Here is a 57,671-nt window from a genome sequence, read left to right on the forward strand (position 1 = left end):
CTTGAGCAGTTTAAAAGTTCCTAATGGTAATTTTTTATCCATACCGCCTTGCGTTGGAACACTCGTATCGATCCCAACAAATGCACTCACTTCGTTTGGATATTTGTTCACATAATCGAGGCCGTAAATGCCTGTAATGGAGTGACCCATTAGAATAAAACGGTCAATATTAAGGCTCTGCAGCGCTTCATGAATTTCACTTACAATATTATCTGTGGTTCGTTCTTTGTCGGTTCTATCACTTAATCCATAACCAAAAGGCTCAACCACGACAACTTTGTAAAATGGCGACAGCTCATCAATTAACGGCTTAAAATCAAGCACTGGTGTCGCTGTTCCTTGACCAGGCAGGAGCACGATAGTTTCTTCCCCTTGTCCCTGAATCAAAATATTCATATTTTTCCCGTCTACCTTTACAGACTGACCATAGGGTGTAATTTTACCTTCCTCTGATTTGCTGCTTATCTTATTCACGACAAATACTGTAGCTACAAAAAGGACGATTGCTATAATTATTACTGCTAGCACTTTAAGTAAAATGAACAATATTTTTTTCATTTTACTAACTGGTTTTTTGCCTGAATTCAAATCCATTTTCTTTGCCTCACGTATGTTCACTCTCATCTTCTCCTGTCATGATCTCTGTGTTGGGCACTCTTAATTGGCCGCTAAAGAAAGCTTATACGACGAAGATGTACTCCGTGTGACGTCAATATGAACTGAATATGAACAACAAAAAAAATGCTACGGCACCACATGCAAAGAGCTTGCACAGGCTGCCGCAGCATAGAGTAAACGAGCGATGCCGACTAATATCGTATAAATCGAATTACTCTGTCGGAGTAATGATTGGCAGGGTGACAATGAAGGTCGTTCCTCTACCGGGCTCACTTTCCACTCGGATGTCACCTTGATGAAGCGATACGATCTGTTTGACGATGGCAAGTCCCATACCGCTGCCTTCATATTTACGGCTGTGGGAGCGATCCGCCTTAAAAAAGCGCTCGAAGATACGCTTCTGATCCTCTGGAGCAATACCTATGCCGCTGTCGGATATTTGGACGGTCACATTTTTGATATCTTGTTGGATACTCACTTTAATAATGCCGCCATCCTGTGAAAATTTGATGCTATTGCCGATTATATTCGTCCATACCTGATTCAACAGATCATGATCAGCTGAAAAAATAACAGTAGGCAAATGGAGGTCGAATTGAATATTGCGAGTCGACCACTGCGGCTGAATCGCGACGATAATTCGTCTTATTTGTTCATCAAGTCTAAATGCGGTCAGCCGCATCTGTTGTGACTGAGATTCAAGCAAACTCAGCTTTAGCAGGCTATCACTCATCTTGGACATCCGCTTCGCTTCTGCAATAATAATATCCAGGTAGCGATTTCGATCGGTATCCGCAAGATTTGCTTGTTTGAGCGCTATAGCATAGCCGGATATCGAGGTGAGCGGAGACTGAACTTCATGCGAGACATTCGTAACGAATTCTCTGCGCATCTGCTCCAATTGCTGCAGGTCATGCATCATTTCTTCGAAGCTTCGAGCCAGCGTTCCCAGCTCGCCTGTTTGTTTAATATTCAGCTTGACGTTGAAGTCGCCAGATGCTATCCGCCTAGTCGCTCTTGTTAGCTTCTTGATTGGTCTTATTAGAAATATGGAGGCAATTAGAATAAATAAGCTTCCAGTAATCAACGCGTAAGCGACAAAAGATAATCCCCATCTGAGTATAGTAGAGGCAGATGGAGGGGAGAGTGCTTCCACAAACATCGCTTTTATTCCCATGTCTGTATTGAGCGGCAATCCTATGAAAGTAACAGTAACTCCCTTCATACGAACCTGAACTCTTTCTCCAGCCAGTACCTTCATTACTTGTTCCTTGGCTATTGCAGCAGGCTTATGCCCGTGCAGCGCTCCGAAGGACTGGAACCGATCCGTCGTTTCATAAATACGAATATGATAGGAATTGAGCTGCCTCATTCCACTTACGAGTTTGTCCGCTTCACGTGAGGGAATGGCTTCATAAATTCGGGTAATATCCTGTCCAAAATTACTCATCAAAATTTGCGAGTTTTCACTCAATTTCTCTTGAAATGCCCAAGTTGCCACAAAAAAAGCAATGATCGTGCCCCCGATCACGGAGACTAGAAATATGAGGACGACTCGTGTGTATAAAGATTTGATCATTCGTGCACCTCAAGCCGGTAGCCAAGCCCGCGCACCGTCTCGATATGAAAATCGGTTGCCGTCGCGAATCGTTCGCGCAATCGTTTAACATGTACGTCTATCGTTCGATCGTCGCCTGCATAGTCGATCCCCCAAATTTGATCGATCAACTGCTCACGCGTATAGATTTGTCCAGGTGTTCCAGCGAGCTTATAAAGGAGTTCAAACTCCTTGAGCGGCAACGCAAGTGATTCCGTTCCTCTCATCACTTTATAGGTTTTCCGGTCAAGAATGATGCTGCCAAGCCGAATCGTCTGCGTTGAGCCAATTCGGTATCTTTTCAGCAGAGCTCCAACACGAGCCGTCAGCTCCAGTGGATCAAATGGTTTCGTCAAATAATCATCCGTCCCGAGCTGGAAGCCTTTCACTTTCTCCCATGTCTCGCCTCTTGCAGTCAGCATAAGCAGCGGAAGATCAGGATTGCTTCTTCGAAGCTCCTTGCACAACGTCCAGCCATCCATAATCGGCATCATAATATCGAGTACGACAAGATCAATATGCACCTGTGCATAGACCTCTAGTGCTTCCTTGCCGTCTCCCGCTTCAGCTGTTTCGAATCCGTCATTGCGTAGAAATAAACAAACGAGTTCGCGAATGTTCGCATCATCATCAGCAACCAGTATAGTAGGCATTCGTTCCCTCTTTCCCTGTTATGCGTCCATATAATAGTAATCATTATACTATAAATCGTGTTGAATGATAAAAACAGCACAGAACAGACAAAAGCAGCTGACCATTGAGGTGAGCTGCCGTTTTTTTATATCAGGTACCGCAAAAAGTTTGGTATGGACGGGGTGATACCCCAGGGAACGTGTAATAATCAGACCGTTCGCGGGCGTGATCGTATGGGCTCGAAAGAACACTCAGAAGCTGCTCCATCACACGGTTGTCGCCTTGCTTCACTGCGGCTTCTAGCGCCTCTTCTACTCGAAGGTTGCGCGGGATTACTGCAGGGTTGCTTGCGCCCATCAACTGATAGGATGCGGCTTTGGATTCCGGCTGCCTGCCAAGTCTCGCCTGCCACAGCTCATACCATGGTGCAAATCCTTCGGTGCCAAAGAGAGCTGTATCTTCTGGTTTATCTAATGTGAACGAGCGGAATGTATTCGTGTAGTCTGCACCATGCTCCTGCATCATGCGCAGCAAATCTGTAATGAGAGCTTCGTCCTCAAGCTCTTCATTAAAAATTCCAAGCTTCGCTCTCATTCCGCTAAGCCAGCTCTGGTGATACAACTCTGCAAATCCAGATAACGCATCCTCTGCCAGTTTTATAGCTTGTTCTTCATTGTCATGCAGCAGCGGCAAAAGCGCCTCAGCAAATCTCGCGAGATTCCACGCAGCGATACGCGGTTGGTTGCCATAGGCATAACGGCCATGAACGTCAATGGAGCTGAATACCGTTTCGGGATCATAGGCATCCATGAAGGCGCAAGGCCCATAATCAATGGTCTCTCCGCTAATCGACATATTGTCTGTATTCATCACACCGTGGATAAAACCAACGAGCTGCCATTTGGCGATTAGCGCTGCCTGACGCTTAATCACTTCTTGCAGCAGGCGAAGATAGCGATTCTCAGCTTCGCCAACCTCCTGGTAATGCCTTTGCAAAGTGTAATCAGCAAGTTGTCTAAGTTCTTCAGCCGTACCCCACTGGGCAACATATTGAAAAGTGCCAACGCGCAGATGGCTGGAAGCCACGCGGGTCAGAATTGCACCCGGCAGCTCCGTCTCGCGGTATACAGGCTCGCCAGTTGTGACAACGGCGAGGCTGCGAGTGGTAGCAATACCAAGCGCGTGCATAGCCTCACTTATAATATATTCGCGAAGCATCGGTCCAAGTGACGCCCGGCCGTCGCCTCCGCGGGAGTATGGCGTTCTGCCAGAACCTTTAAACTGAATATCAAACCTCTCACCTGTAGGCGTAATTTGTTCACCCAGCAATAGGGCACGGCCATCCCCTAATCTGTTAAAATGTCCAAATTGATGCCCAGCATAAGCTTGAGCAAGCGGCAAAGCGCCTTCGGGAATCTCGTTGCCAGAAAGCATAGCAGCACCGTCCTGGCTTAGAAGAGATTGAACATTTAACCCCAGTGATTTTGCGAGCGATTCATTCATAATATTCAACTGCGGAGAGTGCACAGGCGGCGGACTCATTTTTGTGAAAAACGAGTCCGGCAGCCGTGCATAACTGTTGTCAAAGTTCCAACCTGTTTTATCTAATGCTGTTTCCTCAGTCATCGTATCTCCTATATTCTTGTGTCGTTTATCTTCGTTATTGCATGGTCATCTAATGGAAAAAAGTCATAAATGCCATTTATCACCTAGATGGTTCCCATTTTTTTTCAAGGCAATTCGTTTTGTATAGATTGATTATAACACCATTTCCTCCTTCGCTTCTCCTCTTTGAACCTGAGCAAGCGTTTGTGGGTGGTTTGACTGGTCCAATACTGGGAATAGCAGACTTCGAATAGGAAAATGAATGCATAGCCATTGAGCAGAGTGCTGCATGATCAATCTAAGTACTTCTCGGGATATAGCAGCTTCTGCAGCCTCAAAAGGATCGCCGCCGCTTGCTCTCGGACCAGCGTCTGCCGCGGATTGAACTTGCCGTCGCTGCCGACCATCACCTTATACTCGTTGACGGCTTGGATAGCGTGGAGACTCGTCGCGGATAGACCCTTAATGTCGCTGAACGCCATTCRGCCCTCACTGCCGAAGGTTGCTAAACGACCAGCATTTGCGGACATCATCGCTGCCTCTTCGCGGGTAATCGTACGCTCTGGCTCGAACCGACCGGACGTACGGTCAGTAATGCCGAGCTTTGCAGCTCTTGCGATCTCGTCGCTGTACCATTTGCCCGCTGGAACATCATTGAAGGGAGAGCTGCCAGCAGGCTGATCCGTAGCGCCGTGTACCAAGCGGAGCAGCATGGCTGCGAACTCTGCGCGAGACAACGTCTTTTTCGGAGCCAGCACATTATCCTTCACGCTTACGCCCTGGATATAACCTTCATAAAGTGCATATGCCATATTTTCTCTTGCCCAGCCAGCAACTTGATTAGCATCCTTAAAGTCAGCCAACGGAGGAGCAGAGACCGATAAATAGTAAAGATTTTTGGCCACAGCAGGCGCAGCATCCTTTCGATACGCGGTAAGAGTGACAACATGCACTCCGGATGGCATACCTGCAAAAGCCACTTTTCCTTTCGCATCGGTCACCATCGTCTTCCCACCGACTGTCACCGTTATATTCGGCGCCAGCAGTTGACCCGATTTACGATTCGCTTTCTTAACGAACAGCTCGAAAGGAGAATTTGCTGAAGGCCGTCCCTCTGCTAGTTGGCCATTTACATTTGAGCCATTAACCACGACTAAGTCGATAACCTCGGTTGTATCCGAACCATAATAAAGCAGCAATCGACTTCTATCATTAAGAACATTCCCGCTGCTAGCATTTTCCGGGAACATCCAACTGCCATATCTACTGTACTCAGCGAACTTCCATCCGTTCTTTCCGCCGTATTGCAGGGCATCGATGCCTTTAATCGAGGTGATTGCCTTCTCCCCGGAAGAAGCTGTCTTCGTCTCATAGGCAATTCCTTCTTGCTTAAGGAAAGCAAGAGCCGTATCAATCGCCTTACCGCCACTTGGAACGCGTCCTTGTGCAATCGTACCTGCAGGCCCCTCGATCTGAATAATCGCGCTGCCCGCAGCCGAATTCAAGTCATCGATCAGCCGTTCTTTGCCGTTCACATACAGCTTATAAGCGGTTAACGCCAAATAAGCGTGGAGCGTCGCCGTCATATCCAAAACGCCATCGCTGCGCTCCGAGAATCCACCTTCATCCAATCGACGAGACATCAGAAAATCGAGCGGCTGAACGCCTCCCTGCTGCGCGAACGCAGCCGCGTCCATTCGTTGCGATGACAGTGCAATGATAACCTGGGCTGTCGCCGCTGTGCTGAATTCGAAACCGCCGTCGACTGATTGCTGCATGCGCAGCCACTCCAGCGCTTTCTGCTCTGACTCCGTCAGCTCCCGATTCTGCGTTCTCGAAATGAGTGACAATCCTGTCAAAGCTACAGCCGTTGCCATAGCACTGCCTTTCCCATTAACGGACTCGGACCAGCTTCCATCTTTCAGCTGCTGATTTGTGATGATATGAGAAAACGCGTCAGGATACCAGAAAGGGTTTGAATTAGGAGAGTAGGGACTGGAACTCTTCGCCACGACATAAGCGGGTACGAGTTCATATATCCCCTTCTTCTCAAGATCAGGATTGTTCAAAACGGCTGAGAAAAAATCAAGGCCAGCGATATTGTTAATGTTGCTGCCGCCAGCAGCAGCATAAGCGATCACCGTTCTTGTCATATCTATATACGTATCAAATCTTCCGCCATTGTTTAATATGACATCTGCTTTCTCCTCCAGAAAGCCTTTTGGAACGGCTCGGCCGTTCTTTGCAAATCCGATCGCCGCCCAATCCGAGAACGGCTTCTGATCATATAGCAATTGCTCCGCTTCCTTTAATGCATCCTGCATGTCTGCTGTGAAAGCCAGCGAATGATCGACCTTGCTGCTCGCGTTAACGCTGCCGCCAGATGCCAGCTTCTCCGGCGTATTGGCTGAAGCGACGCCAACAAGCAGCTGCAACATCAGACATCCAGCCAGAAAGACGCGCCCCATTCTCATTATTAATTTCAATCCATTTTGTTTCATTCGTATTGCTCCCCCTCCTGCAAATCAACGTAAACCGTTTTAATGGTAAAATTTACACTAATTGTTAGACGATACAAAACCTTATTTGTTTCGGCTGATCCGAATAAATAAAAACGGCGATAGACTAAGGCGTCATTATGACGTCCTAGTCTGTCGCCGTATAGTTGGACAATAGCAGGCTGGATCAGTCCCATACCTGATCCAATTTGTCTGAATAAAAAAGGGCAGCTCTCTTGTACGACTGAATTCCCTCATCAGCGCTCGTTTCGGCTAATTGCTTCAATAAAATTTCCATTGCCTTGTCATAAGCCTTCAAGTTGTATTGAACCATCGCATAAAACACCTGAAACTCTCTACGTTCTGGAAACTCTTTTATTGCTGCTTCAAATATACGTTTTGATTCATCATACATGCCTAAAGTACGATATGTACTACCTAAGCCTAACAATGCCCCTTCTCTTTCTTTTCCTACTAATCCTAGTTCCAATGATTTTTCATAAAAAGGCACAGCTTCCCTTTCGAGTCCCATAGCATCATGAACCCAAGCAAGTTGATACCATATCGAAGAGTTCTGCTGCTCTTCTTTGACTAAATCTATCAGCAATGTTTTTGCTTCTTCCAGTTTCCCTGCTTCTCTTAAACTAATGGCTGTATGAAGCTTATCCATGATATTCATTCCTTTTACAATCAATTCGTTTCGTTTATCGTATCATACTTGAGAAATCAGCCTAATTCTATTTTATTTATAAAACAAAATCGGATCTGAGCCTATCAAAAAAAGCAGACTGCCATGGCAGCCTGCTCTTCTCTATTCGTTATTAAAAACCTAGCTTACACCTGCAAAGAATGTTTCGCACGGGCGATCTGTGTCGCTTCAACCATATTGCGCAAGGAATCAACTGTTTCTTCGAGTCCACGTGTTTTAAGTCCGCAGTCTGGGTTAATCCAGAACAACTTCGGATCAAGCACACGCAAAGCGCGTTCGATCATACTCGTCATTTCCTCCACTCGCGGAATACGCGGGCTGTGGATGTCGTATACGCCTAAACCTATACCCAGCTTGTAAGTATTCAGCTCAAAGCTATGAATCAATTCACCATGACTGCGTGAAGTCTCGATGGAGATAACATCTGCATCCATCGCTTCAATGGAATCAATCATGTCATGGAACTCGCAATAACACATATGCGTGTGAATTTGCGTCGTATCCTGAACCGTGCATGTAGTCACGCGGAATGCTTTGACAGCCCAAGCTAAATAGTTGGCTTGGTCTTCTTCCTTAAGCGGCAGACCTTCGCGAACCGCAGGCTCATCAACCTGAATCATCCCAATGCCCGCTTGCTCAAGCGCTTCTACCTCTTGTCTAAGTGCATAGGCAAGCTGGTAAGCAATTTGCTCACGCGTAATGTCATCACGGACGAACGACCAGTTCATGATCGTGATCGGTCCCGTAAGCATTCCTTTAACTGGACGTTCAGTCTTCGACTGAGCATACTTCGTTTCCTCGACAGTCATTGCTTCTTCAAACGCTACATCTCCAAAAATAATTGGCGGCTTCACGCAGCGGGAGCCATACGACTGTACCCATCCGAACTGAGTGAACGCAAAGCCCGCAAGCTTCTCACCGAAAAACTCAACCATATCTGTCCGTTCAAATTCGCCATGCACAAGTACATCCAGTCCGATTTCTTCCTGAAGCTTAATCCAGATATCGATTTGCTCACGGATGAAGCTAGCGTATTGTTCATTGTTCCAATCACCCTTGCGCCATTGTTGACGGGCTTTGCGCACCTCTGCGGATTGCGGGAAACTGCCAATTGTCGTCGTTGGGAAAATCGGCAATTGCCATTTTTTCTGTTGTGCAATATGACGCTCAGAAAATGGCAGATTGCGTGTTGGATTCTGCTCGCTAATAGCGGCTACGGCTTGCTGAATGTTGCTCCGATTGCGCTCGCCTGATTGCTTAAGCGCCTCTAGAGCAGCATCACATTTCTCAAGCTCGGCAGTAATGAAAGCATCTTCTGAAGTAACTGCTTTCGCAAGAAGAACAATCTCATCCAGCTTCTCATCTGCAAATGCTAGAGCACCCTTTAGTTCAGGCAATAGCTTAGTCTCATTTTGCACTGTGACTGGAACATGAAGCAGGCTGCAGGATGACTGTACAATTAGCTGTTCAGCCGTTACGACTTCAGCCAACTCTTTCAACAATGCCAATTTATCGCGAAGTGACGCTTTCCAGATGCCGCGGCCATCAATGACTCCTGCACCTAGAACCTTGTCCTGAGGGAAGCCAAATTGCTTAATGAATGACAAGTTTGCGGACAAACCGTGTACGAAGTCAAGCCCAATTCCTTTGACCGGCAACGCAACGATGTCAGTATAGTTTTCTACGGATTCGAAATACGTTTGCAGCATGATGTTTAGATTAGTTACCGATGCAGCAAGCGTGGTATAAATATTTTTTAGGCGACTGCGATCAGCATCGCTAAGTTTTGTTACAAGAATTGGTTCATCTATTTGTACCCACTGAACGCCTTCTTTTTCAAGCTCTTGCAGGATCTGCACATAAAGCGGCAGCAATCGATCCAGCCAAGCATCCGTCTCTGATTGACTATATCCTTTTGACAGCTTCAAGAAGGTTAATGGGCCGACAATAACAGGTTTACCCTCGATACCGAGCTTTTCTTTAGCTTCCAAATATGCGATAAGCGGCTTATTCTCTGTAAGTACAGGTGCTGCTCCGTCCAGTTCAGGTACGATGTAGTGATAGTTGGTGTTAAACCACTTGGTCATTTCGCTTGCCGTTGCATCCTTCGTTCCGCGGGCAATGCCATAATAAACCGACAGTGGTACTGAACCGCCTTCATATGTGAAGCGCTTCGGAATGATCCCGAACATTGTTGCTGTATCAAGAATGTGATCGTAATAGCTGAAATCATTGACCGAGATAAGGTCGATGCCTTTCTCCTGCTGCTTGCGCAAATGATTCAAACGGATTTCTTGAAGCTTGCCATGGAACTCTGATTCTTCAAGCTTGCCTGCCCAGAACGCTTCTAGCGCCTTCTTCCATTCCCGATCCGCACCAATACGTGGATATCCCAAAACACTGCTTTTCACCATCTCGTAACACTCCTATACAAATTGTTACAAGAAAGATAACACGTATTCACTGTTATAGTGTAACTGGATTAAACTATATCTAGTCATAGCCTTAAGCTATACCCGCACTTTTATTTGCCAATCGCTTGTTTGAGCGCCTCAATATAGGCCGATCCGAGCTTGGATAAGGAAGCATTTCGCTGTGAAATCCAACCTACATTAATCGTCTCCTCGCAATCGAGCGGTACTGGAATAATCTCATTTCCGTTTAAATCAGCGCTTAGGACACCCGTCGATATCGTATATCCGTTTAGTCCAATCAGGAGATTGAACAGCGTTGCCCGATCGTTTACACGGATGCTTTTTTTATGAGTCATCGTACTTAAAATTTCTTCTGAAAAATGAAAAGAATTGTATTCGCCTTGGTCAAAGGACAAATAAGGATAATTTTGAAGCTGGTCTATGGTCACGATGGATTGATTGGCTAACGGATTATTAATGCTGATGAAAATATGAGGCTTAGCTGTAAATAAGCTAATAAACTGCAAATTCGCCGTTTTGAGCAGCTTATTGATGACCTTCCCATTGAACTCGTTAAGATACAAGATTCCTATCTCGCTGCGCAGGCTTTTAACATCTTCAATAATTTCGTAGGTTTTAGTCTCACGCAATGTTAATTCATATTCTTCCTGGCCATACTCGCGAACCAAACTGACAAATGCATTCACAGCAAAAGCATAATGCTGAGTAGAAACCGAAAAATGCTGCGGCGAAGGCTTGGCATTTAGGTAACGGCTTTCCAACAATTCCGCCTGCTCAACGACCTGCCTTGCATAACTTAAAAACTCAACACCTTCCTTAGAAAGTGAAATTCCTTTATTGGATCTCTCGAAAATCTCTAGCTGCATTTCCTCTTCCAGATCCTTAATGGCATTGGAAAGACTAGGCTGAGAAATAAACAACCGCTTGGCTGCCTCATTAATGGAGCCTCGATTGGCAACCTCAATTACATATTTTAATTGTTGTAGAGTCAATGAAATACTCCCTTCTAACATCCTGCTTGTCTTTCTTACATTATACATATAAAACAAGTCAAACATTGCATCCTCTGCTGTTTAAGCATAAGAAAAAGGAACCCGAATTGCAGCGGATTCCCAAACGTTCTTTAAAGCTATCGCTGGAAGACTGACTCTACGTCCATCCTTCAGTTTTTCGCTATAGCACTGCTTTCGGTACAATCATTTAATATACCTCTACTGATGAAAGGTGCGATCGACACTAGTGCTTTTAAGCCTTCTTTCTCAAAAGCTTTTTTCGCGCATTCATCAATCGCACCTTGATTAATAAATGGGGCTAACGATACGTACTTTTTGTATATCAATCGGTGCTTGAGCCCAGAATTTCTCAAACCAGATACAATTCAAGTAGTGCTTGCAAGGCCTCACGATGCTGATTCAACCAGTTATTTCGTGTTTGAAATTGATGGAGTATATAGTTGAAGTTAGCTTCAATCGATTTTCCTGAGTAATGCTGGCCTATATAGATATGGAGAACTGCAATATGATAAATCTGCGTCAAGTGCTGCAAATGATTAATTTCTTGAATAGTTGCCTTGCGATAAACGGCATACCCCTTAATATAGGCTTCAGTCATTTCCAAAGATCCATCCGACATTTGCAAAATATGATTAAGGCTAATGGCAAATTCCATAAAACTAGCATCAATCGAAGTGAAATCAAAATCCAATACGCCACATATGTTGTTGTTTTGGGACAATAGGTTGAATATAAGCAAATCATGATGAACGAGCTGCCTTGGCAAACTTTTTAGCTGGAAGATAGACATCTCAACGGACAAAATCATATTTTTATAGAAGTTCAGGTGGGATTCAGAAATGTGAAATGGCGGATTCTCAATAAAAGAAGTTATATCATTACGCTGGGCGAGTGGATGAAGATCATAAAGATCTGGGAAAGCTTTTCCATGGTGATCCAGCAGATCTGTTTCATATTTGCTCAGTGTTGAAGAGATTTCTCCAACTACCTGACCAAACTTCAAGGCTTGTTGTGCTTCTACTATTTCTGGTACACGGCCTTCGATAAATGATACGATCGCACCTAAAGTACCGTCTGCTAATTGTATGTATTCATCCCCATTGAGAGACCGAAGAAATACAGGCACTTGAAAAGTAAGATTACTGCCACTCAAAAACGAAGTTATTTTCGATTCCATTTCCATGCTTTGTATATTTTTCGTATAGCGATCGTAGATGCGGACTACATATTTTTGATCATTGATTTTAACAATCTTCGTGAGGTTTGTTAAACCAAAAGGAACGGACTCGATTTCATAGCTGGGATCAATAAAATAGTAGTGTATTAGCTCATCGATTACTGTCTGCATCATATCCCCCTAATCCTAATTAAAGATTCTATCCTTCTATTTCCGAGCTTTCACAATGAGAAAATGAGGATTAGTCGAAAGACGATCATACCAACGCTTATACCAATCCATAGCATGTGGTTTATCTTTAAAAGCTAAATCCGGCTGCGGCTCGATGATTTGATCAATGATAAATTGGGCAGATGTGACATTCAGAATCTCTTGAAGAGGCCTCCTATAAAATGCAACCTCCACTGGGCCAGATTCTTTCTTGTTCCAGGTTTCCATAAGCAGCTCGTGAGCAAAATAATCAGGTCTTTCAAAATGTTTAAAGTCCATAAATGGATGATGTACGGAGAAAATAACTTGTCCACCCGGTTTCAATATGCGATGGAATTCTTGAAAGGTTGGCGCCCAATCATCGATATAGTGCAGGGTTAATGAGCTTACTATAAGGTTGAATGTTTCGTTTTTAAATGGGAGGGGCTCAGTTAAATCACAAGCGAATACTTCTGCCTCATGACTAACTCGCCTTTTGCATGCTTCTACCATAGCAGGACTCAAATCAATAGCCGTTACTTGAGAACCGCGCTTTAAAAATTGCTCCGTGTACCAACCTGCAGCACAGCCAGCATCAAGGACTGTAAGTGAATTCATATCATTTGGCATAAGTTTCATCATTGCTGGCCGCTCATAATAAGCGTTGTGCCCGCTCTCAGTATCCACATGCTTTTCGTAGTCTTTTGCAAGTTTGTCGTACGCTGTGACAACCTTTTCCTTCATTTTGTTCACACCCTCCTATTTCTAGCTATAACAGCAGCTTGATAATACCATAATTTTTCAGTTATGAGGTAAAAGACAGCCATCATAATGGCTGCCTCCTTTTGGATCGTATGATTATATTTTAAGAGCTGGAAAAAATGCTAGAGATATGCTCACAAATTTCATCCATAACCTATCAAAAACAAATTTGAAAAATGCCACGTAGAAATAGCTAGCGGGATAATGGATAACAGCTTAAGCCAATTCTTTTTAGCTGCAAATCCGACCACTAACATGATTACTCCTATGATTAACAATACAGTCAGTGCTAAAAATGACATATTGATGCCTCCCAGCTCGTAATCCAGCAATCCTCTGCTTCCTTACAAATCAATTCTAATAAAAACCTTTTCTTGAAACGAGTACCAACTTTTTGTAGTACCTGTTAATATATGGTTTCTATCATCTTGCTTGATTGTCAAGAGAAGCTTGCCAGTACAAAGCGTTTAAACGAGGTTAATCAAGGTCAGTGAATAGCTCTTCTGCCCTTATCTTTAATTGATTATTTCGATGCTCCAAAAAACTTTTCATGTACCTTTTTAGTATCAATCTTTCTGTGATCCACCCAATTAATCCAAACGGAGCTTCAAAAACCAATATGTCTTTCATTAATGTCATTCCATCATGTTCCTCAAATATATGCTCATGTCTTAAGCTTTTAAAAGCCCCCTTGCTCATTTCGTCTACAAAAAGATAGGGTCTTTCATATTCCGTAATTTTCGAAGTTAGTTTTTGTCTGATTAGAAAATGAGTAGCCTGAAAGGTCACGGTTTCTCCTTTATTAATCATGCCTTCAATCGTTCCTGCTATAGCCCTCTCCTTCGTATGTTTCCAGACCGTTTGAGTATGTACTTCTATATTCCTCGCTAGATCAAAACAATGATGTATTGGAGCATTTATAAGAACCTCGGTTTTAACAGTAACCAATCCCAACACCTCATTAAGCTACAAATACTCTTAAAGCCAGCATTGTACACATTTTTTAAATTAACTCTTTAGGCAGCCAATGATCAGAAGTTAATAAACACCTTCTCCAGCTGCAATTTCATTTTATCATTACTGGAAATTCGCTGCCTGCCAGCTTGATAAAATAAAGTTAATTTTTTTTGGAAGCTGTCGATATTCTAATTTCTCATTCGTTGTCTAATTAGAGGCTGAGTTCATCGGTTATCTACAATAATAATCTAAACTATGGGATGAGAGGATGTTATAAGATGGCAAAACACACAACTTATATTATGGGGGACTGCACATCTGCACTTCTTCCACCATAGTTATCCGTTAGTTGAATATATTTGAGGGAATCTCGCCATCGGAAAAGTAACGGATTACTTTATTTTTTTCTTTAGCATATTGAATCTCTTTTTTTGTACTGTTGCCTATATATCCATCCACATCAATTACGAATATTTCATCAGAAATATCTATTTTTCTAAAATGCAGATGCCCTAGTAACTCTGCTTGTTCTTCTGTAATTTTAAAACCATCGCTTTGTTCAAAAAAAGCAACGCTAATAACAATATTGCCTTGAAGTGTAAGAAACGCGTTTGCTTTTTCAAATTGATCTTTGAATTTTGTAGAACCGCATAAAGTTATTACTGCCATGTTCAATTCCTTTCTGATGATGATCTTATTATAGGGCATCCATTGATAGCTTCAATTCCGTTTTCATTCATCCAACACGCTGGATATTTTGAATTTGACATGTGAGTGCTGTTCAATTTGCGTTTGCAAAAAATCTTCAAATGATTCAGAGAGCATAACAATCCCCTTATCACTTCCTTCATACCACTCCAGGACAGGTGAATTGTCATTTCCATTTAACTCAAAAAATCGAATTTCATATCCTTGATGCATCGAGAATATAAATGCGTTCTCTAAAAGTATTATCGGATAATTATTCTCTCTTACTAATTCTCTAGCTTCAATCTGTAAATCCCTCAGCTGCGAGAATCCACTATCGCTTCCTTGAAACAATTTCCCATGATTATGACCAGCTGCCAATAAGAATTCTTGATAAGCAAATGGTAATTTATTGCCAACCTCACTTTCCAATAAGCTAAGTTCTGCTTCTGTACATCCTTCAAAAGGTATATTCGTTTGCAATTTGTTATCATGCAACAGCTTCAATATTTGATGTCTATTCAGAACAAAATCTCCTATTCTCTATTGAGTTTTCGTTAAACATAGATTATCTGCATCCATCCCTTAATGAAAATGCATAGTGATACGGTCAGCTGTTACCGTTATTTCAGTAACAGACATCTGAACTTACTCTTTGTACTTAACTACTCGCCAAAAAAGGCTCTATGTGAATGTGTACGTAGGAAATGCTGTGCAATTCAGCAATACGTCTCTCAATTTGTTCTGAAATGTCATGGCTTTCGCCTACATTTAGCTGATGGTCTACGGCAATCGTTACGTCTACCAGTTTGTTATTCCCGTGAATACGAGCTTTTATATCAATTATTTTCTCTACACCTGGGGTATCGGAAACGGTTTGTTTAATGGTTTGAAGTTCTTCATTATCAAAACCGTCAGTAAGCGTATGCGAACAATCACGAAAAATATCCCATGCTGTTTTACAAATAATGATGCCTACAATTAGAGCTGTGACTGGGTCAAGCCATGGCAAGCCAAATTGTGAACCGATGATGCCAACAAAAGCTCCCATGCTTACAAGAGCATCCGAACGATTATCTTGTGCGGCCGCCATCATTGCGTGACTGTTTATTTTTTTTGCTAAACGAATGTTGTAAAGATAAACGAAATAAATGGCTATGGCACAAAATAGGGCAGTCCAAGCTGCAATAATATCAGGTGATTCAATTGTTGGAGCTCTGAACTTCATAACCGTCTGATACAATACTTGTATACCAACAGCGAACATTATAAAAGAAGCGATTAGGGCAGCTACCGTTTCAGCTCTGTAATGACCATACCGATGGTTTTTGTCCGGTGGTTTCCGTGATATTTTAAGCCCGATCAACACAGCTATAGAAGCAATAATATCGGTTGAGTTGTTCAGACCATCAGCTGATAAGGCTTCGGAGCCAGTGAGGTAACCTATAACTAACTTTATTGCGGACAAGAAAATATAAGCGCGAATGCTCAGCCATGCACCTTTTTCGCCTTGTTTGATATCATCATACGTATCTTGCACTTATTTCACTCCCAGTCGGTTTTGCAGAACAAAACCTATGTTACTTGATAGAATGCGTGTGGGTCTAGAGAAACAGTTTTGTTTTTGGCATCAAAAATAAGCTCAGACAAACAGTGTTGCACAGCCCCAATTTTTAATATCGAATCATGCAACTGGAAAATAATAAAATTGGACTTTGATTACACACAAAAAAACAGCAGCCCTATGGCTGCTGTTTCGTTTAAACGATACGATTTTTAGTCAAAGTTTCCTGTCAGTTCAATCGTTTTTGTGGCGACACGGTCGTGAAATTCACGATCATGTTCCACGAACACAATGGTCGGTGCGTACTCATGCAGCAGCTCCTCAATCTGCATCCGGGAAATGACGTCAACAAAGTTCAGCGGTTCGTCCCAAATATGCAGATGAGCCTCTTCACATAGACTTCTCGCGATCAGAACCTTTTTCTTCTGTCCGCCGCTAAACGCCGACATATCCTTCTCAAACTGGATACGGGAGAAATCAAGCTTTCGCAGCACGCTCTTAAATAAACTTTCGTCGATTCCGTGCTCTGCTGCATATTCCGAAAGTGACCCTTGCAGATGAGAAGTATTCTGGGATACATAGGAAACGCGCAGCTGAGGATCAACCCGAAACGTGCCCGTATAGTGAAGCGCCTCGCCGTTTAGCAGGTGGAGCACGCTAGACTTACCCGAGCCGTTTGGACCCGAAATGGCGATCCGATCCCCTTGTTCGATCGTCAAGCTAACGTTCTCGCAAACTGATTTTTCCCCGTAATAAATAGAGACGTGATCCAGCACAGCCAGTTCGGATTTGGAATACGCGAGTTGAGAGATCGCAAGGCTTTCTGACTGTTCAATATTTCGAAGCAGTTTCGATTTCTCTTCTACAGCGGCGTTTTGCCGCTGCTCAATGGATTTCGCGCGTTTCATCATTTTAGCAGCTTTGTGCCCGACATATCCTTTATCCAGCTTGGAACCGGAGTTTCGTGTGCCGTTTTTCGATTTTTCAATCTCGTGGGACCAGCCGCTCGTGCGTTTGACAGAGCTGGATAAGCGCTCGATATCTTTATATAGCTTTTCGTTTTGTGCCAATTCGAACGTGTCCTGGCGAGTTTTGTTCGTCCACCAGCTGGAGAAGTTGCCTTTTTGAATGTCTATATTTGTTTTGTTGATCGATAAAATATGATCGACACAGCGGTCGAGAAATGAGCGGTCATGTGACACAAGAATAAAACCGCGCTTCGTGTTTAAATAATCACCGACGAGTTTACGTGCATGCAAGTCGAGATGATTGGTTGGCTCGTCGATGAGCAGAAAGCGATTGTCCTGGATGAACAGCACGGCAAGCAGTACCTTCGTTTGCTCGCCTTGGGACAGCGTTTCGAATGGCCGGTACAACACATCTTCCGAAACCTTAAGCAGATTCAGTTCACGCATCAGCTTCCAGCGCTCATAGTCTGGCACGATTTCTTCGATGACGTCGACGGTCAAATATTCCGGATGCTCGACGGGAAACGGAAAATAATCAAAGGCAACGGGTGCGGAGATCTTGCCGCTGTATTCGTATTTCCCTTGCAGCAGGTTAAAGAACGTCGTTTTGCCCCGACCGTTTCGCCCTGTAAACCCGAGCTTCCAGTCTGTATCGATTTGAAAATGAACCTTTTCGAATATGAGGTCATAGCTGCCTGGATAGGCAAAAGTGAGATTAGATACTTGAATCGCGGGCATGGCGATCATCCTTTCGTAYGGAAATAAAAAAGAGACGCARGAAAGGTGCTTTCTTGCGTCTCTAATCCATACGAGGAAATACAGCCCCATTTTATGGGACTGGATGACTAGCCGGATAGGGAGCGCAAACGAAATGCAGACCTTTCTTGCAGAGACGAAATAAACCAACCACAGCGGATCGCTGAGTTCGTTCTATTCGTGATCTCACAGCAAGAAAGTTCTACATTGTATTCGTTCAACTCCCGTCATCAAAATTAGGTACAGTTTATCATAATCTTAATTTAACTACAACCTGCGAAGTCCCGTCATACGCTCTGAGCCATTTAGTTCTTTTCGTTAATAGATTCTCGAAGGCTCTTAGAAAGACTTTTGACAACCAGCTCGTAAGAATGATCAATCATTTCAAAAACATCCGACTCTGGCAAAGTACCGTCGATCGTAACTGTATTCCAATGTTTTTTATTCATATGGTATCCTGGTCGAACAGCCTCATGCTGTTCTCTTAAGTTTTCCGCAATTATCGGATCACATTTCAGGTTTAAGCGAAGATGCTCCCCTTTGTCCTCAAAAATAAACGCGAATATTTTACCTGCAACTTTGATGACCAACGGTTCGAATCCGAAGGGAYAATCCTTAGACGCTCCGTTCTTCGTTAAACAGTATTCGATGATATTATTCTTCAAAACAGCAGCTCTCCTTCTACGATATTAAAATGACTCATTATGAATTTATCCTACAGCTCAGTTAATGGCTTTACAAATTTCATGATCGGTTAAATCGATATCGACTTCCATTCCTAGTGCTAGCTTAGCCAACTGGTCTCCGATATAAGGCCCCATCGTCAAGCCGGAAGCCCCAAGACCGTTTACCGCAAGCAGTCCCTCCCAATCTGGAATGGCGCCTATAACCGGAAGAAAATCGGCAGTAAAAGGGCGAAAGCCTACTCTTACTTCCTGAAATGTACTATCTGCCAGATCAGGTGCAAATGGAAGACATTTGCTTAAAATTTCATGCATACCACCGGGTGTGATCCTCGTATCATAACCTTCAATATCATTTTCATGAGTTGCTCCTATGACGATTTTTTGCTGATCAAAGGCGAGTAAATATTGATCGGAAGGCGGCATAACAACCGGCCAGCTGCCAGTATTCTGTTTGGCATCTGGAAGCTGCAAATGCATAATTTGCGCTTTCTGATAACCCACTTTAAAATCAATGCCCAGCGGTTGCAGCAGCTGCCCAGCCCAAGCCCCTGCACAGACGATCACGATGTCAGCCGGATAACTAATTGCCTGGGCCGTTACACCCGTTATTCGCGTGGATTGATATTCAAGCCTAGCATCCCCATAGATAAGCTCAGCCCCATTCCTCTGTGCAGATCGTAGCAAAGCATCACGCAGCGCACGGCCGTCCACACGAGCAGCTCCGCTAATATGAACGGAAGAATATCCTTCGACGAGCAGAGGGAAGAGCTCTCGGGTCCGATGTTCATCAAGCTGCGTAATCTCACCGATTTCTGGAGCTTCTTCTAAACGCTTGTAAGCTCTCTCTTCCATCTTCTCGATTTTCTCCGAATCCATATGTATACTGAGGGCGCCGACCTTGGCATATCCGGTTTCGGTTTCCCCTTCACTTTCCAGCTCTTCAATTAATACAGGGTAATAACTCGCTCCAGCCTTAGCAAGGCGATACCACGCCTTATTGCGCCGCTGCGACAGCCAAGGACAAATAATGCCAGCTGCTGCATCCGTAGCCTGTCCTTCATCTTTCCTATCGATAATGAGGACATCTGCACCTTGCTTAGCCAAATGGTATGCGGTTGATGCTCCAGCAATTCCTGCACCAATGACAATGATCTTCATGATGATTTCACTTCTTTCTATAATCGCTCTTCTCATTATAACGAGATCCCTCTCAAATAGAAAAAGCCGCGTATGACGCGGCACTTTAAATTTCTCATGAAGTGCAATGGTCTATTATCTAATTTTAATCATCTGATATATCCGCTAACGATATAGGTATTTCAACATAATCAGGTCCTACAATCTTTACACCATCTTTTTCATCTGAGCCCACCGCAACCGAAATACTGAATTGATCTGACTCTTGTATTGCCTTTTTATCAGAAACTAAGTCAACCACAACCGTTCCTGTACCGCCTCCTGTTGATTTATAGGCGTCTCGTCCTCTTCCAACTTCAATTATTGCTCTCCATTTATTTTCTGTATCCGCGGTAGTCAATGTCGTTATATAGTCCGCAGGTATGGATTTTGTTTCTTTTTCAGGAAAACTGCTTGTAATGTTTGAAATATACCATTTATCAGGAATATTGAAAGCAACACCCCCCCAGTCTTTAGGGTCGATTGAAATCGAAGCAACAATCTGTATATGTTCCGGAATTCCTTTGTCTCCCTTGATAAATAATGTTCCTTTTGCTGATGTATTCAAATCTGTAGAATCAGAACTCACGCTAAAACTTCTAGTTTGAACTATCTTTTCGTTAACTGCTGTTTTGTGAATAAATTTCTCTTGTCTTGATGACAGCATTAAAATTAATATGGTCACACTAATTATTAATACAGCAAGCAAAATGTATCTCGCTTTTATAGTCATATCTGCCCTCCTTAGCAGTCCACATCGTTACTCCCAAATGATATTGTATAAATATCTTAACATATATTGGTTTTTCATCCTTATTGAATTAATCTTTCAGTTAGACACACACTTACCACTAAAATAAAAACAAACATAAGAAAAGACCGCCATCAGCGGTCTTGAACTTACAGCGACAGCACAAACAAAAAAAGCAATTCCCTCTCAAAAAGGAATTGCTTTACCTGTTGTTTTTGCTACAGGTCCCAGCCAGGCAGCATCGACTTCGTGTTCTGAAGCATTTTCTCAAACAATGCTGTGCCAGCTTGATTAGGCAGACTGACAAGCGGATCGTTCATGAAAGCCTGAAACGCCAAGGCTTTGTCTTTGTTCAGGGCAGCTTTAAGTGTCATTTCCTGATTCATTACATGCGGCAGCACCAGCTGCTCTACCTCAGGAATAAGCCTGCCAGCAACAATCGGGCTTACGCGGTTATAACCGAATACAGCGTTCGTCTCCACTACGGCACCCGCCGGCAAACCTTCGATCTGTCCGCGATTCGGCATATTTACGTTCGTAATCAGCTCGCCCATTCCGAGTAATGCTTTTATCATCTCGATGCCTTCCTCCCCAGTAGGCTTCACCTCGAAAGCTTCCTCTCCAGTTGCTAGCCGCTGGCCCTTGGCATAAAGTTCTGCCTGGTTTTTCTTTCGCCAATCCACCTTCGTTAGGCTGAATTTCCAGCTTTGCACCGTCTCAGGGTTCTTTAAATAAAGCTCGCCCGGCATAAACTCCGCCAAATGCCTATCGCCAGCCGCAGCAATGATGCCGTACTTGCGGAATAAATCAAATTTGACCCGCTGCGCAGAAGCAAAATGATCGTTGAGCCAGTGGCCTTTTTTCTTGCCTTCATACCCTTCCGCATAATGCTCTTCCACGAATTCCTTGTAAAGCGGGAATAAATCGATGCCTTGGTAAGAGGCTCTGTCCAGCCATGTAAAATGATTGATGCCCAGTACATTAACCTTGATGTCACGCCGGTCAACCGAAGGGACACCCAGCTTTTTCTCTACCATGGAAGCGAGCAAATGCTGCGTGCCAAACACCTCGTGGCAGCATCCGATGGCCTTCACCTCCGGAAACACCTCGTAAAGCGTTCTCGTGCACAGCGTCATTGGGTTGGTATAGTTAATGACCCACGCAGCTGGCGCATATTGTTTGATCGCATTCGCAATCTCGACATATAGCGGGATGGTACGGAGCGCACGGACAAGTCCGCCTGGCCCTACTGTATCACCCACCGACTGGTAAATCCCGTATTCTTCCGGTAAATGGACATCCGATTCCATCTCGGCAAAGGTTCCTGGCAAGATGGAAATGATGATAAAATCTGCACCTTGCAACGCGTCTTGCAATGCAGGCACTGCCTCATAGCTCCACTTACCCTTTGTGTCAGCCGCCTGCGACAGCCTGTTGCCGATGATCGCATTTTGCGCGGCTGATTCATAATGAATATCATACAGCTTAACAGTGCCGGCAAGCTCGCTTTCTGCTGCAAGGTCGCTCATCAATCCCCAAGCCCAGCCGCGGGAGCCGCCTCCGATATAAGCAATTTGAACGTTCTCCTTGCGTTTCTCATCCGGTTTCATATCGTTTCTCCTTATCCTTTTAATCCTGTAGTGGAGATGCCTTCAACAAAATATTTCTGCGCCAAAAAGAATAACAAAATGCAAGGAACGACGCTCACAACCGACATCGCAAGCACCTGATTCCACGAAACGGCCGAGGAGGCATCCAGCGACAAGCGCAGGCCAAGCGAGACCGTGAATTTTTTTACGCTGCTTATATAAATGATTGAGTTAAAGAAGTCATTCCAGGTCCAAATGAACTGAAAGATGCCCACGGAGAAAAGAGCCGGCTTGCACAAGGGCAGCAGTACCCGAATGAGAATCATAAACGAATTGCAGCCGTCAATTGTAGCCGATTCATCCAGTTCTCTTGGCAATCCCTGAAAAAACTGAATAAGCATATAGATGAAAAAAGCTGAGGTTGCGAAAGCCGATGGTACGATAAACGGCAAATAAGTGTCCAGCCAGCCGAGATTATTGAACAGGATATAACGCGGAATCATAACGGTAGCATCCGGCAGCATCAACGTCGCCATCATAATGGAGAACAGAAACGTTCGAAGCGGAAACACAAACCGGGAAAAGCCATAAGCAACGATAACACTCGAGATGATTGTAAGAACGACCGTAGGCAGCACCATTTTAAGCGTATTAACAAAAAAATGCTGAAAGCCGTATTGGCCAGTTCCTGCCCAGCCCAAGGAATAGGAATCCCAAACGTAGGTATCCGCAAACAGCTTGCTGGAGCCGAAAATATCTTGATTCGTCTTAAACGATGAAACAAACAGCCATATTAACGGATAAATCATGACAAAGCCTAACAATGTCAACAGCACATAAGACAACCACTTATTCGAGCTGGTATGCGTCATTTGGTTTTGCCTCCGTCTTCATAGTAGACCCAGCGGTTAGAGGTTTTGAAAATAATGCCCGTTACGACCATAATGATCGCGAACAAGACCCATGACAGCGCTGAAGCGTACCCCATTTTAAAGAAGGTGAAGGCTTCCTCATACAGCTTCAAAGCATAGAGATAAGTAGACTTCATCGGTCCGCCGCTCGTAATAACGAAGGCGCCGGTAAATTCTTGGAACGCGTTGACCATCTGCATGACCAGATTGAACAGGACAATTGGCGTCAGCAGCGGCACGGTAATTTTAAAGAACATGCGGGTCTTGGAGGCACCGTCGATGGAACCAGCTTCGTACAGGTCACTGGGAATTTGCTGAATACCTGCTAGAAATAAAACCATTGAAGACCCAAATTGCCAAACCGATAATAAACCGAGTGTATAAAGCGCGATATCGGGGTTGCCCAGCCAATCGATTGAAGGAATGCCGACATTAGCCAGCAAGCTGTTGACGACGCCGTCCTTCATGAACAGGAACCGCCAAAGCACCGATATCGCCACGCTTCCGCCAAGAATCGAAGGCAAATAATAGATGGTTCGAAACAAATTAATGGCACGCAGCTTGGCGCTAAGCACGATAGCAACGAATAAGGCAAAGGCGAGCTTCACCGGCACGGCAAGAATTACATAAATCGACGTTACTTTTAGCGCTTGGGTAAAGCCGGGATCATTCATGAAAATTTGTTTATAATTATCCAAACCAATGAATTTGGGGGCATTCACCATGTTGTAATCCGTCAAGGAATAATAAAATGACGCGATGAAGGGATACAACTGAAAAATGAGCAGCCCCAGAATCCATGGAAGAACATATAGAAGTCCGATATATCGAAAGCTGCGCTTCTTCCTGGTCACTGGCTCACACTCCTATTCTCTATCGGAAATGAGGGGAGAGCACGCCAGTCAATCGCTAAGCTTTCACTGGCGCGCACCCCGTTCTTTAAAATCCGTTTATCTTCCTTGCAGCTCTTTCAGTTTTTTCTCCAGGCTGCTAACGAGCTCTTGCGCGGCTTTGTCTGGCGTCAGCTTACCATAAGCCACTTTCTCGATAACATCCTGCAGCAGAGCGGATACCTCCGAGTTAGTGGAGATTGCATTATCTACAATGCCTGCGTTTTTCAGACCCATTTCGACTGCTTTCGTAATCGCTTCGTCTATTTTCCCTGCCTCTACAGCAGCGGTTTGTGCGGAAGAGGATGCTGGAATGGAGCGGACATCGCCTAAGATAACTGCTGCTTCTGCGTCATTCATCAGCCAGTTCAGAAATTTCACGGACTCTTCCGGGTGCTTCGACTTGCTGCTTACGGCAATCAGCTGCGAGGGCCTTACCAATACGGCTGAGTTTTTCGCATTTTTATCGATGGCAGGCAAGGCAGTCACGACTTCCACACCTTCAGGCAGCACCGAGCGAAGCGACAAGAGCGTACTGCTCATAGCCGAGATGATCGGAATATCTTGATTGATCCATTTCGGATTCTGTTCGGTTTTGCCGAAAAATAAATCGGATTCTCCGAGCGGCTGGTATACGCCAGCTTTCATGGCCTTGTCGATCCATTCCAAGGCACCCGCGGCTTCCTCTTTCGTAAAGCCAAGCGAATAATCTTCATTGATCCACTGAGTTCCGGTGCGCTGCTTAAGCATGTTCGTGAAATCCTGCATCAGCATGCCGTGGTCAGCAAGAAGCAAATACTTGGTATTGTCTTTATCATGAAGTTTCTTGCCTTCCTCGTAGAGGGTATCCCAGTCCCACTGAATATCGGTCGGTACGCCGAGCTTATCGGCTGCCGTCTTATTAATAACGAGCGCATAAGCATTTACGCCGGAAGGGAGCGCTACCATTTTGTCGTTATAAACGCTGAAATTGTTCAGGAAGTCTTGATCAAAGCCCTCCAACGACAGTCCTTCCTGCTTGCTAAGATCGAGGAAAAAGTCATTTTTCGTCAGTTCCTTCATCCATGGAACGTCAAGCTGAATAATATCGGCGGACGTAGCGCTGGCCAGCTGTGTTTTGACCTTTTGCTCATAGCCGTCAAAGCCCTGGTATTCCGCTTCGATCGTCACGTTCGGCGCAATCTTCTTGTACGCTTCTATAGCAGCAAGCGTAGCTTCATGGCGGCCGTCGCCACCCCACCAGCTAAAGCGCAGGGTAACCTTCTTATCCGAGCCGCTGCCTTGATTTTCTTTGTCCGGTTTCCCGGAGGAACAACCTGAAATGATGATTGCAAATACGACTATCAAAGCAATGAAACCGTTTAATCCTTTCAATCGGTGCATATGAACCTCTCCCTTTTGTTTTCTTGGAAACGCTTTCTAAAGTATAGGATTGATTGATTATTTACATAAGGCATCTAATCTTAGATTTAAGTATCATTATTTGAGCAATCCCATTCCGTAGTATCATTTTATCGGTTAACGTATCATTTTTATCTTAGATGCCGCATGGCTCCTCTATGAACACATTAGCCTGATCCTGCTGTGCTATAATCTCATTATCAGCAAAGGAAGACTACATCGTTAAGAGGTGATGAGATGTACAGGCTGCTGCTAGTTGATGATGAAGCGGATACAAGAGAAGCTTTATCTTCCTACTTTCCGTGGCAGGAGGTCGGTTTTCAAATTATCGGCCAATGCGGAAACGGTAAGGAAGCATTGAATTTCATTCAAAATCATGACAAAATCGATGTCATCCTTACCGATATTAAAATGCCTGTCATGTCCGGCCTTGAGCTTGCCGAGGTCATTCATGAGCAGAAGCATAATATTCATGTTATTTTTCTTAGCAGCTACCGCGAGTTCGAATATGCCCAGAAGGCGCTTCGTTATCGAGTCAACAACTATATCGTGAAGCCCGCAAAATATCAGGTTTTATTGGACGTATTCGCCGGCCTGAGAGACGAGCTGGAAGCAGCGAAGCACGCCTTGGATCAACCGCCTTCTGGCACGAGCAACGAAGGGCTGATTATTACACAAATTAAAGCGTATATCCAGAATCAATATAAAGATGCGAATCTGGAGGATGCGGCAAAGCAGGTATATTTGAATGCCAACTATTTGAGCTATTTGTTCAAACAAAAAACCGGTCAAAATTTTACCGATTATCTCATTCAGGTGAAAATGAAGGTTGCGATGAGGCTCATTCAGGAGAACCAATTTAAAACATACGAAATTAGTGAAATGGTCGGCTACAGCAATGCCAAAAATTTCACCCGGACATTCAAAAATTACTATGGCAAGACACCTAGCGAATGTAAGAACGGATGATCTAAACGATGAAAGAGCGCTATTTTATCAAGCATTTGGCTACTTTTCTCATTCCTTTAATATTGCCTTTAATCATATTAGGCTCGTTATCCTTTATAACCACACAGAGGGACATGAAGGCAGACATTAACAAGAACAGCCGTTTCCTGCTATTGCAATCACAGCGCCAGATCGAGATGATTTTGGATGAACTAGACACGTTGAAGCTTGCATTATACCAGAACGCTAAAGTTTTCAATGAGCTGTCCAACGTTCTGCAAAATCCGATCTATACGTATGAGAGTTCTACTTCGTACCAAATTATATCCAGCTATTTGAATGCGCTTACCAGCTCGAAGCCTTATATCCATAGCATTTATTTCTACTCTGATAATCCGAATGGCCGTTTCGTGTCCTCACTCGACGGCTTGTCTTCAATCAACCGTTTCAACGATACGGGCTGGTTCGAGGAATTCATGAAATACGATGGGCCCGCTACGGAATGGACATCCAAAAGGGAAGCCAAAATTTTTGCGTTCGAGACGCAGCCGACCGAATTAATATCCATTTACAACGTGCTGGCGCCACGGAAAATCGGTATTATTTTAAACGTTCGTCCAAAATATATTGAAAATATTTTATCCAACATCACCACGTATAAGGATCAAATTCTGCTCGTTCTAAACGAAAATAATCAGGTTATTTTCTCCAATAAAGAAGAAAATATTTTAACAGATGCCGAGCTGGATCAAATGGCAAACCACCCATCCACCTATTTCGATCTGGCTTCCTCACTGGGAGAAGTAAACGTAACGAAGGTGGAATCGGAGCAGTACAACTGGAAATACGTGTCCGTCATTCCACATGCTTCGTTGTACGAGACACCCTCGCGCATATTAAACTATACAATCATTTTTGCTTGCTTGTCCTTCTTTTTGGGACTTGCATTGACCTTTTATTTGACCCGAAAAAATTATAGGCAGCTGCTTGCCATCACCTCGCTGCTCAGATCTGCCGAGAATAATCGCACGCCGCTGAAGCCGCCTAGCAAAGTTAATGATGAATATTCTTACATTATTCAGAACATGATCGCCCATTTCATTGAACATCGCTATATTCAAACCCAACTCTCTGAGAAGAAATACAAGCTTCAAGTGATGGAGCTGCTTGCGCTTCAATCCCAAATCAATCCACATTTTTTGTATAACACGCTCAATTCGATTTATTGGGAAACCGTCGGTCTAACAGGAAAACCGAACAAAGCGAGCGATATGATTGAGAACTTGTCCGACATGCTTTCCTATTCCTTCAGCCGTCCAACCAATGAGGTAACGTGGGAGGAAGAAATCGCGAACACCGTCAGCTACATCAATATTCAGAAGAAACGGTACAAGGATACCTTAGATGTACTGTTTGAATACGACGAAGAAATACTCAAGCTCCATACGATGAAGCTGCTGCTTCAGCCTTTAGTCGAGAACAGCTTATACCATGGCATAAAGGAAAAGAACGGGAATGGCCTGATCAAAATAAAAATTTTAATCATTGGGGAACAGCTTCGGCTTGTCGTCTCCGACAACGGGAACGGCATTTCTTCAGACCGGCTCACCGAAATCAGGAGATCTTTGGTTGCATCCGAAGAGCAGTCCAAGCACATCGGCTTATTGAATACGAATAAACGGCTGAGGCTGCTGTATGATCGGAGCTATCACATCACGATCAAGAGCAAGCAGGGGCTCGGGACCGTGATCAGTATTACGCTCCCCCAAATCAAGCAATAGAAATGAAGAGGGCAGGGATTGTTCCTGCCCTCTTTATGAAAGATGACGCCCTATGCCTATCGGGATCAGTCTGTTGTCGCAGGGCTGTTTAATAAAAAAAGAGCCGCCCGCCGGCAGCCCCATCCTTTTTAAACTATTGCTGCTCTTTATCCAAATAATCGCTCACTAAATATGCTATCATCTCAGCATTGGTGCTTCGCGGAGCGCTGGCAAAGTCATTGCGATTCGAACGCAACTGAAAATAATATGTAGCAGCATCATCCTCATATAATCGTTCTCGCAATATACTCTTTTCGCTTCCTAATTGCTTTAAAATTTGTTCATAAAATTGCCCTTGAGTCAGCGTATCCACTGCGTCTAAATGAAAAATTCCTTTTAGCTCTTTTTCAATCATGAAGCGCAGCTGTTTAGCGAGCATAACATCCAGAAGATTGTTAAACACGAGATTGCTGTAAACCTCTATCTCTTTATTATTTTCGATACTATCTTTAACCGTGTTCCATCTCGGAGAATCTTTCCCCCATATCGCGGGTATTCTGACAATGATCGCTCGTTCATTCAAAATTTCTGCAAGCATGCTTTCACATTCGATTTTGAATTTCCCATAATCGGTTCCGGAAATAGGTAGATCTGTTTCAAAGTGAGGCTTTGAAAAGTTGCCATCAAATACGTTCGTCGTAGAAAAGTAATACAGTCGACTATTATGCTTAGCTAATTCCATAGCCAAATCTTTATGGAACAACAGCTGCTGATCAAACGCTCCTCTTAAGCAAGAAATAACAATATCGGGTTTAATCGAATGGATGATTTTCTTCATTTCAGCCATTTGCTCAACATCTAATTTGTACTGCTTATCCGCAGGCAGACTCGTAAATGATGAAGAATAAGTGCCATACAGATCAAAACCGTGCTGCAATTCATCGACCAATGCCCTTCCTACAAGACCGCTTGCACCTAGAATAAGTACCTTTTTCATTATAAATTCACTCCTCCAAAACACCTTTATTAGAAAACGATCTATAACGAATAAAAGATACGCAGTCTCTAAAACATAACAAGCCATACTGGTTTCTATTCCTTATTTCTTCCAAAAAAACAGACGCAAACTAGCGGATTATATCCGTTGTTTACGCCTGCTTATTTCAAGCTATTCAATTAAAAGCTGACGGAGTTACACGATACTTGGTCGCCTGCTCAAAGCCATAGGCTAGTTTAATTAAGGTAGGCTCGCTGAAGGCTGTACCGATAAAGGTGACCCCCTGCGGCCCCTTGGTCGTATAGCCGCCTTCGGCAATGATTCCCTTCTCCGCATAACCGCCTGGCACGGTAATGACTGGATAACCCGCTCTTGCGGCAAGATCATCGCCATCATCATTGCCTAGAAACAACAAAGCATCCAGTTGATGCCCCTGTAAAGTTAAGTCAATTCCATGTTTGCCTGCCAGTTCTTTATTTCTCAAAATACTATCGACATATTCCTGTTCGGTCAACGTTCCGCTCGTTTCCTCCGCATAAAGCAGCGTATCCTGCCCATATTTTAAAGCAATGTCTGCGTGCTCTTCGTTATAAGCAATTAACTCCTTCAAGGAATGAACAGGAACCGATTCATCCAGCTTTCCGAGGTAGTCATTGATATACTTTTTGAATTCATATCGCAGCACATGCCAATCCCAATCAACCTTCTCACACGGCAGCTCAACGGGATCGATAATCGTCGCGCCAGCCTGTTTCAAAACCGCAATAGCCGACTCCATGATCGCAAGCCTGTCTTCGTCCAAATCTTTATAATAAAAGCGCGGAATTCCGATCCTTGCTTGCTTTAAATAACTAGCATCAAGAAATGGCGTATAGTCGGAATGAGCTTGCTTTGCCCCATTTACCGTAACCGCATCTCGCTCATCAGCGCCTGCCAAAGTCCCAAGAAGAATGGCCGCATCCGTTACCGTTCTAGTCATCGGACCTGCCGTATCCTGACTATTTGTAATCGGTATAATGCCAGTTCGGCTTACTAACCCAATCGTTGGTTTAATTCCTACTAAGCTCGTTTGGCTAGCAGGGCTAATGATGGATCCCGAAGTTTCCGTGCCAATTGCAGCAGCTGCCAAGTTGGCGGCAACCGCAGCGCCCGATCCCGAGCTTGAGCCTCCAATGAACAGCTCTCCCGGACCATATGGGTTAAGCACAAGGCCTCCTCTTGAGCTGTATCCCGCCCACATCGTGCCTGACATGAAATTAGCCCATTCTGTCATGTTCGCTTTGCCTAGCAGAACCGCTCCTGCTTTACGTAATTGCGAAGCAACAAAGGAATCTTTCCCAGCATATGAATTCGCTAAAGCTACAGATCCCGCGCTTGTGTGCATATTATCGTGTGTATCGATGTTGTCCTTGAGCAAAATCGGAATACCGTGCAGGCTGCCACGACTCCCTTTTTCTTGTCGCTCTTTATCTAACGCTTTGGCAATTTCAATGGCATCAGGGTTCGTTTCCAAAATAGATCGAAGAACGCCATCATATTTGCTGATTCGCTCCATATATAACTGGACCAGCTCTTCTGAGCTTATCCATCCTTTTTCCATTGCTGATTGCATGCTTGTAATATCCGCTTCCACGATCCATGTATCCTTATTCTCGATCACTTGATCATCCCCTTAACGCCGCTTCTAATAACCTACAAGCCTAATCATATCCATTATTAGAGCAGCTGTCAGCGTAGAGAATGAGTATAACTAAGCTTTCCGTCAGCAGCTGTTCGATTCAGATGGAATCGCTGCCTTCTGTTATCGCTCCGCCTTTTGAGAAACACTTATCGGAGATGTTCCCTTTCCTTTACCGAATGCCCCCATGTTCGTGCCCAGCACACCAACAAGGATAACTGCAGCGCCAATGAAATGGTAGTATGCCAGCTTCTCGCCGAGAAACACAAATCCACCGATAACAGAGACCAACGTAGCCAGATGATTAAATACGCTCACTTTAGACGCTTCAAGCTTGGATAAGGCGTAATTGCTGAGCAAGCTGGATACGAGCGAAGAGAGTACGCCCAAATATAATATCGATAGGAGGAACACTGGACTGGCAAATGGTTCAAAATAATGAGCAATCGTTCCTTTGGCGACATGTTGACTTATTGCGATAAAGTTAAATACAAGAAAGCCAATAGCCGTCATCATATACGTCATCGTCATTACCTTCATGCGACCAGAGAGTCGCCTTGCCAGTACGCTGTAGCCTGCCAAGGAAAGAGCTGACAAAAGTATGAGCAAGGTGCCTTTAACATTAGAAATATCGATTGACGTCCCCTTCATGACAAAGATGAATATAACCCCTGCAACAGAAAGCAGGGTCGAAAGCTTCTGTACCTTAGTCGTCCGCTCCTTCAAGAAATACGCTGCAGCAATCATCGTGAAGATAGGCACTGTGGCATGAATAATGCCTGCTTCTGCGGAGGATGTAAACTGTAATCCATAGGCTTGGAAAGCAAAAAACATCGACGGATAAAAGACAGCTAGCGGAAGAATGCTTAGCATATCACGTGTTTTAAGCTGCAGCTTGATCCAACCGAATAAGACTGGTATTGTTGCCGCAATAAAAGATATGGTGAAACGGTGGGCGAGACTGTCCAGCGGACTTGTAACCGTCAAGGCTAATTTTCCGAAAAGAAAAGAAAGCCCTACAATAGTGGAATAAACAATAATCGCTGCATACGCAAGCCGTTTCGACTTCAAATTATTGTGTGTTGTCATCATGGTATACCTCCTAGTAACTGTTCGCTTTATATAGGTATCGTATCTCCAAAGCTGCACATGCTACAATATACAAAAAAGCCATCTGTATCGGTACAGATGGCAGGAGGCACTGTTAAAATGTACTTTTATTTAAAGCTCATGAATGAGCTGGAGGAGCTCATTGCAAAGCAGCCCTATAAGGATGGGCAGAAACTCCCTTCCATTCGAGCGCTGGCAGAGCAGTTCAATTGCAGCAAGAGCACAATTATTAAAGCTTTGGATGAGCTGGAGAAACGCCATCTCATTTATGCGATGCCAAGAAGCGGCTATTTTGTTGTAAAAGGGATGAACTCCGCTCAAGATGAAGCAGCCCGCCTGCTCAACTTTGCAGCATCGGCACCCGATCCGGCATTGTTTCCTTATTTGGATTTTCAGCATTGCATTAATAAAGCCATCGATACTTACCAGAAGGACTTATTTGTTTATGGCACCGCCAAAGGAATGGATTCCTTGATTGATATCGTTCGCAAGCAATTGATGAGCTATCAGGTGTTTGCGCCAGAGCGCAATATATTTGTTGTCTCCGGGGTTCAACAGGCGCTGTCTCTGCTTGCATCTATGCCATTTCCGAGCGGCAAGCAGAAGGTGCTGATTGAGCAGCCAGGTTATCATCTGTTTATAGAGTATTTACAAACACGGCATATACCCGTAATCGGCATCGAACGTCGTTTCGCCGGCATTGATTTCAACAGGCTGGAGGAGATCTTTCGCACAGAGGACATTAAGTTTTTTTATACGATGCCGCGGTTTCACAACCCGCTTGGCTGCTCCTATTCGAAGAAAGAGAAGCAGCTGCTCGCTAAGCTGGCCGCCAAATACGATGTATATATCGTTGAAGACGACTTTCTAGCTGATTTCGAGCAGAACAGCAAAGCCGATCCGATCCATGCTTATGACGACTCCTCTCATGTCATCTATTTAAAGAGCTATTCCAAAATTATATTTCCCGGCCTGCGGATCGGTATTGCAGTCATTCCTGATTTACTTGCACAAGCGTTTCGCCTATACAAGAAACAAGACGACATCGACAGCTCCATGCTGTCGCAAGCCGCTCTTGAAATCTATTTGCGCAGCGGCATGTTCGAGCGTCATCGCGCCAAAATCCGCGGGAAATACTCGGCAAGGGCGAAGCTTCTCGATACGGCGCTTGCGAAGGAAGCTTCACGCAGCAAAGGTGCCTTCACCTATGAGCGATCCAAATATCCGATCGTTCATACTCATATTTTGCTTCATGAAACCATTTCTGTCCCGCTCTTAATCAGCAAATTGCGCAAGGAGGACATACTGGTTGATGCCATGGATCGCGACTACTTGTCTACTTTTGAGAGGGCAAATCTATTGAAGCTTAATGTGACCAATGTAATTGAGGGGAACATTGAGAGCGGCATTGAACGGATCGGCAGTCTAATAGCCCAATCCGCTCGCCTGTAACGATTAGAATTTTTCTGATACAACCTTTGCCTGCGTGAAGAGCAGCAAATAATCACGCCCGCCGGCCTTCGAATCCGTACCTGACATATTAAATCCGCCAAAAGGATGGACGCCAACTAAGGCACCCGTACACTTGCGGTTAAAATAAAGATTGCCGACATGAAACTGCTCGCGGGCCTGCTCCAATCTGCTGCGGTTCCGCGAGATGACGGCACCCGTCAGACCATAATCGGTGTTGTTCGCGATAGCAAGCGCTTCGTCAAAGCTGCCCGCTTTAATAAAAGCGAGTACTGGCCCGAATATTTCCTCTTGCGCGATGCGGGCAAGCGGAGCGACATCCTTAATAATTGTAGGCTCAATGAAATAACCGCTGCTATCTCCAATTTTGCCGCCATGCACGATGATTCCTTCGCTGCGTCCAACCTCGATATATTTTAAAATACTCATGTAGGCTCGCTCGTCAATGACCGRTCCAACGTAAGTAGACTGCTCGCTTGCTTTCCCAAGCTTTAGCCGTTTTGTTCGTTCAACTACCTTATCAATAACCTCGTCATAGACAAGTTCATGCACAACAGCACGCGAGCAGGCCGAGCATTTCTGTCCAGCATAACCGAAAGCGGACGCTGTAATCGCATCGGCCGCCAGCTCAAGATCCGCCTCCGCATCAACAATAATTGTATCCTTGCCGCCCATCTCTGCAACGATGCGCTTCAACCACTTCTGATCCGGCTGGCCGATAGAGGCTTTCTCGTTAATACGCAGGCCTACCTCCCTTGACCCCGTAAAGCATATAAAGCGGGTTAATGGATGCTCCACCAAAAAATCACCCACCTCATTTCCCGCACCGGGCAAGAAATTCACAACACCGTCAGGCAGCCCTGCCTCCTCCAGCAGCTCAACAAATTTCGCCGCGATAACTGCCGTCGCGCTGGCCGGCTTTAATACTACCGTATTGCCGGCAACAACCGCCGCCATGGTCATGCCCGCCATAATCGCAAGCGGAAAATTCCATGGCGGAATAATAACGCCAACGCCAAGCGGGATATAGACTAGCTCATTATCCTCGCCTGCTGCAGCAACAATAGGCTGACGCTCTGCAAGCCGTTCCATCTCCCGCCCATAATACTCCAAAAAATCGATGGCTTCGGCTGTGTCTCCATCGGCCTCCGCCCAGCTCTTGCCCGCTTCATAAACGAGCCATGCAGAAAACTCGTGCTTACGCCTTCGCAGTAACGTCGCTGCTTTATACAATACTCTCGCCCTCGCAGAAGGCGTCACTTTCTTCCAATGCTCGAAAGCCTCTGCAGCGGCAAGTATGGCTTTATGCGCCAGCTCGGAATCCGCCTGTGAGACGATTCCTACAAGCTGCCCAACATCAGAGGGATTGATTGATTTTCGCTTTTGAATCGTCTCGATGCGGTCAGCACCAATCCTTAGAAAATACTCTTGGCCCAGCTCCAGTTCAACCTTGCGCAGCGCCTCCTGAAAATCATTAATATGGTCGATTACCGAAAAATCGGTAAATGGTTCGTTCTGATATGGCTCCCGCATAGCTCAGTTCCTCCTGCTCATTCGAATCTTTGCTAGTCGCTTGAGGCGCTTTCTCCTGATTCACAAAATCTGTTCGCCCAGCAGCGAGCCAATTAGCTCCACCGCAAGCTTAGCCGTCTGGTCATTATGGTCGAGGCTTGGGTTAACTTCCACAACTTCGGCTGATGTGACCAGATCCGATTGATAAAGAAGCTCAAGTGCAAGATGCGCTTCACGGTAGCTGAGCCCACCCCTGACAGGCGTGCCCGTACCCGGTGCCTCAACCGGATCAAGGCTATCAATGTCAAAGCTGACGTGGACGCCATCAGTCGTTTGCTTAAGCTGCTGTATTACCTTCTCCATTACGCGTGCAATACCAAGGCGATCAATATCATGCATGGTATAACAAGCGATGCCTAGAGATCGGATATAGGCCTTCTCGCCGGAATCAAGCGATCTGGCTCCGACAATCGCGACATGCTCTGGCTTTATTTTGGGTGAAAATCCTCTTAAATTCGTTAACAATGGGATGCCTCTGCCAAGGCTGATGCCCAGCGACATTCCATGTATATTGCCCGATGGACTTGTATCCTCCGAATTCAAATCCGAATGCGCATCAAACCAAATGACTCCAAGATTTTTATAATGCTCGGCTAAGCCAGCAATCGTCCCAATGGAAATGCTATGATCTCCGCCTAGCACTAACGGGAATTCCCTTGCCGCAACGATCTCCGATACGCGCTCAGACAATCGGCTGGTCACTTCGTGCACCTCAGACAAATGTTTGGCATTTACGGATTGAAGCGGCGGTATTGGAGTGACTAAGCCAATCTCGCCCGCTAACCGATGCGGGATGTGAAGCTCCGCCAGCATGCGGCTAAGCTCTGCCGCCTGCAATATATGCGCTGGACCAAGCTCCGCACCGGGATTCCCTGCCCCTTTCCCAAAAGGAACAGCAACGATTGCCACCTGTGGAATGCTCATCGCCGTCACGCTCCTGCCTGTATGCTATTCGCGAAGACCGTTTGAATTTGTTCGAAAGCAAAGTCGAGCTCCTCTTCCGTGATGATGAGCGGCGGTGCCAACCGAATGACATGCTCATGCGTTTCCTTGCAAAGCAGTCCCAGCTCCATCAACTTCTCGCAATAAGGCCTTGCAGGCGTCGAAAGCACAATGGCGATGAACAATCCGCGTCCTCTAATTTCAGCAATGTCCGGATGGCGCAATGTAGCAAGCTTGCTCATCAAATACTGCCCCAACAGCTGTGAGCGTTCCGCCAGCCCTTCCTCTTCGGTTACTTCAAGCGCTGCAATCGCAACAGCGCAGCTAAGCGGATTTCCCCCAAAGGTTGAACCGTGAGAGCCGGGCTCGAATACTTCCATAATGCTCCAGTTCGCGGCGATAGCCGATACAGGCATGACCCCTCCACCCAGCGCTTTCCCCATAATATAAATATCAGGAATGACATTTTCCCAATCGCATGCGAATTTTCGTCCTGTACGCCCGAAGCCGGTTTGAATCTCATCTGCCACAAGCAGCACCTGCTGTTCTGCACATAGCTGAGCAACAGCAGCAAGAAATCCATCTGGAGGAACCCGAATGCCCGCCTCGCCTTGAATCGGCTCAATCAATATTGCAGCGGTATTCGGCTGCATCGCCGCCTTCACTGCCTCTAGGTCGCCATATGGAACAACACGAAATCCAGGTGTAAAGGGGCCATAACCTTGCTTATATTCCTCCTTTGAGGAGAAAGACGTCAGTGTCAGCGTTCTGCCATGGAAATTGCCCTCAAAAGCGATGATTTCAGCTTGATCATTCGGTATTTTCTTGACGTTGTAAGCCCAGCGACGTACAGCTTTGATCGCCGTCTCAACTGCCTCTGCCCCTGTATTCATAGGAAGAATTCGTTCCTTGCCTGTATAGGCCGCCAGCTTCTCGCAAAACGCACCAAGTGCCTCATTATGAAAAGCTCGTGATGTAATCGTGACCTTATCCGCCTGCTCCTTTAACGCTCTAATGATCCGAGGATGTCGATGCCCTTGATTCAATGCCGAATAAGCGCTCAACATATCCATGTAGCGCGCACCTTCTGAATCCTGCACCCATACGCCCTCTGCGCTGCTAATCACAATCGGCAGGGGATGATAATTATGGGCGCCAAATCGCTCTGCCAGCTCAATATCCTTATTTGCCCTGTTCATCACCTGCTCCTCTCTGCATGCACCGCAAAAAATAGCTGTTTTTGAATTTTATGCGGTTAAGGGGTGACAAATAACAAAGGGAACCGAGGATAGGCAGAAAGTAACAATTTCACTTGTACAAATCCGCGAGGCTTGCTTTAATAATATTTGGGGGAAAGGGGGTTGAGTGATGAAAAACAAAAAGGTTTTTCTTACAATGCTAATTAGCCAAATCTTGTTCGGATTGTTTACGATTGTTTGGCTTTTTGTCGCGTTAATGTCTGTTATGATGTTCGACTCGCCAGGCTCGGAAAATCTATTCTGGCCTGTGCTTTTATTTATTGTGATTTGGCTTTATCCGGTAGCTCTTATTTTGTCCATTATTGCAAGCTGGGTGCTTTATCGGTTCAACAAAATGAAAATAGCGGTTACCATCGCAATGGTACCGCTCATTTGGGTGCTGCCTCTTCTCGGTTTTTTAATCTATGCCAATGTCAGCTAATCGATGACATCGTTAAAAAACGCTGCCAGCCCTGCTCCATACTGAATTATGTATTATAATTCAACTGCTAAAAAGCTGTTTATTCCTCCGGCTTGTCAAAATGCTCCTGACAAAACGCCAGTACCATCTTCTCTTCATCCTCTTCCAGCTCAAAATCAATGTACTTATTGGAGGAAGTGGTTAGAAATTCATACTTTGCGATGCGGGCTGTATCCTCTTCGATCACATAAATGACACGGAGCGTCACGCCCTCGTCATGATAAAGCTCATCATCATCCGCTACATCCAGATCAAGAATGAACTCATACCTCTTTCCTGATAAAATGCCAAACGGGTCCTTCATTAATTCAGCGCTATATTCTGTTACAGTAAACATGTCATCCGCTCCTTCTTCTCTAGTATAGCAAAACAAAAGCAGCCTGAAACTTGAAATCCAAGCTTCAGACTGCTATTTTTTTGGCAAACGGCTGCTGCCTCGCTGTTTCTTACAGGCTGCTTAGCGTTTCTGTAAGAACAGGTACGATTTGCGATTTGCGGGAAACAACGCCTTTGAGTACCGCTTTATTGTCTACCAACGTTACGTTGTAAGCTTTCTCAACCGCGTGAGCTTGAGCGCCAAGTGCAAGCGCTACGGAATCATTGTTCAAAATGTCCGTTACAACAAGCACAAACAGATCCAGACCTTTTGTCGCAATAATATCGTTAAGAGCTGCTTCCAGCTCAGCTTGGCGAGAAATAACATCGTTTGTATCCACCGCGTTTACTTGCGCGATTTCTACTTTGTAGCTGCCCATTGCGAATTCTTTCGCATCTAGGGAAATCAGCTGTGCAATCGTTTTGTCGCTAAGATCCGCGCCTGCTTTAAGCATGTCCAGACCATAGCTTTCTGCATTAACGCCAGCGATTTCAGCAAGCTCGCGAGCGGCTGCTACATCTTGCTCCGTGCAAGTTGGCGATTTGAACAGCAAGGAATCAGAAATGATAGCAGACAGCATAAGGCCAGCAATTTCTTTGCGGATTTCAACGCCGTTCTCTTTGTACAATTTATTCAAAATTGTCGCTGTGCAGCCTACAGGCTCAGCGCGGAAATATACAGGGTGGCTTGTCTCGAAATTAGCAATACGGTGGTGATCGATGACTTCAAGTACACGTACGTTGTCGATATCGTTTGCGGATTGTTGACGCTCGTTATGATCGACCAAAATAACAGTGTCAGTCTCGTCAGCAACATTCTCGATCAAACGAGGAGCTGGGATGCCGAAATAATCAAGAGCGTATTGTGTTTCGCCATTAACGTCCCCAAGGCGAATCGCCTCAACGTCAGCACCTAGCTTTGTTTTTAGCTCAGCGTATGCGATCGCTGATGTAATCGTGTCGGTATCCGGGTTTTTGTGCCCGAAAATAAGCGTTTTAGTCATTTCGAGTACTCCTTAAAAGTTATTTTTCGGCTGGACCAAACAGTCATTAACGGCCCATGTCCTTTTGTAAATGATATACTAAAAACCATTATAGCTTTAAGTGCTCTTTATTCCTATACCTTTACACTGAATTAAATTATAAAATTTGTGAATGATGTATGTGCTTAAGCTTGTAATAACTGTATTCCCTATTTTCAATAACGATATTGTTTTGAAATTCAAAACCGCATTTTTGGATCACTTTATTCGATGGTACGTTGCGTATCTGAGCAATAGCCACGAGCTCCTCGACATTCGTATTTTCGAACAAATACTGAATCAATCCGTTTGCAGCTTGAGTCGTGTAACCCTTATTTCTATGATCATTTGAAATCCCATAAAAAATCTCTCTGTTGGGCGGCGATATTTTATCCAATATTCCTGTCCCGCAAACACCGATAAATTCGCCAGTATCTCTGGAGATTATACTCAGTCGCAGCCGCAGCTCTCCTATATCGCCATCTTTGGATACCGCTTCTAAAAAACGTAGATTTTCTGGTATTTCATAATGGTTGAACCAGTCTGTCCTTTGTTCCTTAGAAACATTCCAATCCAGCAAAAATTCATGAAAATGAGGCTGCCAAGTGAGATTATGCAGAGCATCTAAATCCTCGACCTGATACTCTCTCAAAATAATATCTTTGCACGCTATAGTTAAAATGCTATTGCCTGTATTTTGTGAATGACTCATCGATATCCTCCTAATGTATAGAAGGAATACAAAGCAGAATATTAAGAAGCATCATAAATCACAAAAAAAGCAGCAAATCACAAGGATTCGCCGCATGATGTGATGTATAACACACTTTGCTTTGTTTCCTTGTAATAGTAAAAATAGAATTGTAGATTAAACTATTACAAAGTAACTGGCATAGTGTTGATTCCCCTTCCAAATATAACCTGATAAAAATTGTAGCAAAATTCAAGCTCAAAGACAATTAAATACACATAATCTTTCTGTGCATGCAAACTATTTCTGACCGGACTTCGAATATACAAGCAAGCGGCAATTTATTATGCGGGAAAGAGAGAGCGATATGGACACAGAAGCAGCATGGATCAAGCAAGTTCAGCGACAATCCAGTGAAACGGCAGCGAATGCACTCGTTTCCCGGTACTACAAGGAAATGTACAGCTACGCGTACAGGCAAACAACGAACAAACAGCTGTCCATGGATCTTACACAAGACATTTTCATTCATATGCTGCAGTCGATTGGAAAATTTGACGGAGCCCGCGGTTCCTTCCGTACTTGGCTGTACAAGCTTGCCACAAACCGAATCGTCGACTACTATCGCTCCAAATATTACAGCTATACCCGTCATACCGCTCCGATAGAGGAGGAAATGCCAGATGACGGCGATTTTACATTGGAAATAGAAAAAAGAGAGCAGATTGAAACGATAATGCTCCAGGTAAATCAAATGGATGCTGCCTCACAGCATATTTTCCGCTTGAAGTTTTTTGCTGAGTACACGTTCTCTGACATTGCGCCGCTGCTCAATATTCCAGAATCAACAGCGAAGACCAAATACTACGCCATGATCAGAAGGCTAAAAAAACAGCTTGGAGGCGACAGCAATGAATGAGCAAAAATTTCAGCAAGTCGAACTGCCGGATGAACTTGAGATGGAACAGCATATCCGCAGCATTGTTGCAGCTGGCCTTGTACCAAAGCAAACGTTCTATCACTATTTACGAACGATGTATCGTCGTCTCGGCTTCAGGCATCTGTTCCATGACTGGACAGAAATCGTCTTTGCGCTAACTGCCGGGTTCGCTCTTATCATCTGGTTCGCACTCACCGCATTTGAACGTACAAGAGTACTGAGTGAAGACCTATATTCAGCCATATTCATCGGATCTCCCGTTTTGTATCTCGTCATCGCTCTCCTATTTTTTGTCCGCCGAAAGTACAGCGATACGTATGAGACAGAAATGACCTGCAAGTATAATGTGTACCAGCTTGCCTCGCTGAGGATGCTTGTATTCAGCCTCGCCTGCATGGTCGTTAATGCGGTTTTAATTGTCGCGGCAGCCATCATTTACAGCCAACTAAACGTTTTATTCGCAATATCGCTGTCAGCCGCCTCACTATTTCTTTTCTCTGCTGCTTTCTTGTACATCATGGTCAGCGTGCATTCGGACATGATGAAATATGTGCTCATTGCAGGCTGGTTTATTTTGAATCTGACTCTCCTGCAGCTAAACAAAGAGTTTTATCTTCATTTCATTTCCGCCATTCCAATTTCTATTTATATTGCAGTCGCCATCTTTGGATGCGCCATATCCTTAAAAAATCTTAAGAAGCTAACGACATTCCAAAGCTCGGAAGGAGCTCTCTGACATGCTAACCGTACAAAATGTGTCCAAACGCTTCGGCAACTTCAGCGCGCTGGAGCACATTAATCTTGAATTCAACAACGGCGTTTACGGACTGCTCGCTCCGAACGGAGCAGGGAAAACGACGTTGATTAAAATGCTAGTCACACTGCTGTACCCCAGTGAGGGTGAAATATTGTACAACGGCGAAAATATTATAAGGCTGGATGAACGCTATCGCGAGCAGCTCGGCTATCTTCCCCAGCATTTCGGCTATTACAAAAATTATAGTCCGAGGAAATATCTTCTCTATATTGCGGCTTTAAAGGGCATCGAGACCGCTGCCGCGAAGTCCAAAATCGTGGAGCTGCTGAAGCTCGTTGCGCTTGAAGATGTGATCGATAAAAAAATGAAAAAGTTTTCCGGAGGCATGATCCAGCGTGTCGGCATTGCACAAGCGCTGCTGAATGATCCGCGAATTCTTATTCTGGACGAGCCTACAGCGGGTTTGGACCCGAAGGAACGAGCACGGTTTCGCAATATGTTGACCAGCCTAGCGCGTAATCGAATCGTTATATTGTCTACACATATCGTGTCGGATGTGGAATCGATTGCGAATGAAATTATTTTGATCAAGGACAAACGCGTGCTGCATAAGGATTCCATTGCGAATATTTGCAGCCTCATCGACGGTATGGTGTATGAAACTACGGTTGATTTTGATGCTGCAGATGCATTTCGACATTCGTATCTGTCGCTTTCTGAGAAGCAGGAATCAGGTCGGATGAAATTTAGGTTTATAGGCACAGGGCATCCTAAGCCCGATTGGCACCCTTCAGCGCCAAGCCTTGAGGATGTATTCATCTACATTTATCAGGATGAATCCGCTGCGGAACAACCGGTATGAGCTGGAAAATTCGAGTTTACGAGCTGAGAAAAGCGCTTCTCTCACCCGTCATTATCGCGCTGCTGCTGGTGTTTACCGCTTATAATCTATTCCTCATTGCTCAAGAGGCTTATAAAAAGGATGAAATGAGCATATTGAACGAGCTTGTTGCACAGTTCGGTTCCGAGATTACTAAGCCGATGCAGGAGGATTACAAGTCTTACTATTTGTCGCGACTGGACGAAATGAACAAGCTGACGAATAAACGGACATCTCAAACGTATGAAATGCCCAGCGATTTTTTTGAATATGAAAATTATAAGCGTTACGTGACCGATCAACCGAATCTTTACAGCAGTGACGAGCTAGATTTGTTTAATGAGCTGCGAGTTATTCAAAATTATTATTTCTTGATGCAAGACATCGATGATACCTATGCTGGGTTCGATATGAAGCAGATCGCCGAGGGCGAGATAAAGAAATATGGATTCAGCGGCTCGGCGGCTGATTTAGTGAGACAGCGGTATTACTACATTGCTGAGAGACTACATCAGCTTATCGCAAGTGGCGAGCACAAGAATCTATTCTTCATTGGTCAAATCTATCAATCACATGCCATGCTGTTCAAAACGCTCATTGGATCTATTTTGCTGCAGCTGATGATTTTAGTTGTATTAATGACCGGGTATATAGGAAATTACGAATTTGAGCAAGGTACACATCTGCTGCACTACTCCACCAAACGAGGCAGAAAGCTGCAAACGGATAAGCTGCTTTCCTCCTTTGCAGCCAGCATAATCGTGACGACCGCTCTAACCGGATTTTCGTTGTCCGCCTACTTCCTGACCTTCAGCTACAAGGGGCTTTGGAAGGTGCCGGTCAGCAGCTTTTTCAATTGGGAATTCGGTATGCCTTATCCTTATTTAACTTGGCACACGATGTCTTATATTGCCTATTTAGGCTGTGCTATCGCGCTCATCTTTGTGCTCCTGCTTATCTTTACCGCCATCACCTTTGTGTTAACCGCAATTATTCGCAACAGCTATTTGGTATTTGGAGCATTTGCCATACTTTTCGGCTCTTTTCTCCTAATCACCAACCTCGTACCAAGAGATTTAAAGCTTATTTTATTTACAGGGTTTACCCCTTTTCATCTTGTATTGAATTCGAAAGCGTGGTTTACAGCAAGCGGCGCCTTCATGAGCCTTCCAAATAACGAATGGATTACAGCTGGCATTTGGCTGGCGCTGTTAGCACTTTGCTGCATCCTCTGCTTGCATCAATTTAAACGACAAAATATTAATTAGATAGGAGCTCCTATGACAATCGTGCTGCATGAAATAAAGAAGGTTTTTGGCCTGAGGATGGTCATTATGCTTCTAGCGATCAATGTTGTATTTTATTTCTTATTCATACAGTTTTATTTTCAACATTTTCCTAACGGAAATCCCGATACTGAAATTCATAAAGCCAGCATTGAGATGAAAAAGGATTATGGCACGCATATGGATAATGCTGAGTATGAGCTGTTTAGACAGAAATACGATGAAACAATCGAAAAAGCAGAACAATTCATGAAGACCGATCAGCAATTCATGGATGCTGGGATCACTACCTATGAGCAATTTTACAACAGTGATTATAACAATGAGCAACTGAACAAGCTCCATAATTATGCTGTATTCGAGTCGGATACCGAACTGTTCTGGGAGCTGCAAGCACGCAGGTACATGATCGAACGCTATGAAAATAGTGAAAAATATCCTTACAACGCATATGGCGAGGTTGATGCGAAGCAGCAGAATAGAATGGAGAAGCATGTTGCTTCCGATGAGGGTGACTCGATATTTACCGATGTTGTTTTCAGTAATTATATGAGTTTAATCATCTACATGACCGTTCTTATCGGTTTAAGCATCCTCTTTATGGTTTCACCTATTTTTCTTCACGATAAACGAAGCAAGCTTATTCATTTGCAATATACTGCGCGAATCGGACGAAGGCTTTTCTTGCGAAAGCTTACTGCTGCAATGATTTCCACACTTCTTATCGTAACCGTACAGCTTGGCGTCTTCTTCCTCATGTATAGCAGGCTGGGAACAGGATTATTTCTGGACTCGGGCATCAATTCGATATTTAATATAGGTTACTTTTGGTATGATCTCACATTCGGACAATACATCGGTCTGACTGTAGCAGCTATATATGCGCTCAGTCTAATCACCGCGGTGTTTGCAGCATGGATCTCGAGCATAGCTCCTAATTACATGGTTATCATCGGACTCCAAATCCCTTATGCTTTTCTGATGTTTGGATGGATGGAAAAATTACTAATCGGTAGACTTGCCGATATTTATTACGCGCAGCATGTGCAGCCGCTAACTTATTTACTTCTTGCCGCAGGCGCAGTTCTACTATTTGTTCTTCGCTGGCGGAGTGAGCGACGAGCAGATTTGCTCGTGTAGCAAGCATGATTGATCTAACTGTTAGTTAAGATGCTGAGGCAGCCTAGAATTGAACAGTAATACTTAGGCTGCCTCAGACATAAAAAAATTAGGCTTTACAACTAAATGGAAATATATTATATTTGTATGCACAAACAACTTTTATGTGAAAATGAGGTAATAACGATGCTGGATACGTATTTAAAGGAATGCCTGTACTTCACTGCAAATCGATTGGGCAGAATTATTACGAAGATGGCAGAAGATGAATTTGCCGTTAGCGGCATGTCACCCACGGCTGCTTTTTTATTAATGGCTGTGTATGAGAAGGATGGCATTTCACAGAAGGAGTTAGGCGAGATTCTCCATCTCCAGCCCTCCACTGTGACCCGTCTGATTGAGAAGCTTGTTATCAAAGGGCTGCTCACCAGCCGAGTAGATGGGCGTTTATCACTTATTTCCGCCACCGAGAAAGGCAAAGCATTAAATGACACGATTAATGAGTGCTGGATGAATTTGCGTAAACGTTACGCCTTATTGCTCGGGGAAAAAGAAAGCGAAGAGCTGTCCTTTCAACTATGTGCGGTGAGTGATCAACTAGAAAATAAAGAATAACGACTTCTTCTTTATTTAAGAAAATATTTGCTTGTGCAAACAAGTTTAACTGTTTTGTTGAATATAAATAAAAAAGCAAAGGAGAGATTTTATGAAAAACAAACCTATTTTGATCATTGGAGGCACCGGTAAAACGGGTCGCCGCGTAGCAGAAAGATTGACCTCTCGTGGACTGCCCGTTCGAATCGGCTCCCGCTCAAGTGATCCTTCGTTCGATTGGGGAAATCACTCAACATGGACAGCGTCCCTGCAAGGCGCAGAGTCTGTGTATATTACGTACTACCCCGACTTAGCGCTTCCCGGTGCTGCCGCATCGATCGGTGCTTTCGCTGAGCAAGCAGTGAAACAAGGAATCAAGCGCTTGGTACTATTGTCCGGCCGAGGTGAAGAAGAAGCTCAGCTTAGTGAGAACGCACTGCGCGACTCTGGCGCTGACTGGACTATTTTGCGGGCGAGCTGGTTTTGTCAAAATTTCAGTGAAAGCTTCCTGCTGGATTCCGTACTCAGCGGAAGTGTTATACTCCCTGCCGCGGACGTAGCTGAGCCATTCATCGACGCGGATGACATTGCAGATGTCGCTGTCGCAGCGCTGACTGAGGATGGCCATATCGGCAAGCTTTATGAGCTGACTGGCCCGCGCGCGCTCACCTTTAAAGAAGCTACCGAAGAAATTGCGAAAGCCAGCGGCAGAGATGTCCGCTACGTACAGGTAACCTCCGAGCAGTTTATCTCTGCGCTTGCGCAGCAGGATATGCCTGATTATGTTCTCACGTTATTGACTGAGCTATTTACTAAAGTGTTGGATGGACGCAATTCACATCTGACAAATGGCGTTCAGCTCGCTCTGAACCGTGATCCTCGGGATTTTACCGACTACGCTCGAGACACCGCAGCTGCAGGTATATGGAGGGCTCCAAATGTTTGATCGCTCCATCGTTGTCTTAACTTTTTTCTCTGCTCTTGGCTCAGGCTTGATGGCCGGATTGTTTTTTGTCTTTTCGACGTTTATGATGACCGCTCTCTCGCGTCTTCCTGCAGCGCAAAGCATTGCTGCCATGCAATCCATCAACGTCGTAATATTGAACCCGTTGTTTGGTCTAGTGTTTTCTGGGACAGCGTTAGCAAGCATCTTACTTGCGATTGTCTCATTTTTCCGATTAGGTGAACCCGCGGCAACCTATTTGCTTGCCGGCAGCCTTCTCTATCTCATTGGCTCCGTTCTAGTAACGATTGTATTTAACGTACCTTTAAACGATATGCTTGCCTCAGCAGACCCAAGTGTCGCAGGCCCCGAATTATGGACGCGTTATGTTGCCAGCTGGACGCCATGGAATCATGTACGAACCATTTCCACCCTTGCGTCGTTGGTTTGTTTTATTATAGCGTTCCGACATTCGAGCTAACGGTGGTACTTAAAGCTTCTTTTCAAAGCAAAGGCTTGAATCGCAGGAAATATATTCACCATATCTATCAATTTCATAATAATGATGTTTTTTATAGAAATGAAGCGCTTCGGGTTGTGGAGCCCCTGCTTCCAAACGGATATATTGATAATCCATATCCTTCGCTCTGGCTTCTAGATCATTCAAAACTTGTGCGGCTATGCCGTTCCTTCTAAATTCGGGGGTGACATAAAATCGTTTTAATTCTATATACTCCTCATCCAGCGGTTTTATGGCTCCACATCCAACCGGTTCTCCTTGCTCGTATGCGACCACAAATACAATTTGCTCAATTCCAGGATCACTAAAATCTACTGTAAATACTTCCTCAGCCGTATATCTTTGCGCTAAATCCTCATCCAGCTTCTGAATAAGTCGATGTAAATCTGTATCGGTATGTGATACTTGTACAATTTTCACAGCCATTTCTGCACGTCCTCTAGTTTGAATAGTTACTTGATTATCAATCGATGGTACTCCGTCTTCTATTATTTTACCGAATTCGCTTCACCCTTTCCACCTTAAAGCTAACTGCAAAAGTCAAAAAAGCTCTCATGGACTAAGCCATGAGAGCTTTCTTTTGGGCGGTTTCATGAGATTTTCGCTTAAATCTACATCACACATTCATCTCAAACCGATGACTAACCTCTTATTTGCCGCCGTGCAGCCAGACGGTTTGCCTTCCAACTGGACTGCTTGCAGCCAATAATTCATCTGTAGAGAACGATTGAGGATGCTCCATGCTTGTTTTATTGTCCTTTAAAAGCTTTCAAAAACTGAACAGCTTTGCTAATATCCGCTTCTGGACTCGTACCAACTTCACGCTCGATCGTCAAATAACCTGTATAGCCAATTTCCTGAAGCGCTCGCAAATATGCCGGCCAGTCTACAGTACCATCACCAAGCGGCACTTCGCGGAACGCGGAGCCAGTCTCGGCCATCGCAGCAATTTTCTCATGGTCAAGTGCAACCTCGTAGCCATAATCGCCATAAACGTCGCGCGGATCAACATCTCCCAGCTTCACGCCGTCCTTCGCATGCGTATGAACGATATAATCCTTAAGCGTGTACACGCCTTGGACAGGATCATCTCCTGTAACCATAACCATGTTGGCAGGGTCAAAGTTAACAGCTACGCCTTTGGTGCCAAGACCATCAAGAAACGACTTCAAATGCGCAGACGTCTCAGGTCCTGTCTCAATCGCAAAATAAGCGTTCATGTCATTTGCGAATCTAGCCAGCTCTTCACATGCCGCATGCATCGTCTCATAAACACGGCTGTTTTTGTCGCTTGGAACGATACCGATATGCGTCGTAATAATGTTTGTTCCAAGCTCCATGCCAAGCTCCATAATCCGTTTGGATTTATCGATTTTCGCTCGGTTTTCCGCAGGATCCTGAAAACCATGGCCGCCCAAATCGCCAACTAGAGCGGAAATATCAAGGCCTAGCCCATCAATATAAGACTTCCATTCTTTTCTTGCAGCTGCGTTCAGGTTAGCAGGGTCCAGCTCGCCATGTACTGCATACATTTGCACGCCATCCGCACCAACCTGCTTCGCTTTAAGCAAACCTTCCTTTACACCAACCTGAAAGCTATCCACGATAACGCCGATTTTGTTCGTAATGATAGGTGATGTCATCTTCGAGTCACTCCTTCGTTTAGATTTCGTTCCATACACGTCTTACGAATTCAAAGCCAAGTCTCGTTCCAAGACGGCAATCTTCCAAGCCTTCAAACTCAATGGAAATATAATCATCATAGCCGCTTTCTTTCACTGCACGCAGTACTTGCGGCATTGCGATGTCGCCATGTCCGACGATTGCACCCCGAAGCCAATTGCCGCCTTTGGATTTAAACCAGCCTTCACCCGGATTTTCGGTAGATGGACGATAGTAGAAATCTTTAATATGGACCATAGAAGCCAGGCTGACATTGTTTTTAACAGCAGCAAGAGGATTCTCATCCACACAAAGGAAGTTCCCGACATCAAGCGTTGTCTTGAAGTTTGGACGATCTACAACCTCAATGAGTGCCTGTACCCGGTCGCTATGTTGTATAAAATAACCGTGATTTTCTACACTTGTTGTAATACCAAACGTTGCTGCATAATCCGCAACAGCTTGGCAAGCCTTCGCTAGCTTCGGCAGCTCCAACAAGAAGTTCGAAATGGATAGGTTTTGCGATGATGCCACGTCGTGGCGCATCTTCTTCACGCCAAGTGCTGCCGCAATATCCACTTCACGCTTCAAGCGGTCAAGCTCCAGCTCGAATTGTTCTTCATTTAAACCGGAGAAGTTTGCACCTACCGCATAATTCGATATTTCAATACCGCTTTCCTGCGCTTGCTTCTTAATCACTTCAATCAGTTCCGGATTTTCAGTAAGGTTAAAGCCCAGCGGTACAATTTCAACATGCTCTCCGCCAATGGATGCAATATATCCGATAACATCCTGTATCGACATTTCGCCCGTTCTCAGTGCATTATATAAGCTGTATGTGCTGATTCCTAATTTCATAGACGCACTTCCGCTCCTTTTGCTGCGGATTCATAAATGCCGACTAATATCTTCATAATTTCCACGCCATCCGCCACTGGGCTGATTGGCTGTTTACCGTTAGCAACACAATCAACGAAGTGGTTGATTTCATTTTGGAAAGCGCCAACAAAATCAAAACCAGCGTGATCCGTCTGCGGATATACGTTTAAGATCGTGTCATTTTGCTCTGTTACAATAACGGTTTCCGGATCGATTTCAAAACCGCCTTTTTCCCCATACAGCTTAACTGTGTTTTCATTAGACTTAGCATGCAGCGTGAAGCTGACATCTACGAGCAGCGATGCGCCATTCTCGAAGCGAATAAGCGCATTCGCCAAATCCTCAACTGTGTTTTTCTCCGCATCGTAATCCGCCGCTTGGTAGAAGCTTAAGTTTTTTACATTGGCACGATTGCCAAGCTTGCGATACGTATTGGCACTAACGGATACCGGCTTTGGACGTCCCATCAAATACCAGCAAAGATCGATGACGTGTACGCCAATATCAATAAGCGGCCCGCCGCCTGAGCGCTCAATGTCGGAGAACCATCCGCCTGGATTTCCAAGGCGTCTGAGCGTTGATGCTTTGGCAAAATAAATTTCACCGAACTCGCCTCTGTCAGCCATCGCACGAATCAATTGTGCACTCGTATCGTATCTGCGGACGAAGCCCACTTGAAGGAGCTTGCCGGATTGCTCTACAGCCTCTTGCACAAGAAGCGCATCTTCAACCGTACGGCAAAGCGGCTTCTCTACGAGCACATGCTTGCCAGCTTTTAGAGCCGCAATGCTGATTTCAGCATGCGTATTGTTCCACGTACAAATGCTGACTGCTTCAATAACTGGATCAGCGAGCAGCTCGTGATAATCCGTGTAAATTTTTTCGGCGCCATATTTCTCAGCTGCGGCTTTTACGCGCTCTTCATTTAAATCGCAAACCGCGTAAATGTTCGCATTAGGATTTTTCTTATAGGAATCTAGATGAGATGATGAGATAGAGCCTGTTCCAATAACCGCGATTTGTATCGGTTTCATTGCTAATCTCTCCTTATGGATTCTAATAGTAAGGTTTTGCATGTCTACACTTTCGTATTATAATGGTTTCAACCTGCAACTCCATGTAAAGCTGTGCGGTTTGTTTGTACAATTGTGCTATCCTACTGAGGAGGTCATTCAAGTTGGAAAAATTCGAAGAACTGCGTGAGCCTATGGACATGCCAGACCCTCATTTTCCGATAAAACTGCATCACAACACCTTCGACCAGCAGGGAATAGTCATTTTCCCGCATCATTTTCATGAACATCTTGAATTTTTATATTTTGTGTCTGGCAAAGCCTCGATAGAGTGCGGTTCTACTACGATAACAGCTTCCGCTGGCGATCTCATCGTTGTGAACAGCAATGAGCTTCACTACGGAATCAGCCTATCATCAGATTTGTACTACTATGCGCTCATCGCCGACATTTCCTTGCTGCACAGCCAGTCGGTCGATGCTGCTGAAACGAAGTTCATTACGCCCATTACGCAGAATCGCCTTCTGCTGCAAAATTATATTGGCGACGACAGCAAAGTAACGTCCTGCATGCATGCCATCATCAATGAGCTTGAGCAGCGCGAGTTCGGTTACGAGCTGGCCATAAAGTCCGAGCTCTACCGCCTGTTGACGCTGCTGCTTCGCGGTCATGTCGCTACCGTGCTCACCAAAGACGAATATGCGGAGCGTATGAAAAACATTGAGCGCTTCGCGCCTGTCTTCAAGCATATTGAGGACAGCTACAAGGATGAGCTTTCGGTGGACCAGCTGGCAAGCATGGCAAACCTCAGCCGCTACCACTTTAGCCGATTGTTCAAAGAGCTGAGCGGTCATACCGTTACAGAATATATAACGATGACTCGGCTCGGCAAAGCCGATTATTTGCTGCGTCACAGTCCGCTTACCGTGTCAGAGGTTGCAACAGCAACAGGCTTCAACGACATTTATTACTTTAGCCGTACGTTCAAAAAACACAAAAAAGTTTCCCCGTCCTCGCTTCGGGGAAACTAATGTTGTTTGATGCTACACGTTTGAATTTTCACGGTAAAACACAGTGGCTGCTTGGGTCAGCACCGCCTCTTATTTGCGGCCAAAATCCGCTTTGATTTCGCCCCACTCCTCGGTATTCCATTTCAATACCTTATTCGTGTAGGTATGGGTTTGAAGCCACTTGACAGCTTCATCTGTAAGCTCCCAAATTTTCGAAGTCGAAGCATCCCTTTTTAAGGTCGAGGCTACTTTTTTGTTGCGAAGCCAGCTTAGCGCTGTTCTTGAATCACTGTAGATCGTCCTTGTGCTGCCTTTCTCCTTCAAATAGGAAAGAGCATGTACGATAGCAATAAACTCGCCTAAATTATTAGTGCCGTTCGGTACAGGTCCAACATAAAATAAGATTTCGCCCGTTTGTGTGTCGACGCCTTTATACTCGACAGGACCGGGATTTCCACGCGTACCCACGTCAACAGAAATACTATCGTAGTCAATAGAAGCTGTTTCTTCCTGTAGCAGTACAGTCTGCTTTACGCTGCTCCCTGTTTTTGCGCTCGAAGCAGCAGCTTTGCCTGAGCCTGTCCCCCAATGACTGCGCCAGCCGTCTTGGAAAGCTTTTTCCGCCAGCTGCTTCGTCTCGAAAGATTTATACTTCGCATCCTGTACTCCGCTAACCTGCGCTTGGCACTCGGGCCATGAAGTAAATATCCCTGTTTTCTTGCCAACCCAGAYGACATAATATTTTCCTTTTGCCATTTACCAAAATACCACCTTTGTTAAAGTCCTTATTCATACTTTCTTTCCAGCTGCTTATATTCGAATAAAACGCGATATTACATTTAGTTCTATCTATTATAAAACGTCCATGCCTTAAAGCAACTATGCTCGATAACCTTCATTTTTAATTGGTCTGCCCTTAGACGTTATGGTACATGAAAGCAAATATCCCAGTCCCAAGAAACAAAGCGGAATCGTCGGATAAAAATATCTTGGCGTAGGCGAGAAGGGAAGATACAGCAATATGCTAAACACGGCGAGCAATGCAATCATCATATACATCGCATTTCTTCTTTCAAGGATAATGATCTTCATGAGTCCACCCAAACCAATGACCATAACGATCATATGCAAAATGGTTATCAGCTTGGACAATAGCTTATTTACTGTTATATATCCTAAACCCGGAAAAATCTCACTAATATAAATTAGCAGCTTGCCCCAGCTGTACCAGCTCAGGTAAGTGAAAAACTCATAGCGAAAACCATTGATGATTCGCTCATAAGCTATTCTCCCCATTTCCGCGGGATCTTGTTTAACGTCAACATGAGGACTCCGTTCAAAAGGATAAGAACCCCATAACAACGGATTTCCCGTCTGCTCCGCGAGCAACAGCACCTTATCTAAGGTCATCCAATTGCGAATCCACCAGGGCAGCATCATTGCAGCAAAGCCGATCGTAATCACGGAAATCACTTTTAGCACCGCTGCCATTCCATGTTTTCTGCCGTATACCGCTACACCAGCTAGCAAAACAACGATAAAGGGAACGATCGTTGGCCGGATCAGTACACAAATGCCGAAGACGACACCTAGTGATAGAAACCATCTAAGCTTAGTCTCCTGTGCACACCTCACTAAAAGATAAATAAACAATAGAAAAAATAAACCGTATAACGTTTCTGTTAAAAGATACATTGGCGATAAAATAAACGTGGGATGCAATAAATAACAAGCCATTATCAACAGACTAATGCCCGTATGCGCAAACATTCGTCTCGCAATCCTATACATGATAACTGCGCATATAAGCTGAATCAATATTTGCAGCGCCTGAATTTGTACGACTGGGGGACGATCTCCCGCATATCCAAATACGGCATAACAGCCAGCCAAAAAAAGAGGATAACCTGGCGTTGTAAACGCATTAGGTTTTTCTGAATAAGCATATGGCGCATATCCGTAAACGCCCTCGTGAAGCAGCTGCAGCACCATTTTATTATAGCCAACCTCGTCACCCGTCAGCTTTTTATCCCAATCCGTATAATAGCAGCGAAGCAGCAAGCCTAGCACAAGCAATATAGTGAAAATGACCGTTTTGGCTCTGATAGCCATATCGTGTTCAACCCYTTTTTAATATATTGTACGATATCTGAACTTCCTTACATTTCCAAATGACCACACTTGAACGATTGTAGCATTATTCTAATCTTGCAGCCAATGAAGTTTTTTTCATAAAAACACAAAAAAAGACTGCTCCTCTTGGCATGTTGCCTTTGGAGACAGCCGTCATTTGTTTTCCATTCGCATTTTACTTTATACGAGTACTTTACTGAAGATTCCATCAAAATAAGCCTGCAAATCAACTTTTATCGGCATAAAATAAATATGGCTGTTCGTCTTCTTCGTAAACGCTAATGCTTGCCTCGCAAAATCGATATTCCACTCAAGCGTCGGTTGAAAATCAGCTGGGAATACAACATGATTTCTTGTTTCCCAATATTTTTGCGATTTGTCCGTTACGACCGGCGATACGCCCCAGAAAATTTCGGAGCCCTTCACCATATCTGAATACTGCTCCATCAAGCTCAGGTCAAAAAATGGCTGCGTGAAGAAACCGTCTGCTCCCGCTTCAAGCTTCTTTTGTACATACTCATATTCCTCGTCCATGCTGCCACGATAAGGATCTATCGCTGAATACACCTTAATATGGGGGTAATCCTTCTTGATCTTGGCAATCAAGTCTAAACAAGTCGTCGGATAAACAACCTTCTCGCTATTTTTTGGAACATCGCCGGTTACGACGAGCACCTCAGTAATGTTATGTTTGTCTAAGCGTTCTATGAATTGCAGCGGTTCTACACAGTCGAAGTCCATGGCCCGGATATGGGGAATACTAGACTCATATAGAGATTTGCAAATGCAGGATGCCTCCCAGCTGCGCAGCTCGAACCTTGTCAAATCAGGAATATTAATTGTATTGATAGCAGGAAACTGTGTTTTAATTAAATCCAGCTCCGCCTTCAGCTGGGCCTCGTCTCTTGGAACCAGCTCTAATGAAATTCTCACCTCATAAGCCCCTTACTCTATATAGAATGAATAGAATCCATGCTCGTCAAGATTTTTGCATATTAATACATATTAACGAATTTTAATTCAAATTACCAATCAATTTAATAGCAGCTTGCTATCATTTTCTCTTATAAAGGGTACTAGTTCCTCTGGAATTACTAAGTATTACTTAGTCGAAGCTTGCAACAGCTCATCGATATGGAATAAAGAAATGTAGGTTAATCCCGCCTCTTCGAGATTCTTCCTGCCCAGCGGCTCTCGTTCAATAACCGACATAACCGACTTGATCTCAGCCCCATATTTCCTCAGATCATCCGTGCTGATAAGAATTTGTCCTCCTGTTGTAACCACATCTTCAATAATACAGACCTTTTTCCCTGCTATGTCTACTCCTTCAGCAAGCTTACAGGTGCCATATTTCTTTGCTTCTTTCCTTACAAATGCGGCAGGAATGCCTGTTTTCAGCGAAAGAGCTGTTGCAATCGGAATGCCGCCCATTTCGAGGCCCGCCAATACTTCGGTATCGCTGGGTACAAACGGAACCAGTTTCTCTGCAATTTCAGCCAATAGCTTAGGATTGGACTCAAATAAGTATTTATCAAAATAGTGATTCGAAGTTTGACCTGAACGCAGCTTAAACTCTCCCTCTAAATAGGCTGCTTCATAGATTGCTTTCGCCAATTGTTCTCTCATCATTTCTAAAACACTCCTTCGCGTTTTTAAGTATAAAAAAACACTAAAGCAGCAATCGCTTTAGTGTTTCATATAAGAATGGAAATATAAAAATGATAATCGAGGTCTTTCCCGAAGCGCCTCTATCATCGTCTTCATACTCCCACCCCTTCCAGTCATTCCTATTATTGTAAAGGTGAATTCACCATTTTACAACTAATTTTTCATAGATGGCGAAAAGAGCTATAGACAAGCAATGACTCTAGACACCTGCAGATCGTTTTTCTTTTCCTCTAATGTAAACCATGCGATTCCTTTCAATACCTGCTCATCAGCAGAGAGCTCAGGGTCTACTCCAAGCTGTGCCTCTTCCTTTGCATCAACGGTAACAAGGTAGCAATAATCCGGCCCTAATGAATATTCCGCTTCAAATAATAGTCTTTCCGCATTGCCATTTAGACAGACTTCTTCCTTAACCTCACGAATAACCGCTTCCTCATTCGTTTCCCCAGCTTCTACGCCACCGCCGGGCAATGTCCAGAAGCTCCGATTCTCGAGGGGATGATCTTGAAAGACCATCAGAATTTTCTCATTACGAATAATTGCCGCACAAACCCTCGGCCTTATCTCCATTTTAGCTTTCCTCCGTTATTTCCATTGTTCAACTAGATGTCTAATTTCTATTAAGTCCTTCACCTTCGCGTCATACTCAAATGACTCCGTATAATAGTTGTCTTCCTTCCATATTCCCTTCATGCCTGTCGCTTTGCTCGCAGTGATGTCATTGACTGGATGGTCTCCAACATAAACACATGCCTCTGTCGCCACATTCAGTTTTTCCGCAGCTCGCAGGAATATAGCGGGATCAGGCTTGCGGAGGCCCTCCCGCTCCGAAATAAGAATTTCATCAAAATAATGAGCGATTTGGAGGGCCTGAATATTGCTCGCTTGAAAGTCGCCGAATCCGTTCGTAATCATCGCCAGCTTATAGCCTTTCTCCTTAAGGCTATCGAGCAGTTCAATCATATTAGGAAATGAAACCGCATGATTTGAGAAACCTTTTTTATAGTCTTCTAGCAACTCATTCCAATCCAGCCTTAGCTCAAACTCTCGTATGAGCTCCTGGTACACTTTGTCCTTCCAAACATAGCCACGACTGTCTAATGCGATGAACCTTTTAATATAACTCTCTTTATCCACCTCGACGTTCGGTCTAATCAATCTCTCGAATTGCTCCTCTACGAACTTCAATAAGGAACGATCACGATCCAGCAGCGTACCGTCTAAATCAAAAATAACGGCTTGAATCATAGGCTAACGCTCTTCACTGCTTTTTTGACGCCGCCAAACAGCTGAACCGTTAATTCTGGTACAGATCCGGTTTCGGTATAAGTAATCTTTCCGTCCATTCCATTCAAGAAAAACAGCAGTTCTCCCTCTACTGCGGAATACGGACAGAGCTCAAATTTAAACCACGTATTTTGGGTGAGATAAAACTTCTCTTGCTCTTGCGAAATGATTAATGGCGAGGCTGGCTCCCCTTCAACATCGTAGCTGCCAACGAGATGGTTATACTGATTGATTTCCAGCTTGATCGGCGTATGCGATATCGGAAGCTGCACTTCCTCGCCCAAAACAAGCCGCGCCAGCTGCTGACTAATCGGTCCTACCTGCGTCGTTATTAGATTGGATAAAACGATTACCGTTACATCTTCTTTTTTATAATGCCTCATTTCGGTTAAGAAACCATTAATGCCCCCGCCATGGCCGATAACTTTCCTGAGGCTGCCCATAATTTCTTCCTCATATATAAATAATCCGTAGCCATATGTATCTTTGAAAGGTGTCGTCATGCTCGCATAAGCCTTCTCGCTGATCTGCCTATGTGAATGCAGCGCCAGTCCCCAAATATAAAGGTCCTCAACGGTCGAATACATGCCTCCAGCGCCGGATGGAATAGTCATTTCCAGAAACTCTGCATTCACTACTTCACCCCAAACCTCGTAGCCGGATGCACGGTTTTTCAATATTTTCTTAGCACGATCATAACCGGTATTTATCATTCCAAGCGGCTTCAATATGGCATGGTAGATATAGTCCTCGTAGGTGCGTCCGGATACTTTCTCGATAATTGCTGTAAGAAGCACATAACCTGAATTGCTGTAATCAAACTTCTCCCACGGTTCAAACAACAAGGGCTTGTCTGCAAATCTGGCAATGAGGTCGTCTGTAGAAGAAACAAGCCTCATCTTTGGTACAAAATCCTCTAGGCCTGTGTAGTTCGGAATTCCTGATGTATGTGTTAGCAAGTGATGAATCGTAATTTTATCGCCATTTGGGTAGCTGGGGAGGTACTCGGAGATCGGGTCTTCTACGTTCAAAAGCTTCAGTTCATGCATCATAACGATTGCTGCTGCCGTAAATTGTTTGGTAATCGAGCCGATACGGAATTTCGTCTGCGGGTCATTCGG

Annotated in this window: 57 protein-coding genes (1 of these 57 running past the window's edge); 13 read left to right on the forward strand and 44 right to left on the reverse strand. The window is 44.5% G+C overall.

All coding sequences use genetic code 11. The annotated features are described in order from the left end of the window. From AB4Z17_RS03195 to AB4Z17_RS03310, 24 genes are all read right to left on the reverse strand, one after another. A partial coding sequence (locus AB4Z17_RS03195) for an alpha/beta fold hydrolase (protein WP_441958188.1) occupies positions 1-594 on the reverse strand: 594 nt, incomplete at its 3' end. 235 nt (positions 595-829) lie between these two features. Beyond that, on the reverse strand, positions 830-2,197 hold the full coding sequence (locus AB4Z17_RS03200; RefSeq protein ID WP_441911406.1) for a sensor histidine kinase: 1,368 nt from the start codon (positions 2,195-2,197) through the stop codon (positions 830-832). Then, entirely contained in the window at positions 2,194-2,868 is a 675-nt protein-coding gene (locus AB4Z17_RS03205) for a response regulator transcription factor (protein WP_441911407.1), read from the reverse strand. The genes AB4Z17_RS03200 and AB4Z17_RS03205 overlap by 4 nt, the downstream gene beginning before the upstream one ends. A gap of 130 nt (positions 2,869-2,998) precedes the next feature. Next, positions 2,999-4,474 (reverse strand): protein adenylyltransferase SelO, encoded by a 1,476-nt coding sequence (locus tag AB4Z17_RS03210; RefSeq protein ID WP_441911409.1) that lies wholly within the window; start codon positions 4,472-4,474, stop codon positions 2,999-3,001. A 272-nt stretch (positions 4,475-4,746) separates the two neighbouring features. After that, on the reverse strand, positions 4,747-6,954 hold the full coding sequence (locus AB4Z17_RS03215) for an S-layer homology domain-containing protein (protein ID WP_441958097.1): 2,208 nt from the start codon (positions 6,952-6,954) through the stop codon (positions 4,747-4,749). Beyond that, a complete protein-coding gene (locus tag AB4Z17_RS03220) occupies positions 6,951-7,148 on the reverse strand; it encodes a hypothetical protein (protein ID WP_441958099.1) in 198 nt (65 codons plus the stop codon). Before AB4Z17_RS03220 ends, AB4Z17_RS03215 begins: the two co-directional genes overlap by 4 nt. Then, positions 7,139-7,621 (reverse strand): tetratricopeptide repeat protein, encoded by a 483-nt coding sequence (locus AB4Z17_RS03225; RefSeq protein ID WP_441958100.1) that lies wholly within the window; start codon positions 7,619-7,621, stop codon positions 7,139-7,141. Before AB4Z17_RS03225 ends, AB4Z17_RS03220 begins: the two co-directional genes overlap by 10 nt. Positions 7,622-7,785: 164 nt before the next feature. After that, positions 7,786-10,074, reverse strand: a complete 2,289-nt coding sequence (gene metE / locus AB4Z17_RS03230) for a 5-methyltetrahydropteroyltriglutamate--homocysteine S-methyltransferase (protein ID WP_441958102.1) — start codon at positions 10,072-10,074, stop codon at positions 7,786-7,788. Positions 10,075-10,184: 110 nt separating this feature from the next. Continuing rightward, positions 10,185-11,087, reverse strand: a complete 903-nt coding sequence (locus tag AB4Z17_RS03235) for a LysR family transcriptional regulator (protein ID WP_076267414.1) — start codon at positions 11,085-11,087, stop codon at positions 10,185-10,187. Positions 11,088-11,457: 370 nt separating this feature from the next. Continuing rightward, positions 11,458-12,459: a phosphotransferase gene (locus AB4Z17_RS03240; protein WP_441958104.1), complete on the reverse strand. Its 1,002-nt coding sequence runs from the start codon at positions 12,457-12,459 to the stop codon at positions 11,458-11,460. 33 nt (positions 12,460-12,492) lie between these two features. Further along, on the reverse strand, positions 12,493-13,218 hold the full coding sequence (locus AB4Z17_RS03245; protein ID WP_441958106.1) for a class I SAM-dependent methyltransferase: 726 nt from the start codon (positions 13,216-13,218) through the stop codon (positions 12,493-12,495). A gap of 161 nt (positions 13,219-13,379) precedes the next feature. Next, positions 13,380-13,538: a hypothetical protein gene (locus AB4Z17_RS03250; RefSeq protein WP_441958108.1), complete on the reverse strand. Its 159-nt coding sequence runs from the start codon at positions 13,536-13,538 to the stop codon at positions 13,380-13,382. Between the two features lie 175 nt (positions 13,539-13,713). Then, positions 13,714-14,193, reverse strand: a complete 480-nt coding sequence (locus tag AB4Z17_RS03255) for an SRPBCC family protein (RefSeq protein WP_441958109.1) — start codon at positions 14,191-14,193, stop codon at positions 13,714-13,716. A gap of 345 nt (positions 14,194-14,538) precedes the next feature. After that, positions 14,539-14,862 carry a hypothetical protein gene (locus AB4Z17_RS03260; RefSeq protein WP_441958111.1) on the reverse strand — a complete coding sequence of 108 codons (324 nt, stop codon included), beginning with the start codon at positions 14,860-14,862 and terminating at the stop codon, positions 14,539-14,541. Between the two features lie 63 nt (positions 14,863-14,925). Further along, positions 14,926-15,387, reverse strand: a complete 462-nt coding sequence (locus AB4Z17_RS03265) for an SMI1/KNR4 family protein (protein WP_441958113.1) — start codon at positions 15,385-15,387, stop codon at positions 14,926-14,928. 154 nt (positions 15,388-15,541) lie between these two features. Further along, positions 15,542-16,420 (reverse strand): cation diffusion facilitator family transporter, encoded by an 879-nt coding sequence (locus tag AB4Z17_RS03270; RefSeq protein WP_441958115.1) that lies wholly within the window; start codon positions 16,418-16,420, stop codon positions 15,542-15,544. A 236-nt stretch (positions 16,421-16,656) separates the two neighbouring features. Next, complete coding sequence (gene abc-f, locus AB4Z17_RS03275) at positions 16,657-18,150, reverse strand: ribosomal protection-like ABC-F family protein (RefSeq protein WP_441911426.1); 1,494 nt, start codon at positions 18,148-18,150, stop codon at positions 16,657-16,659. A 323-nt stretch (positions 18,151-18,473) separates the two neighbouring features. Then, positions 18,474-18,833, reverse strand: coding sequence for an MmcQ/YjbR family DNA-binding protein (locus AB4Z17_RS03280; RefSeq protein WP_441958117.1), 360 nt, complete (start codon positions 18,831-18,833; stop codon positions 18,474-18,476). A 57-nt stretch (positions 18,834-18,890) separates the two neighbouring features. Beyond that, the gene (locus AB4Z17_RS03285) at positions 18,891-20,015 is read right to left on the reverse strand and encodes an NAD(P)/FAD-dependent oxidoreductase (RefSeq protein WP_441958190.1); all 1,125 of its coding nucleotides are present in this window, start codon (positions 20,013-20,015) and stop codon (positions 18,891-18,893) included. A 121-nt stretch (positions 20,016-20,136) separates the two neighbouring features. Then, positions 20,137-20,763, reverse strand: coding sequence for a hypothetical protein (locus tag AB4Z17_RS03290; protein ID WP_441958119.1), 627 nt, complete (start codon positions 20,761-20,763; stop codon positions 20,137-20,139). Positions 20,764-20,999: 236 nt separating this feature from the next. Next, the gene (locus AB4Z17_RS03295) at positions 21,000-22,391 is read right to left on the reverse strand and encodes a family 4 glycosyl hydrolase (RefSeq protein ID WP_441911431.1); all 1,392 of its coding nucleotides are present in this window, start codon (positions 22,389-22,391) and stop codon (positions 21,000-21,002) included. Positions 22,392-22,402: 11 nt separating this feature from the next. Further along, positions 22,403-23,242 (reverse strand): carbohydrate ABC transporter permease, encoded by an 840-nt coding sequence (locus AB4Z17_RS03300; protein WP_441958121.1) that lies wholly within the window; start codon positions 23,240-23,242, stop codon positions 22,403-22,405. Further along, a complete protein-coding gene (locus AB4Z17_RS03305; protein ID WP_441911434.1) occupies positions 23,239-24,135 on the reverse strand; it encodes a carbohydrate ABC transporter permease in 897 nt (298 codons plus the stop codon). Before AB4Z17_RS03305 ends, AB4Z17_RS03300 begins: the two co-directional genes overlap by 4 nt. A 96-nt stretch (positions 24,136-24,231) precedes the next feature. Beyond that, positions 24,232-25,554, reverse strand: a complete 1,323-nt coding sequence (locus AB4Z17_RS03310) for an ABC transporter substrate-binding protein (RefSeq protein ID WP_441958123.1) — start codon at positions 25,552-25,554, stop codon at positions 24,232-24,234. A 255-nt stretch (positions 25,555-25,809) separates the two neighbouring features. Here AB4Z17_RS03310 and AB4Z17_RS03315 point away from each other — a divergent pair, with 255 nt between their 5' ends. Further along, the gene (locus AB4Z17_RS03315; protein ID WP_441958125.1) at positions 25,810-26,541 is read left to right on the forward strand and encodes a response regulator transcription factor; all 732 of its coding nucleotides are present in this window, start codon (positions 25,810-25,812) and stop codon (positions 26,539-26,541) included. A gap of 8 nt (positions 26,542-26,549) precedes the next feature. Beyond that, a complete protein-coding gene (locus AB4Z17_RS03320) occupies positions 26,550-28,301 on the forward strand; it encodes a cache domain-containing sensor histidine kinase (RefSeq protein ID WP_441958126.1) in 1,752 nt (583 codons plus the stop codon). Between the two features lie 133 nt (positions 28,302-28,434). Here AB4Z17_RS03320 and AB4Z17_RS03325 read toward each other — a convergent pair whose 3' ends face one another. The 3 genes from AB4Z17_RS03325 to AB4Z17_RS03335 form a co-directional block, all read right to left on the reverse strand. Then, on the reverse strand, positions 28,435-29,277 hold the full coding sequence (locus tag AB4Z17_RS03325; protein WP_441958128.1) for a sugar nucleotide-binding protein: 843 nt from the start codon (positions 29,275-29,277) through the stop codon (positions 28,435-28,437). 175 nt (positions 29,278-29,452) lie between these two features. Further along, a complete protein-coding gene (locus AB4Z17_RS03330) occupies positions 29,453-30,937 on the reverse strand; it encodes an amidase family protein (protein ID WP_441958130.1) in 1,485 nt (494 codons plus the stop codon). 141 nt (positions 30,938-31,078) lie between these two features. Beyond that, positions 31,079-32,044, reverse strand: a complete 966-nt coding sequence (locus tag AB4Z17_RS03335; RefSeq protein ID WP_441958192.1) for a DMT family transporter — start codon at positions 32,042-32,044, stop codon at positions 31,079-31,081. A gap of 120 nt (positions 32,045-32,164) precedes the next feature. Between AB4Z17_RS03335 and AB4Z17_RS03340 the strand changes: the two genes are divergently transcribed. Continuing rightward, entirely contained in the window at positions 32,165-33,517 is a 1,353-nt protein-coding gene (locus tag AB4Z17_RS03340; RefSeq protein WP_441958132.1) for an aminotransferase-like domain-containing protein, read from the forward strand. 3 nt (positions 33,518-33,520) lie between these two features. Here the strand turns inward: AB4Z17_RS03340 and pruA are convergent, their stop codons facing one another. The 3 genes from pruA to AB4Z17_RS03355 are packed head-to-tail and all read right to left on the reverse strand — an operon-like array spanning position 33,521 to position 37,248. Beyond that, the gene (pruA, locus tag AB4Z17_RS03345) at positions 33,521-35,068 is read right to left on the reverse strand and encodes an L-glutamate gamma-semialdehyde dehydrogenase (RefSeq protein WP_441958133.1); all 1,548 of its coding nucleotides are present in this window, start codon (positions 35,066-35,068) and stop codon (positions 33,521-33,523) included. Between the two features lie 60 nt (positions 35,069-35,128). Further along, positions 35,129-36,031, reverse strand: a complete 903-nt coding sequence (gene rocF / locus AB4Z17_RS03350) for an arginase (RefSeq protein ID WP_441958135.1) — start codon at positions 36,029-36,031, stop codon at positions 35,129-35,131. Positions 36,032-36,036: 5 nt separating this feature from the next. Continuing rightward, a complete protein-coding gene (locus AB4Z17_RS03355) occupies positions 36,037-37,248 on the reverse strand; it encodes an ornithine--oxo-acid transaminase (RefSeq protein WP_441958137.1) in 1,212 nt (403 codons plus the stop codon). A gap of 169 nt (positions 37,249-37,417) precedes the next feature. On the opposite strand from AB4Z17_RS03355, the gene AB4Z17_RS03360 reads away from it, so the two are divergent. Next, entirely contained in the window at positions 37,418-37,729 is a 312-nt protein-coding gene (locus tag AB4Z17_RS03360; RefSeq protein WP_441911448.1) for a hypothetical protein, read from the forward strand. 79 nt (positions 37,730-37,808) lie between these two features. Here the strand turns inward: AB4Z17_RS03360 and AB4Z17_RS03365 are convergent, their stop codons facing one another. From AB4Z17_RS03365 to AB4Z17_RS03375, 3 genes are all read right to left on the reverse strand, one after another. Then, on the reverse strand, positions 37,809-38,105 hold the full coding sequence (locus AB4Z17_RS03365) for a DUF6509 family protein (protein ID WP_076267265.1): 297 nt from the start codon (positions 38,103-38,105) through the stop codon (positions 37,809-37,811). Positions 38,106-38,214: 109 nt separating this feature from the next. Next, positions 38,215-39,147, reverse strand: coding sequence for a manganese-dependent inorganic pyrophosphatase (locus AB4Z17_RS03370; protein WP_441911450.1), 933 nt, complete (start codon positions 39,145-39,147; stop codon positions 38,215-38,217). A gap of 136 nt (positions 39,148-39,283) precedes the next feature. Continuing rightward, on the reverse strand, positions 39,284-39,877 hold the full coding sequence (locus AB4Z17_RS03375) for a GNAT family N-acetyltransferase (RefSeq protein WP_441958139.1): 594 nt from the start codon (positions 39,875-39,877) through the stop codon (positions 39,284-39,286). Positions 39,878-40,202: 325 nt separating this feature from the next. On the opposite strand from AB4Z17_RS03375, the gene AB4Z17_RS03380 reads away from it, so the two are divergent. The 8 genes from AB4Z17_RS03380 (at position 40,203) to AB4Z17_RS03415 (ending at position 46,856) form a co-directional block, all read left to right on the forward strand. Next, the gene (locus AB4Z17_RS03380; protein WP_441958141.1) at positions 40,203-40,775 is read left to right on the forward strand and encodes an RNA polymerase sigma factor; all 573 of its coding nucleotides are present in this window, start codon (positions 40,203-40,205) and stop codon (positions 40,773-40,775) included. Next, positions 40,768-41,532, forward strand: coding sequence for a hypothetical protein (locus tag AB4Z17_RS03385; protein ID WP_441958143.1), 765 nt, complete (start codon positions 40,768-40,770; stop codon positions 41,530-41,532). Before AB4Z17_RS03380 ends, AB4Z17_RS03385 begins: the two co-directional genes overlap by 8 nt. A 1-nt stretch (position 41,533) precedes the next feature. Next, positions 41,534-42,415 carry an ABC transporter ATP-binding protein gene (locus tag AB4Z17_RS03390; protein WP_076267270.1) on the forward strand — a complete coding sequence of 294 codons (882 nt, stop codon included), beginning with the start codon at positions 41,534-41,536 and terminating at the stop codon, positions 42,413-42,415. Continuing rightward, positions 42,412-43,701: a hypothetical protein gene (locus tag AB4Z17_RS03395; RefSeq protein ID WP_441958145.1), complete on the forward strand. Its 1,290-nt coding sequence runs from the start codon at positions 42,412-42,414 to the stop codon at positions 43,699-43,701. The genes AB4Z17_RS03390 and AB4Z17_RS03395 overlap by 4 nt, the downstream gene beginning before the upstream one ends. A 12-nt stretch (positions 43,702-43,713) precedes the next feature. After that, complete coding sequence (locus tag AB4Z17_RS03400; RefSeq protein ID WP_076267272.1) at positions 43,714-44,859, forward strand: hypothetical protein; 1,146 nt, start codon at positions 43,714-43,716, stop codon at positions 44,857-44,859. A 165-nt stretch (positions 44,860-45,024) separates the two neighbouring features. After that, entirely contained in the window at positions 45,025-45,453 is a 429-nt protein-coding gene (locus AB4Z17_RS03405; RefSeq protein ID WP_076267273.1) for a MarR family winged helix-turn-helix transcriptional regulator, read from the forward strand. A gap of 91 nt (positions 45,454-45,544) precedes the next feature. After that, on the forward strand, positions 45,545-46,378 hold the full coding sequence (locus AB4Z17_RS03410) for an NmrA family NAD(P)-binding protein (protein WP_441958147.1): 834 nt from the start codon (positions 45,545-45,547) through the stop codon (positions 46,376-46,378). Then, complete coding sequence (locus tag AB4Z17_RS03415; protein WP_441958149.1) at positions 46,371-46,856, forward strand: anthrone oxygenase family protein; 486 nt, start codon at positions 46,371-46,373, stop codon at positions 46,854-46,856. The genes AB4Z17_RS03410 and AB4Z17_RS03415 overlap by 8 nt, the downstream gene beginning before the upstream one ends. Positions 46,857-46,865: 9 nt before the next feature. Here AB4Z17_RS03415 and AB4Z17_RS03420 read toward each other — a convergent pair whose 3' ends face one another. The 4 genes from AB4Z17_RS03420 to AB4Z17_RS03435 all read right to left on the reverse strand — a co-directional run bounded on the left by AB4Z17_RS03420 (position 46,866) and on the right by AB4Z17_RS03435 (position 50,470). Continuing rightward, on the reverse strand, positions 46,866-47,321 hold the full coding sequence (locus tag AB4Z17_RS03420) for a GNAT family N-acetyltransferase (protein ID WP_441958151.1): 456 nt from the start codon (positions 47,319-47,321) through the stop codon (positions 46,866-46,868). Between the two features lie 323 nt (positions 47,322-47,644). Beyond that, complete coding sequence (locus tag AB4Z17_RS03425; protein ID WP_441958153.1) at positions 47,645-48,538, reverse strand: sugar phosphate isomerase/epimerase family protein; 894 nt, start codon at positions 48,536-48,538, stop codon at positions 47,645-47,647. 19 nt (positions 48,539-48,557) lie between these two features. Continuing rightward, on the reverse strand, positions 48,558-49,415 hold the full coding sequence (locus AB4Z17_RS03430; protein ID WP_441958155.1) for a sugar phosphate isomerase/epimerase family protein: 858 nt from the start codon (positions 49,413-49,415) through the stop codon (positions 48,558-48,560). Beyond that, on the reverse strand, positions 49,412-50,470 hold the full coding sequence (locus AB4Z17_RS03435; RefSeq protein ID WP_076267279.1) for a Gfo/Idh/MocA family protein: 1,059 nt from the start codon (positions 50,468-50,470) through the stop codon (positions 49,412-49,414). Before AB4Z17_RS03435 ends, AB4Z17_RS03430 begins: the two co-directional genes overlap by 4 nt. Before the next feature lie 143 nt (positions 50,471-50,613). Here AB4Z17_RS03435 and AB4Z17_RS03440 point away from each other — a divergent pair, with 143 nt between their 5' ends. Further along, positions 50,614-51,480: an AraC family transcriptional regulator gene (locus AB4Z17_RS03440; protein ID WP_441911469.1), complete on the forward strand. Its 867-nt coding sequence runs from the start codon at positions 50,614-50,616 to the stop codon at positions 51,478-51,480. A 69-nt stretch (positions 51,481-51,549) separates the two neighbouring features. Here AB4Z17_RS03440 and rnhA read toward each other — a convergent pair whose 3' ends face one another. The 7 genes from rnhA to AB4Z17_RS03475 all read right to left on the reverse strand — a co-directional run. Continuing rightward, entirely contained in the window at positions 51,550-52,215 is a 666-nt protein-coding gene (gene rnhA / locus AB4Z17_RS03445; protein ID WP_441958157.1) for a ribonuclease H, read from the reverse strand. 123 nt (positions 52,216-52,338) lie between these two features. Beyond that, positions 52,339-53,571, reverse strand: coding sequence for a glycosyltransferase family 39 protein (locus AB4Z17_RS03450; RefSeq protein ID WP_441958159.1), 1,233 nt, complete (start codon positions 53,569-53,571; stop codon positions 52,339-52,341). Between the two features lie 201 nt (positions 53,572-53,772). Beyond that, on the reverse strand, positions 53,773-54,525 hold the full coding sequence (locus AB4Z17_RS03455) for a methylenetetrahydrofolate reductase (protein WP_441958160.1): 753 nt from the start codon (positions 54,523-54,525) through the stop codon (positions 53,773-53,775). A gap of 168 nt (positions 54,526-54,693) precedes the next feature. Continuing rightward, positions 54,694-55,224, reverse strand: a complete 531-nt coding sequence (gene pyrE, locus AB4Z17_RS03460) for an orotate phosphoribosyltransferase (protein WP_441958161.1) — start codon at positions 55,222-55,224, stop codon at positions 54,694-54,696. Positions 55,225-55,443: 219 nt separating this feature from the next. Next, the gene (locus tag AB4Z17_RS03465; protein WP_441958163.1) at positions 55,444-55,833 is read right to left on the reverse strand and encodes an NUDIX domain-containing protein; all 390 of its coding nucleotides are present in this window, start codon (positions 55,831-55,833) and stop codon (positions 55,444-55,446) included. 15 nt (positions 55,834-55,848) lie between these two features. After that, positions 55,849-56,511, reverse strand: a complete 663-nt coding sequence (locus AB4Z17_RS03470; protein WP_441958165.1) for an HAD family hydrolase — start codon at positions 56,509-56,511, stop codon at positions 55,849-55,851. Beyond that, positions 56,508-57,671, reverse strand: the 3' portion of a protein-coding gene (locus AB4Z17_RS03475; RefSeq protein ID WP_441958166.1) for a serine hydrolase domain-containing protein. 168 nt of this gene lie beyond the right edge of the window; only the last 1,164 of its 1,332 coding nucleotides appear in the window; its start codon lies off the right edge, out of view; its stop codon occupies positions 56,508-56,510. Before AB4Z17_RS03475 ends, AB4Z17_RS03470 begins: the two co-directional genes overlap by 4 nt.

Origin of the sequence: Paenibacillus sp. TAF43_2 (assembly GCF_052113545.1) — a bacterium.
Lineage (GTDB): Bacteria > Bacillota > Bacilli > Paenibacillales > Paenibacillaceae > Pristimantibacillus.

Bases quoted from the DNA above. Each gene is read 5' to 3' on its own strand.
- AB4Z17_RS03435 (WP_076267279.1), bottom strand. From the start codon at position 50,470: ATGAAACCGATACAAATCGCGGTTATTGGAACAGGCTCTATCTCATCA.
- AB4Z17_RS03210 (WP_441911409.1), bottom strand. From the start codon at position 4,474: ATGACTGAGGAAACAGCATTAGATAAAACAGGTTGGAACTTTGACAAC.
- AB4Z17_RS03465 (WP_441958163.1), bottom strand. From the start codon at position 55,833: ATGGAGATAAGGCCGAGGGTTTGTGCGGCAATTATTCGTAATGAGAAA.
- AB4Z17_RS03385 (WP_441958143.1), top strand. From the start codon at position 40,768: ATGAATGAGCAAAAATTTCAGCAAGTCGAACTGCCGGATGAACTTGAG.
- AB4Z17_RS03315 (WP_441958125.1), top strand. From the start codon at position 25,810: ATGTACAGGCTGCTGCTAGTTGATGATGAAGCGGATACAAGAGAAGCT.
- AB4Z17_RS03260 (WP_441958111.1), bottom strand. From the start codon at position 14,862: ATGGCAGTAATAACTTTATGCGGTTCTACAAAATTCAAAGATCAATTT.
- AB4Z17_RS03320 (WP_441958126.1), top strand. From the start codon at position 26,550: ATGAAAGAGCGCTATTTTATCAAGCATTTGGCTACTTTTCTCATTCCT.
- AB4Z17_RS03425 (WP_441958153.1), bottom strand. From the start codon at position 48,538: ATGACATCACCTATCATTACGAACAAAATCGGCGTTATCGTGGATAGC.
- AB4Z17_RS03205 (WP_441911407.1), bottom strand. From the start codon at position 2,868: ATGCCTACTATACTGGTTGCTGATGATGATGCGAACATTCGCGAACTC.
- AB4Z17_RS03390 (WP_076267270.1), top strand. From the start codon at position 41,534: ATGCTAACCGTACAAAATGTGTCCAAACGCTTCGGCAACTTCAGCGCG.
- metE (WP_441958102.1), bottom strand. From the start codon at position 10,074: ATGGTGAAAAGCAGTGTTTTGGGATATCCACGTATTGGTGCGGATCGG.
- AB4Z17_RS03450 (WP_441958159.1), bottom strand. From the start codon at position 53,571: ATGGCTATCAGAGCCAAAACGGTCATTTTCACTATATTGCTTGTGCTA.
- AB4Z17_RS03245 (WP_441958106.1), bottom strand. From the start codon at position 13,218: ATGAAGGAAAAGGTTGTCACAGCGTACGACAAACTTGCAAAAGACTAC.
- AB4Z17_RS03470 (WP_441958165.1), bottom strand. From the start codon at position 56,511: ATGATTCAAGCCGTTATTTTTGATTTAGACGGTACGCTGCTGGATCGT.
- AB4Z17_RS03240 (WP_441958104.1), bottom strand. From the start codon at position 12,459: ATGATGCAGACAGTAATCGATGAGCTAATACACTACTATTTTATTGAT.
- AB4Z17_RS03405 (WP_076267273.1), top strand. From the start codon at position 45,025: ATGCTGGATACGTATTTAAAGGAATGCCTGTACTTCACTGCAAATCGA.
- pyrE (WP_441958161.1), bottom strand. From the start codon at position 55,224: ATGATGAGAGAACAATTGGCGAAAGCAATCTATGAAGCAGCCTATTTA.
- AB4Z17_RS03430 (WP_441958155.1), bottom strand. From the start codon at position 49,415: ATGAAATTAGGAATCAGCACATACAGCTTATATAATGCACTGAGAACG.
- AB4Z17_RS03340 (WP_441958132.1), top strand. From the start codon at position 32,165: ATGTACTTTTATTTAAAGCTCATGAATGAGCTGGAGGAGCTCATTGCA.
- AB4Z17_RS03220 (WP_441958099.1), bottom strand. From the start codon at position 7,148: ATGGGACTGATCCAGCCTGCTATTGTCCAACTATACGGCGACAGACTA.
- AB4Z17_RS03370 (WP_441911450.1), bottom strand. From the start codon at position 39,147: ATGACTAAAACGCTTATTTTCGGGCACAAAAACCCGGATACCGACACG.
- AB4Z17_RS03365 (WP_076267265.1), bottom strand. From the start codon at position 38,105: ATGTTTACTGTAACAGAATATAGCGCTGAATTAATGAAGGACCCGTTT.
- AB4Z17_RS03395 (WP_441958145.1), top strand. From the start codon at position 42,412: ATGAGCTGGAAAATTCGAGTTTACGAGCTGAGAAAAGCGCTTCTCTCA.
- AB4Z17_RS03325 (WP_441958128.1), bottom strand. From the start codon at position 29,277: ATGAAAAAGGTACTTATTCTAGGTGCAAGCGGTCTTGTAGGAAGGGCA.
- abc-f (WP_441911426.1), bottom strand. From the start codon at position 18,150: ATGCCCGCGATTCAAGTATCTAATCTCACTTTTGCCTATCCAGGCAGC.
- AB4Z17_RS03355 (WP_441958137.1), bottom strand. From the start codon at position 37,248: ATGAACAGGGCAAATAAGGATATTGAGCTGGCAGAGCGATTTGGCGCC.
- AB4Z17_RS03415 (WP_441958149.1), top strand. From the start codon at position 46,371: ATGTTTGATCGCTCCATCGTTGTCTTAACTTTTTTCTCTGCTCTTGGC.
- AB4Z17_RS03290 (WP_441958119.1), bottom strand. From the start codon at position 20,763: ATGACTATAAAAGCGAGATACATTTTGCTTGCTGTATTAATAATTAGT.
- AB4Z17_RS03200 (WP_441911406.1), bottom strand. From the start codon at position 2,197: ATGATCAAATCTTTATACACACGAGTCGTCCTCATATTTCTAGTCTCC.
- AB4Z17_RS03360 (WP_441911448.1), top strand. From the start codon at position 37,418: ATGAAAAACAAAAAGGTTTTTCTTACAATGCTAATTAGCCAAATCTTG.
- rocF (WP_441958135.1), bottom strand. From the start codon at position 36,031: ATGAGCATTCCACAGGTGGCAATCGTTGCTGTTCCTTTTGGGAAAGGG.
- AB4Z17_RS03400 (WP_076267272.1), top strand. From the start codon at position 43,714: ATGACAATCGTGCTGCATGAAATAAAGAAGGTTTTTGGCCTGAGGATG.
- AB4Z17_RS03310 (WP_441958123.1), bottom strand. From the start codon at position 25,554: ATGCACCGATTGAAAGGATTAAACGGTTTCATTGCTTTGATAGTCGTA.
- AB4Z17_RS03375 (WP_441958139.1), bottom strand. From the start codon at position 39,877: ATGAGTCATTCACAAAATACAGGCAATAGCATTTTAACTATAGCGTGC.
- AB4Z17_RS03410 (WP_441958147.1), top strand. From the start codon at position 45,545: ATGAAAAACAAACCTATTTTGATCATTGGAGGCACCGGTAAAACGGGT.
- AB4Z17_RS03335 (WP_441958192.1), bottom strand. From the start codon at position 32,044: ATGACAACACACAATAATTTGAAGTCGAAACGGCTTGCGTATGCAGCG.
- AB4Z17_RS03300 (WP_441958121.1), bottom strand. From the start codon at position 23,242: ATGACGCATACCAGCTCGAATAAGTGGTTGTCTTATGTGCTGTTGACA.
- AB4Z17_RS03380 (WP_441958141.1), top strand. From the start codon at position 40,203: ATGCGGGAAAGAGAGAGCGATATGGACACAGAAGCAGCATGGATCAAG.
- AB4Z17_RS03225 (WP_441958100.1), bottom strand. From the start codon at position 7,621: ATGGATAAGCTTCATACAGCCATTAGTTTAAGAGAAGCAGGGAAACTG.
- AB4Z17_RS03295 (WP_441911431.1), bottom strand. From the start codon at position 22,391: ATGAAACCGGATGAGAAACGCAAGGAGAACGTTCAAATTGCTTATATC.
- AB4Z17_RS03420 (WP_441958151.1), bottom strand. From the start codon at position 47,321: ATGGCTGTGAAAATTGTACAAGTATCACATACCGATACAGATTTACAT.
- AB4Z17_RS03250 (WP_441958108.1), bottom strand. From the start codon at position 13,538: ATGTCATTTTTAGCACTGACTGTATTGTTAATCATAGGAGTAATCATG.